The organism is Allostigmatella hybrida (assembly GCF_020103775.1).
Taxonomy (GTDB): Bacteria; Myxococcota; Myxococcia; order Myxococcales; family Myxococcaceae; genus Hyalangium; species Hyalangium aurantiaca.
Genome location: NZ_JAHXBH010000030.1, coordinates 1 through 57,671, shown reverse-complemented (window position 1 = coordinate 57,671; position 57,671 = coordinate 1). Strand labels below are relative to the sequence as shown.

38 protein-coding genes (1 of these 38 running past the window's edge) are annotated in these 57,671 nt (G+C 69.7%); 24 read left to right on the top strand and 14 right to left on the bottom strand.

From position 1 onward, the window contains the following. From KY661_RS31100 to KY661_RS31075, 6 genes are all read left to right on the top strand, one after another. A protein-coding gene (locus KY661_RS31100; RefSeq protein WP_225413659.1) for a cysteine peptidase family C39 domain-containing protein crosses the window boundary here: on the top strand, positions 1-557 show its 3' portion. The gene continues 364 nt to the left of window position 1, outside the view; only the last 557 of its 921 coding nucleotides appear in the window; its start codon lies off the left edge, out of view; it ends in the stop codon at positions 555-557. Between the two features lie 181 nt (positions 558-738). After that, positions 739-1,230 carry a (2Fe-2S)-binding protein gene (locus KY661_RS31095; protein ID WP_317987315.1) on the top strand — a complete coding sequence of 164 codons (492 nt, stop codon included), beginning with the start codon at positions 739-741 and terminating at the stop codon, positions 1,228-1,230. After that, a complete protein-coding gene (locus KY661_RS31090; protein WP_225413658.1) occupies positions 1,227-2,222 on the top strand; it encodes an FAD binding domain-containing protein in 996 nt (331 codons plus the stop codon). The genes KY661_RS31095 and KY661_RS31090 overlap by 4 nt, the downstream gene beginning before the upstream one ends. Beyond that, positions 2,219-4,450, top strand: coding sequence for a xanthine dehydrogenase family protein molybdopterin-binding subunit (locus KY661_RS31085; RefSeq protein ID WP_225413657.1), 2,232 nt, complete (start codon positions 2,219-2,221; stop codon positions 4,448-4,450). The genes KY661_RS31090 and KY661_RS31085 overlap by 4 nt, the downstream gene beginning before the upstream one ends. 80 nt (positions 4,451-4,530) lie before the next feature. Then, positions 4,531-4,758, top strand: coding sequence for a ferredoxin (locus tag KY661_RS31080; protein ID WP_225413656.1), 228 nt, complete (start codon positions 4,531-4,533; stop codon positions 4,756-4,758). After that, positions 4,748-5,998 (top strand): cytochrome P450, encoded by a 1,251-nt coding sequence (locus KY661_RS31075; protein ID WP_225413655.1) that lies wholly within the window; start codon positions 4,748-4,750, stop codon positions 5,996-5,998. Before KY661_RS31080 ends, KY661_RS31075 begins: the two co-directional genes overlap by 11 nt. A 21-nt stretch (positions 5,999-6,019) precedes the next feature. On the opposite strand, the gene KY661_RS31070 is transcribed toward KY661_RS31075, so the two are convergent. Then, positions 6,020-6,793: an alpha/beta fold hydrolase gene (locus tag KY661_RS31070; protein ID WP_225413654.1), complete on the bottom strand. Its 774-nt coding sequence runs from the start codon at positions 6,791-6,793 to the stop codon at positions 6,020-6,022. 141 nt (positions 6,794-6,934) lie between these two features. Further along, positions 6,935-8,200 (bottom strand): choice-of-anchor A family protein, encoded by a 1,266-nt coding sequence (locus KY661_RS31065; RefSeq protein ID WP_225413653.1) that lies wholly within the window; start codon positions 8,198-8,200, stop codon positions 6,935-6,937. A 422-nt stretch (positions 8,201-8,622) separates the two neighbouring features. Here KY661_RS31065 and KY661_RS31060 point away from each other — a divergent pair, with 422 nt between their 5' ends. The 7 genes from KY661_RS31060 (at position 8,623) to KY661_RS31030 (ending at position 19,503) form a co-directional block, all read left to right on the top strand. After that, on the top strand, positions 8,623-8,844 hold the full coding sequence (locus tag KY661_RS31060) for a hypothetical protein (RefSeq protein ID WP_225413652.1): 222 nt from the start codon (positions 8,623-8,625) through the stop codon (positions 8,842-8,844). A gap of 13 nt (positions 8,845-8,857) precedes the next feature. Further along, positions 8,858-9,268, top strand: a complete 411-nt coding sequence (locus KY661_RS31055) for a TonB family protein (RefSeq protein WP_225413651.1) — start codon at positions 8,858-8,860, stop codon at positions 9,266-9,268. Between the two features lie 137 nt (positions 9,269-9,405). Further along, positions 9,406-11,190 carry a thiamine pyrophosphate-requiring protein gene (locus tag KY661_RS31050; protein WP_225413650.1) on the top strand — a complete coding sequence of 595 codons (1,785 nt, stop codon included), beginning with the start codon at positions 9,406-9,408 and terminating at the stop codon, positions 11,188-11,190. A gap of 44 nt (positions 11,191-11,234) precedes the next feature. After that, positions 11,235-13,634, top strand: a complete 2,400-nt coding sequence (locus KY661_RS31045; RefSeq protein WP_225413649.1) for a glycoside hydrolase family 31 protein — start codon at positions 11,235-11,237, stop codon at positions 13,632-13,634. Positions 13,635-13,765: 131 nt separating this feature from the next. After that, a complete protein-coding gene (locus KY661_RS31040; protein ID WP_225413648.1) occupies positions 13,766-15,742 on the top strand; it encodes a carbohydrate-binding protein in 1,977 nt (658 codons plus the stop codon). Positions 15,743-15,834: 92 nt separating this feature from the next. After that, positions 15,835-17,622: a fibronectin type III domain-containing protein gene (locus KY661_RS31035; RefSeq protein ID WP_398577276.1), complete on the top strand. Its 1,788-nt coding sequence runs from the start codon at positions 15,835-15,837 to the stop codon at positions 17,620-17,622. 33 nt (positions 17,623-17,655) lie between these two features. Beyond that, on the top strand, positions 17,656-19,503 hold the full coding sequence (locus KY661_RS31030) for an Ig-like domain-containing protein (protein ID WP_225413646.1): 1,848 nt from the start codon (positions 17,656-17,658) through the stop codon (positions 19,501-19,503). 28 nt (positions 19,504-19,531) lie between these two features. Here KY661_RS31030 and KY661_RS31025 read toward each other — a convergent pair whose 3' ends face one another. From KY661_RS31025 to ptsP, 4 genes are all read right to left on the bottom strand, one after another. Continuing rightward, positions 19,532-20,071: an RNA polymerase sigma factor gene (locus KY661_RS31025; protein WP_225413645.1), complete on the bottom strand. Its 540-nt coding sequence runs from the start codon at positions 20,069-20,071 to the stop codon at positions 19,532-19,534. Positions 20,072-20,234: 163 nt separating this feature from the next. After that, positions 20,235-22,961, bottom strand: coding sequence for a family 20 glycosylhydrolase (locus KY661_RS31020; protein ID WP_225413644.1), 2,727 nt, complete (start codon positions 22,959-22,961; stop codon positions 20,235-20,237). Between the two features lie 105 nt (positions 22,962-23,066). Then, complete coding sequence (nagE, locus tag KY661_RS31015) at positions 23,067-24,809, bottom strand: N-acetylglucosamine-specific PTS transporter subunit IIBC (RefSeq protein WP_225413643.1); 1,743 nt, start codon at positions 24,807-24,809, stop codon at positions 23,067-23,069. 29 nt (positions 24,810-24,838) lie between these two features. Then, complete coding sequence (ptsP, locus tag KY661_RS31010; RefSeq protein WP_225413642.1) at positions 24,839-27,424, bottom strand: phosphoenolpyruvate--protein phosphotransferase; 2,586 nt, start codon at positions 27,422-27,424, stop codon at positions 24,839-24,841. A gap of 436 nt (positions 27,425-27,860) precedes the next feature. Here ptsP and KY661_RS31005 point away from each other — a divergent pair, with 436 nt between their 5' ends. Genes KY661_RS31005 through nagA form a run of 3 tightly spaced genes read left to right on the top strand, consistent with a single transcriptional unit; the run spans position 27,861 to position 30,868 of the window. Then, positions 27,861-28,643: a GntR family transcriptional regulator gene (locus KY661_RS31005; RefSeq protein ID WP_225413641.1), complete on the top strand. Its 783-nt coding sequence runs from the start codon at positions 27,861-27,863 to the stop codon at positions 28,641-28,643. A gap of 3 nt (positions 28,644-28,646) precedes the next feature. Next, entirely contained in the window at positions 28,647-29,705 is a 1,059-nt protein-coding gene (locus KY661_RS31000; protein ID WP_225413640.1) for an SIS domain-containing protein, read from the top strand. Beyond that, on the top strand, positions 29,705-30,868 hold the full coding sequence (gene nagA, locus KY661_RS30995) for an N-acetylglucosamine-6-phosphate deacetylase (RefSeq protein ID WP_225413639.1): 1,164 nt from the start codon (positions 29,705-29,707) through the stop codon (positions 30,866-30,868). The genes KY661_RS31000 and nagA overlap by 1 nt, the downstream gene beginning before the upstream one ends. A 20-nt stretch (positions 30,869-30,888) precedes the next feature. On the opposite strand, the gene gstA is transcribed toward nagA, so the two are convergent. Both gstA and KY661_RS30985 read right to left on the bottom strand, forming a co-directional pair. Further along, a complete protein-coding gene (gene gstA, locus KY661_RS30990; protein ID WP_225413638.1) occupies positions 30,889-31,503 on the bottom strand; it encodes a glutathione transferase GstA in 615 nt (204 codons plus the stop codon). Between the two features lie 20 nt (positions 31,504-31,523). Continuing rightward, positions 31,524-33,074 carry a serine/threonine-protein kinase gene (locus tag KY661_RS30985; protein ID WP_225413637.1) on the bottom strand — a complete coding sequence of 517 codons (1,551 nt, stop codon included), beginning with the start codon at positions 33,072-33,074 and terminating at the stop codon, positions 31,524-31,526. A gap of 124 nt (positions 33,075-33,198) precedes the next feature. Between KY661_RS30985 and KY661_RS30980 the strand changes: the two genes are divergently transcribed. From KY661_RS30980 to KY661_RS30970, 3 genes are all read left to right on the top strand, one after another. After that, the gene (locus KY661_RS30980) at positions 33,199-33,999 is read left to right on the top strand and encodes a hypothetical protein (RefSeq protein ID WP_225413636.1); all 801 of its coding nucleotides are present in this window, start codon (positions 33,199-33,201) and stop codon (positions 33,997-33,999) included. Between the two features lie 72 nt (positions 34,000-34,071). Then, the gene (locus KY661_RS30975) at positions 34,072-36,057 is read left to right on the top strand and encodes a lysyl oxidase family protein (RefSeq protein WP_225413635.1); all 1,986 of its coding nucleotides are present in this window, start codon (positions 34,072-34,074) and stop codon (positions 36,055-36,057) included. A gap of 160 nt (positions 36,058-36,217) precedes the next feature. After that, on the top strand, positions 36,218-36,532 hold the full coding sequence (locus KY661_RS30970) for a hypothetical protein (RefSeq protein WP_225413634.1): 315 nt from the start codon (positions 36,218-36,220) through the stop codon (positions 36,530-36,532). Positions 36,533-36,617: 85 nt separating this feature from the next. Here KY661_RS30970 and KY661_RS30965 read toward each other — a convergent pair whose 3' ends face one another. Further along, entirely contained in the window at positions 36,618-37,700 is a 1,083-nt protein-coding gene (locus KY661_RS30965; RefSeq protein ID WP_225413633.1) for a hypothetical protein, read from the bottom strand. Between the two features lie 177 nt (positions 37,701-37,877). Here KY661_RS30965 and KY661_RS30960 point away from each other — a divergent pair, with 177 nt between their 5' ends. Then, positions 37,878-41,384, top strand: coding sequence for an AAA family ATPase (locus KY661_RS30960; RefSeq protein ID WP_225413632.1), 3,507 nt, complete (start codon positions 37,878-37,880; stop codon positions 41,382-41,384). On the opposite strand, the gene KY661_RS30955 is transcribed toward KY661_RS30960, so the two are convergent. Further along, positions 41,375-41,785 (bottom strand): hypothetical protein, encoded by a 411-nt coding sequence (locus KY661_RS30955; RefSeq protein WP_225413631.1) that lies wholly within the window; start codon positions 41,783-41,785, stop codon positions 41,375-41,377. The two genes, KY661_RS30960 and KY661_RS30955, sit on opposite strands and share 10 nt — an antisense overlap. A 177-nt stretch (positions 41,786-41,962) precedes the next feature. Between KY661_RS30955 and KY661_RS30950 the strand changes: the two genes are divergently transcribed. Next, the gene (locus tag KY661_RS30950) at positions 41,963-46,030 is read left to right on the top strand and encodes a myxosortase-dependent M36 family metallopeptidase (protein WP_225413630.1); all 4,068 of its coding nucleotides are present in this window, start codon (positions 41,963-41,965) and stop codon (positions 46,028-46,030) included. On the opposite strand, the gene KY661_RS30945 is transcribed toward KY661_RS30950, so the two are convergent. From KY661_RS30945 to KY661_RS30935, 3 genes are all read right to left on the bottom strand, one after another. Beyond that, the gene (locus KY661_RS30945; RefSeq protein WP_225413629.1) at positions 45,990-46,550 is read right to left on the bottom strand and encodes a TMEM165/GDT1 family protein; all 561 of its coding nucleotides are present in this window, start codon (positions 46,548-46,550) and stop codon (positions 45,990-45,992) included. The two genes, KY661_RS30950 and KY661_RS30945, sit on opposite strands and share 41 nt — an antisense overlap. A 287-nt stretch (positions 46,551-46,837) precedes the next feature. Beyond that, positions 46,838-47,275, bottom strand: coding sequence for an NAD-dependent epimerase/dehydratase family protein (locus KY661_RS37820; RefSeq protein WP_225413628.1), 438 nt, complete (start codon positions 47,273-47,275; stop codon positions 46,838-46,840). Positions 47,276-47,316: 41 nt separating this feature from the next. Continuing rightward, positions 47,317-50,994 carry a TIM-barrel domain-containing protein gene (locus tag KY661_RS30935; protein WP_225413627.1) on the bottom strand — a complete coding sequence of 1,226 codons (3,678 nt, stop codon included), beginning with the start codon at positions 50,992-50,994 and terminating at the stop codon, positions 47,317-47,319. Positions 50,995-51,412: 418 nt separating this feature from the next. On the opposite strand from KY661_RS30935, the gene KY661_RS30930 reads away from it, so the two are divergent. Continuing rightward, a complete protein-coding gene (locus KY661_RS30930) occupies positions 51,413-53,494 on the top strand; it encodes an ATP-binding protein (RefSeq protein ID WP_225413626.1) in 2,082 nt (693 codons plus the stop codon). A gap of 29 nt (positions 53,495-53,523) precedes the next feature. Here KY661_RS30930 and KY661_RS30925 read toward each other — a convergent pair whose 3' ends face one another. Further along, entirely contained in the window at positions 53,524-54,846 is a 1,323-nt protein-coding gene (locus tag KY661_RS30925) for an MATE family efflux transporter (RefSeq protein WP_225413625.1), read from the bottom strand. A gap of 654 nt (positions 54,847-55,500) precedes the next feature. Here KY661_RS30925 and sitA5 point away from each other — a divergent pair. Next, positions 55,501-56,853 (top strand): SitA5 family polymorphic toxin, encoded by a 1,353-nt coding sequence (gene sitA5 / locus KY661_RS30920; protein ID WP_450097584.1) that lies wholly within the window; start codon positions 55,501-55,503, stop codon positions 56,851-56,853. Between the two features lie 18 nt (positions 56,854-56,871). Continuing rightward, positions 56,872-57,435, top strand: coding sequence for an imm11 family protein (locus KY661_RS30915; RefSeq protein WP_225413623.1), 564 nt, complete (start codon positions 56,872-56,874; stop codon positions 57,433-57,435). Positions 57,436-57,671: the final 236 nt, after the last annotated feature.

Sequence of the window (57,671 nt, the reverse complement as noted above, 5' to 3'; positions counted from 1 at the left end):
CGGCCGTCGCCGAGCTGAAGAAGTCCGAGGGCCAGTACATCGACAAGCCCACCGGCGAGCTGATGAACTCGCTGGAGGACCGGTTCACCGACGGCACGGGGACGACGCCGCACCAGATGTCCAACATGCTCGCGCATGAGGGCTTCGAGGTGGTGGATGGCAAGTCCCAGGTCGATGCCCAGTCGCTGGACAGCGCGGTGCTCAACGACAAGAAGGTGATGGTCCAGCTGGACGCCAACAAGCTCGCCACGGGTGATGCGCAGCAGCCCGGCAGCGCGCACTGGGTGACGGTGGATGGCAAGGATGCCCAGGGCAACTACACGGTGAAGGATCCCTCCTCGGGCTCCAAGTACGCGGTGAGCGCCGACAAGCTCGCCTCCGCCGTGGACGCCAGCTGGCAGAAGAACGGCGGCGGCGGCATGCTCGTGGTCGACAATGCCCAAGGCGCCAAGGACGAGGCGACGCTGGCGCAGGAGAACGACGACCACATCGAGACGCTCGGCAACACCCCGGGCGGTGGCTCCCGCGGCAAGGCGACCTTCGGCCGCGAGGTCTGAGCGCGGCCGGGCCGTCCCCGCACCTGCCGGGGCTTTTCCGTGGTGTATCCGTCACTTGGACACACGGGAGCCCCGCCACGTGTTCGTCGTGAAACGCTGAGCCTCTTCCCCGGTACCCCCCTCGTTCCCGAGCACTATCCAATGCGCTCGGGACAGGTGGACCACCGAGGAGGGTGTACGCGTGGAGACGTCAGCGCAGCGCATTTCCCTGAAGATCAACGGAGCCGAGAAGCAGCTGGACGTGGCCCCGTGGACCACGTTGCTGGACCTGCTCCGCGAATCCCTCCAGCTGACCGGGACCAAGAAGGGGTGTGACCACGGCCAGTGTGGGGCCTGCACCGTCCTGGTGGATGGGCAGCGCATCAACTCCTGCCTGACGTTGGCCGTCATGAAGGACGGCGCCAGCGTCACCACCGTGGAGGGGCTGGCGCAGGGAGAGGCCTTGCACCCGGTGCAGGAGGCCTTCGTCGCGCAGGATGCCTTCCAGTGTGGCTACTGCACCCCGGGCCAGATCTGCTCCGCCGTGGGGCTCATCACCGAGGGCAAGGCGAAGACCCCGGACGACATCCGCGAGCTGATGAGCGGCAACCTCTGCCGCTGCGGTGCCTACTCCAACATCCTCGCGGCGATTCAGCAGGCGATGGGCGCGCGCCAGGGCGGGGAGGGGCGATGAACCGCTTCTCCTATATTCGCGCCGAGAACATCACCAGCGCGGTCCGCACGGCGGCGCAGAACCCCCAGGCCCAGTTCATCGGGGGCGGAACGAACCTTCTCGATTTGATGAAGGAGAACGTCTCCCGCCCCAGCCACCTGGTGGACATCACCCGGCTGCCCCTGCGCGAAGTCGAGGAGACCGGGGCCGGGGGCCTGCGCATTGGTGCCCTGGTCACGAACTCGGCGATCGCCTACCACCCGCAAGTCGAACGGCGCTACCCGCTGCTCGCGAAGGCCATCCTGGCCGGAGCCTCTCCGCAGCTGCGGAACATGGCGACGGCGGGGGGCAATCTGCTCCAGCGCACGCGCTGTTACTATTTCTATGACACGGGCACGCCCTGCAACAAACGCGAGCCGGGTGCAGGCTGTGGCGCGCTGAAGGGGTTCAATCGCATCCACGCCATCCTGGGCACGAGTGAGCAGTGCATCGCGACCCACCCCTCGGACATGTGCGTGGCGCTCGCGGCGCTGGAGGCGGTCATCCGGGTGACGGGCAAGGACGGAGAGCGCACGATGGCCTTCTCCGAGTTTCACCGGCTCCCGGGCGACACCCCGCACCTGGACACGAACCTGCAGCCCGGCGAGCTCATCACCGCCGTGGAGCTGCCCCGGGAGGGCTTCGCCGCCAATCACGCCTACCTCAAGGTGCGGGACCGCGCCTCGTATGCCTTTGCCCTGGTCTCGGTGGCCGCCGCGCTCGAATTGAAGGAGGGGCAGATTCAAGAGGCCCGGCTCGCGCTCGGGGGCGTGGCCCACAAGCCCTGGCGGGACACGGAGGCCGAGGCGATGTTGCGTGGGAAGCCCGCCACGCTGGAGAACTTCCAACCCGTGGCGGAGGCGATCGTCCGCGGGGCGAAAGGGTTTGGCCACAACACCTTCAAGATCGAGCTGGCGAAGCGCACGGTGGTCCGTGCCCTGGCGCAGGCCGCGGGAATGGAGCAACCCTCATGACGGCTTCCTCCACGCCGCTCGGCCAGCCGGTCAGCCGTGTCGATGGCCGCGCCAAGGTCACGGGCGAGGCCAAGTACGCCGCGGAGTTCCATGTCCCCGGCCTGACTTACGGGCAGGTGGTGTCCAGCACCATCGCCCGGGGACGCATCAAGAAGATCGACGCGAGCGAGGCCCTGGGGCTCCCGGGCGTGCTGCAGGTCTTCACGCACGAGAACCGGCCCCGGCTGGCCTGGTTCGATCGCAGCTACCGGGATGATGACGCGCCCTCGGGCTCGCCCTTCCGGCCGCTCGCGGATGACAAGATTCTCTACAGTGGGCAGCCCGTGGCGCTGGTGGTCGCCGAGACGCTGGAGCTTGCCCGCCATGCCGCGTCGCTCGTCCGGATTGAGTACGACGTCCGCGAGCACGAGACGGATCTGCACGCCCGGCGCAGCAAGGCGTACGCGCCCTCCCAGGGGAAGGACGGCTTCGAGCCCCCGCCCAAGCCCAGGGGCCATGCGGACAAGGCCCTCTCCAAGGCCGCGGTCCAGATCGACGCGGAGTACACGTCACCCGTCGAGCACCACAACCCGATGGAGATGCACGCCTCGACGGTCATCTATGAGGACGATGGCTCGCTCACCATCTACGACAAGACCCAGGGCGTCCAGAACAGCCAGAAGTATGTCTCGAATGTGTTCAACCTCCCGAAGGAGCAGGTGCACGTGCTGTCGCCCTTCGTCGGAGGGGCTTTTGGCTCGGGCTTGAGGCCGCAGTACCAGTTGTTCATGGCGGTCATGGCGGCGCGCGAGCTGAAGCGCCCGGTGCGGGTGGTGCTGACACGCCAGCAGATGTTCACCTTCGGCCACCGCCCGGCGACCCTTCAACGGGTGGCCCTCGGGGCCTCCGCGGACGGCACGCTGGAGGCCATCATCCACGAGGCGGTGGGCGAGACGTCGCGGTTCGAGGACTACATCGAGGTGGTCGTCAACTGGGCGGGGATGCTCTACCGGTGCGACAACTTCCGGTTCGACTACAAGGTGGCCCAGCTCGATTGCTACACGCCCCTGGACATGCGCGCGCCGGGGGCGGCCCTGGGCGTCTATGCCCTGGAGTGCGCCATGGACGAGCTCGCCCACAAGGCGGGAGTTGATCCGCTCGCGCTGCGCCTCAAGAACTACTCCGAGCGTGACCAGAACAAGGACAAGCCGTACTCCAGCAAGGAGCTGCGTGCCTGTTACGAGCAGGGCGCCGAGCGGTTCGGGTGGGCCCGGAGAAGTCCCGCCCCGCGCTCGATGCGGGAGGGCAAGCAGCTCGTGGGGTGGGGCATGGCCACCGGCATCTGGGACGCCATGCAGCAGCCCTCGAGCGCGCGGGCCGTCCTGAGCATCGATGGGAAGCTCACCGTCAGCAGCGCCACCGCCGACATTGGCACGGGCACCTACACGGTCATGACGCAGATCGCCGCGGAGACGCTCGGCGTGCGCGTGCAGGACGTGACGTTCAAGCTGGGGGATTCCTCGCTGCCCATGGCGCCCATCGAAGGGGGCTCCTGGACGGTGTCCTCCGTCGGCTCGGCCGTGAAGCAGGCCTGCGAGAAGGTGCGCGAGCAGCTGTTCAAGTTCGCCCGCAAGGTGGAGGGCTCTCCCCTGGCCAAGGCCCGCCTGGAGGACGTGACGTTCTCCGGTGGGGCCCTCCGGCTCACGGCGGAGCCGGACAAGGCTGTGACTATCACCCAAGCCATGCGCCAGGGGGATGTGCTCAGCCTCGAGGAGGAGGTGCTGGCCACCCCGGACCCCAAGCAGCTGCAGTACACCCGGTGCACCCACTCCGCCGTGTTCGCCGAGGTGAAGGTGGACGAGGACTTCGGCACGGTGCGGGTCACCCGCGTCGTCAGTGCCATCGCGGGGGGGCGGATTCTCAATCCGAAGACCGCGCGGAGTCAGATCCTCGGCGGAATCGTCTGGGGCATGGGCATGGCGCTCCAGGAGGAAACCGCCATCGATCAGACCCTGGGGCGGTTCATGAACCACAACCTGGCCGAGTACCATGTCCCGGTGAACGCGGATGTGCAGGGCATCGAGGTGCTCTTCGTCGACGAGGAGGACGCCATCGTCAACGCCCTGGGCGCCAAGGGAGTGGGAGAGATTGGCATCGTCGGCGTCGCGGCCGCCATCGCCAATGCCGTGTTTCACGCGACGGGCAAGCGGGTTCGCAGCTTGCCCATCACGCTCGACAAGCTGTTGTAGGACGAGGTGCTGAGCACCGGCAGGGCCTGCGCTGCCAGGCGCCCTGCCGGTGGTGCCGTTCGCGGTATCGGGGGGGAACCATGAAGATCGTGCTGGATGAGAATCGTTGCGAGGCCAACGGGGTCTGCGTTCGCGCGGCGCCGGAGGCCTTCTTCCTGGATGCGCAGGACTCCTTGCACCTGCTCTCGGAGCAGGTGACGCCCAGGCTGCGCGTCCAGCTGGAGCGGGCCGTGCGGGAGTGCCCGCGTCAGGCGCTCTCGCTCGTGGGCGAAGGCCCCGTCCGGGGGGAGGCCACGAATGTCCTTTGATCCGGTGAAGCGCGAGCCGCGGCCTGGCCCGGTGTTCAACCCTTACACGCCGGAGTTCGACGCGAACCCCTATCCCATGCTGGAGAAGCTGCGGGCCCAACCGGCGCCTCCCTTCTGGGAGGAGGGGCGGGGCTGGCTGCTCAGCCGGTACGAGGACGTCATCGCCGTGCTGCGGGACACGCGGCGGTTCACGGCCAACCGGGCCGTGTGGGAGTTCGACGCGGAGCTGGGCGTCGCCGCCCAGATTCCGGAGCTCAAGGAGCTGAACCGGTACGGCTTGTTCGCGCTCGCCAGCGCGGACCACGCCCGGGTGCGCAAGCTCATCAGCCCCGCCCTCACGCCCCGGGCCATCGAGCGGTTGCGGCCCGGGATTCAGGCCATCGTGGACGAGGTGCTCGATGCCGCGGCGGCCCGGGGCCCCTCCGTCAACGTGGTGACGGACATCGCGGATCTGATTCCAGCCCGGGTCATCGGCGCGATGCTGAAGATTCCCAAGGGGCGCGAGGCGCTGTTCCAGCGCTTCACCGAGGCGATGATCAAGAACTTCCTTCCCGGCCTCGTCTCCGCCGGGGAACTGGAGGCGATGCGCCCCGACATCGTCGAGGGGCTGGGCCTGGTGCGCGAGACGGTCGAGGAGCGGCGCCGGAATCCCCTGGAGGAGGACATCCTCACCACGCTCATCCAGACCGAGGCGCAGGGGGACCGGCTCAACGAGCAGGAGCTGCTCTCCCTGGTGGCGGCGCTCATCGTGGGCGGTTTCGAGACCACCGTCCATCTGATCAGCTTCACCGTGTTCAACCTCCTGCAGCGGCCCGAGGTGTTCGCCCAGGTGAAGGCCGAGCCCGAGCTCATCCGGAACGTCATCGAGGAGGTGCTCCGCTTCGACAACTTCGGGAAGATGGGGCTGGCCCGCTACGCCCTGGAAGACGTGCCGCTGGGCGGAGTCACCCTCAAGAAGGGGCAGATGGTCCTGCTCATGCTGGGCAGCGCGCTGCGGGATGGGGACACGTTCTCCCACCCGGACGTTTTCGACGTGCGCCGGAACACCCACGCGAGCATCGCCTTCGGCCACGGGGTGCACTACTGCATCGGGGCGAGCCTGGCGCGGCTCGAGGTGCAGCTCGCCGTGAGCACCTTGATCCGCCGGTTTCCGCGGATGGAGCTCCTGGGGCAGCCCGCCTTCGGGCCCCACCCGGTGCTCCGCAAGATGGACTCCCTCGAGGTCCGGCTGCGTCCCTGAGGGAAGGGGCCTGCCGGCGGCTCAGGCCGCGTTCTCGGAGTCCCTCTCCGGGGCAAATGGGGCGGGGGCCAGCGCCGCGAGCCAAGGCTGGAGCAACTGGGCACAGGCCTCGGGGTGGGTGAAGTAGGGAACGTGCCCGGCGCCCCGCAGCCGGTGCCGGGGCGTTCCGGGAGGCAGTGAGGCGGCCAGCCGTTCCAGGGTGGCCGGAGGGACCAGCACATCCCGGTCACCCTGGAGGCACACACACGAAATGGGGAGCCCGCGCAGGTCCTCCGGCGGGGGCTCGGTGCCGATGGCGAAGGCCCGGCGCAAGGTGGTGATTCGCTCCAGGGCCGTGGTGGGGACCACCTCGGCGACCTGCTCCCCGGACACGAGCCGCCACGAGGCGAGGGAGGCCGCGGCCCGTCCAGGCCGCCCCAGCACGGCGATGGGGCCCATGAGGGCGAGCAGTCCTCCCCGGAGGCCCAGGTGCTCGGGCCGGGTGAACGAGCCGAGGAACGCCACCCCCCGGACCTTGCCCGAGACGGCCAGGTGCGCCGCCACCATCCCGCCAAAAGAGCTGGCCACCACCGCATCCAGCGGGCCCGCGGCCTGGGCCACCTGCTCCGAGAGTGCCTTGGCCCCGCAGGCGGCATGGGCGCCCTCGGGGTAGTCCACGAGGATGGGCCGGGCCAAGGGTGCGAGCTGGTGGGCGAGGGCCTGGAAGCCTGTCCCCCGGGCGCCCAGGCCAGGCAGGAGGAGCACCCGGGGCCCCGGGCCTTGTCCCACTTCCGTGAGCCGCACCTCACGACGCATCTGCTTCCCCTTCAGCACAGTGCCGCCAGCAACACCTGACGTGGGGAAGTTCTGCCCGGCCCCGTCCGGAAGGGGAAATGAAAAAAGGGCACCGGACTCCAGGGAGTCCAGTGCCCAGCGTTCACGCGGGGGCCGCGGGTTTTAGTAGTGGTTCTCCCCGTCCTGGCAGAACTCGAAGTCCTTCAGCGGGTTGATGTGGCCCTCGGCGGTGCCCGTCAGCGAGTTGGCATAGATGCCGCCATCCCAGCTGCCGTTGTTGAAGGTGATGTCGGCCAGCGGCGCGAGCACCGTGCCCCAGAACCCGAAGGACGAGGCGTTGATCTTCGTGGCGTCGACGAAGTTGTAGAGGATGCCCGTCTGGTCGATGCCGCCCCGGAAGTTGTGCTGGCTGAAGTTGGAGAACGAAGCGGAGGAGCCGCGGATGTTCACGACGATGCGTGAGCCGGCCGGGGCCTCGAGCTCCATGTACCGGGTGGAGGCGAAGATGCTGGCGTTCAGCTCGAAGACGTTGAGCTTGGGATCGCTTCCCTTGAGGTACAGGCCGCCCCAAGGCTCGATGCGCGGGGTGGCGGTGGGCTCCAGCTGGGTGGCGAGCTGGGAGGACAGCGTCTGCAGGTCCCCGCTCAGCGCGGTGAAGTTGAAGGGCGTGCCCTGGGTCAGGGTGCCGCGGCGGATCGTGGCGTTCTGGGCCTTGGTGAGGGTGCCACCGTAGTAGGTGTCGCCGTAGACGGCGCCGTTGCTGATGTTGAGGTTTCCACCCACCACCAGCACGTGGTTCGTGTGGGTGGCCGGTAGCCCCGCGCCCACGGCGAAGCTGGTCAGGGTGACGTTGCCGCCCGCGGCCACCTTGCCCTGCACGTCGTGGCCGTTCATGTAGTTGCCCAGGACGAAGAGGTTGTACTCGCCCAGCTGCACCGGCAGACAGCTCACGCCCGGCTGATCGAGCACGATGTTGATGTCGAGGCTCTTGGCCTCCTCGAGGTTCCCGGCGTTGTCACGCGCGTAGTAGATGACGGTCGTCAGCCCCGGGTTCTCGATGAGGGGCAGATAGGCCGTGTCGCCGCTCACCGTGGCGCTCCCCGTCGTGGCGCCGGCGAAGTAGTAGAGGATCTCCTTCACGCCCGTGCCCACGTCCGACGCGCTGATCTTCAGTGCGACCGCCCCGGCGTAGTTGCCATTCTCGTCGGGGAACGCGAAGGACTCGATGCTGCTCTCCGGAGGCGCGTAGTCCTCCTCCTCGACGCCGAAGGTGGCCTGGCCCGCAGGAGGGCTTGTCCTGTCCGCGGTGATGGAGGGGCGCTGAAGCGAGGCACCATCCCGCGACGTCTGCTCCGACATATCCTCCATGCCACACGCGGACGCCGAGAGGCTCAGAACCATCCACCAACCCAAGGACTTGTTCTTCACGGGCTTGCTCCTTGTTGAATTGACTGCCGAGGGGACGAGTCTCAGGACCTGGGCGGGAAAACCCTTCGGTGGCCTGTGAACCCGATGCGCTGCCAGTTCCAGCACGAGACGAACTCTACCGCCGTACTTCACAAAACTCATCAGGAAAATAAAGCGCAGGTTTAATTTTCTGCCCCACCTGTGATTCTAGGGGGCCGCTCTTAGACTTTGAGAATGGGGATTGATTCAAAAATCCCGGGGAAATTCGAGCCGTGACGTCCCCCCGGTCTCACGCCTTCAGGCTGGGCAGGCAGGAGAGGGGGCGCAAGCCAGGGCGCAAAGAGGGGCAGGGGGGGATTTCATCTCGCGTACACTTCGAGCCTCCGGCTGACGAAGCCTCAACGGGAGTTTGCGGCTTGAGAACGACTGTGTGGATGGGAGCAATGGCAGGGGTTCTGCTGGCGTGTGCCGGCTCGCAGCCCCAGCGCAAGACCGCGGCCGCCTCGCCTCAGGGCAAAGAGCTCATCTGCGAAGAGACGCCGGTGACGGGCAGCCACATTCCCCGGCGCGTGTGCCGCTCCGCCCAGCAGGTGAAGGAAGAGCGTGAGCAGGCCCAGAAGGAGCGGCGTGAGGCGAACAGAACCGACACCGGGAACAACCCCTAGCCGGAGCTCCGCCGTGAAGCCTCATGCCCGCTTTCGCTTCTGGCTGGTCCTCCTGTCCGCGCTGCTGGTGGGGCCCGTTGCCCTGGCCGCCGGAGGCCACTCGCAGCTCCAGACCTTCTTCCAGGGGCACCTGAACAGCGCGGACTATCAGAAGAAGGTGTTCGACCGCGTCGCCCGCACCTGGAAGCAGCCGAGTGCCCGGCATGCGCCGGGGCCCGGGAAGAAGGCGATTGTCCAGGCCATGGTCGCCCCGGATGGGAAGCTGATCTCCACGGCGCTCTTGATGGAGTCGGGCTCCAAGGTCTGGGACGCCGCCGCGCTGAATGCCGTCAAGAAGGCCGCCCCCTTCCCCCGGCTGCCCGCCGATTACACGTCCCCGACGCTGGAGGTTCACTTCCACCTGTCGTGGGCCACGTCGCCGTAGCCCGGCCTCCTGCCTGCACGCCCGGCGGCGGATGGGGCAGGAGCTTCGTGGCCGCTGGAAGGCTGTCTTCCCCGCCTCGGACGGGGTGCTCAGGTTGAGCGGCACATGCCCTGCCGCCTCTGGCCGAGGAGCCCCCGATGAGCGCCACCGTCTCCGATTACCTGGTCTACCGCTTGTCCCAGTGGGGGGTTCGCCGCATCTACGGCTACCCCGGAGATGGCATCAACGGCGTCATGGGGGCGCTGGGGCGCAACACCGAGCTTCAATTCATCCAGACACGGCATGAGGAGATGGCGGCCTTCATGGCCTGTGCCCACGCCAAGTTCACCGGCGAGACGGGCGTGTGCATGGCCACCTCGGGGCCGGGCGCCATTCACCTGCTCAACGGGCTGTACGACGCGAAGCTGGATCACCAGCCCGTGGTGGCCATCGTCGGACAGCAGTCGCGCGCGGCCCTGGGCGGGCACTACCAGCAGGAGGTGGACCTGCTGACGCTCTTCAAGGACGTGGCCGGCGAGTACATCACCATGGTGACGAAGCCCTCCGCCGTGCGGCACGCCATCGACCGGGCCATGCGCATCGCGCAGTGCGAGCGCACCGTCACCTGCGTCATCCTCCCCAATGACATCCAGGAGGAGCCCTACCAGAAGCCGGAGCGGGCCCACGGCACCGTGCACTCCAGCGTCGGGTACACCGTGCCCCGCGTCCTTCCCCAGGAGCAGGACCTGCGCCGGGCCGCGGAGGTGCTCAACGCGGGCAAGAAGGTCGCCATGCTCGTGGGCGCGGGCGTGCTGAACGCGGCGGACGAGGTGGTGGCGGTGGCGGAGCTGCTGGGGGCGGGCGTGGCCAAGGCCCTGCTGGGCAAGGCGGTGCTCCCGGATGACCTGCCCTTCGTGACGGGCTCCATCGGCCTGCTGGGCACCAAGGCCAGCTGGGAGTTGATGAACGGCTGCGACACGCTGCTGATGGTGGGCACGAGCTTCCCGTACTCGGAGTTCCTGCCCCCGGAGGGGCAGGCCCGGGGCGTGCAGATTGATCTCGACGGCCGGATGCTGGCCATCCGCTACCCCGTGGAGGTGCCGCTGGTGGGCGACAGCAGGGAGACCCTGCGGGCCCTGATTCCGCTGCTCCAGCGCAAGCAGGACCGGAGCTGGCGGGAGCAGATCGAAAAGAACGTGCGGCAGGGGTGGAAGACGGCGGAGGAGCAGGCGATGAGCCCCGCCGAGCCCCTCAACCCCCAGCGGGTGTTCTGGGAGCTGTCCCCCCGGGTGCCGGACGGGGCCATCCTGGCGGCGGACTCGGGCTCGGGGACGGGCTGGTTCGCCCGGGACATCAAGATTCGCAAGGGCATGATGGCCTCGGTTTCTGGGAACCTGGCCTCCATGGGGTGCGGGGTGCCCTATGCCATCGCCGCGAAGTTCGCCTTTCCGCACCGGCCCGTGCTGGCCCTGGTGGGCGATGGCGCGATGCAGATGAACGGCAACAGCGAGCTCGTCACCATCGCCAAGTACTGGAAGGAGTGGAAGGACCCCCGGCTCGTCATCCTGGTGCTCAACAACCGCGACCTGAACATGGTGACGTGGGAGCAGCGGGCGATGGAGGGGGACCCCAAGCTGCCTGCCTCGCAGGACCTCCCGGACTTCCCCTATGCGCGCTACGCCGAGTCCCTGGGGCTCCGGGGCATCCGCGTGGACCGGCCCGAGCAGGTGGCCCGGGCGTGGGAGGAGGCCCTGCGCGCGGACCGGCCGGTGGTGTACGAGGCCTACGTGGACCCCAACGTCCCCCCGCTGCCGCCGCACATCACCCTGGAGCAGGCCAAGCACTTCACGGCGGCGCTGCTCAAGGGGGACCCGGAGTCGCGCGGCATCCTCAAGCAGTCCCTCCGGGGGGTGGTGGACAGGCTGACGCCGCACAAGGGGTAACCTCTTGTGAGCGGAGGGTGGGGAGCGCATAGGCTGCCGGCCCCATGCGCTTCAACGACTTGTCCCTCGAACCCACCCGCGTCACCTTCTGGGGCGCCAGCTCCGCGCTGGAGATCCGCAGCCCCCTGCCGGGCGTGCTCCGGGTGCGGCACATCCCCTCTCCGGGCCACTCCTCGATGGCCGCCCGGGAGCTGGCCGCCAATCACTCCTGGTCCGTCGTGGAGCATGCGGAGCTTCCGCTCTCCGTCCGCCAGGACAAGGCGGCCGGCCTCGCGGTGGTGCAGGCCGAGGGGCTGTCGCTGGAAGTCCGTCCGGAGCAGGGCACGTGGGTGCTGCGGGAGCCCGGGGGCCGGGAGCTGGCCCGGTGTGAAGGCTTCTCGGGCGAGACGATGCCCGACTATCCCGTCAACCGGTACCGCTCCCGGCTCAGCCTGCATGCGCCGCCCGATGAGGCGTGGCTCGGCTTCGGGGAGAAGGTGGGCACGCTCGACAAGCGGGGCATGCACTTCGTCTTCTGGAACACCGACGTCGTGCCGCACCACCCGGACACGGACCCGCTCTACCAGTCCATCCCCTTCAGCATGGGACTGCGCGGCGGCGCCGCCTGGGGCTTCTTCCTCGATGAGTCCTGGCGGCTGGAGGTGGACGTGGCCGCGGAGGACCCCACGCGCGTGCGCTGGGAGTCCGCGGGCCCGGAGCTGGACGCCTATCTGTTCGCCGGGCCCCTGCCCGCGGACGTGCTGCGGCGCTACACCGCGCTCACGGGCCGGCCCCCGCTGCCCCCGCTCTGGAGCCTGGGCGTCCAGCAGTCGCGCTGGGGCTACGAGAACGCCCGGGAGATCCGCTCCGTCATCCGCGACTACCGCGCCCACCAGCTGCCGCTGGACTGCGTGTACCTCGATATCGACTACATGGAGGGCTACAAGGTCTGGACGTGGGACCGCTCGCGCTACCCGGACCCGGCGGGCCTGGTGGGCGAGGCCGCCGCGCAGGGCGTGAAGCTCGTCACCATCATTGATCCGGCGGTGAAGGCCGAGCCCGGCTACCGCGTCTATGACGAGGCGCTCGCGGGCGACTACCTGGTGCGCAACGACCGGGGCAGCGTGCTGCTCGGCGAGGTGTGGCCCAAGCCCGCCGCCTTCCCGGACTTCACCCGGGAGCCGGTGCGCACGTGGTGGGGCCAGCTGCACCGGGCCTTCGTGGAGACGGGCGTCGCGGGCTTCTGGAACGACATGAACGAGCCGGCCTGCTTCCGGCTCATCAATGGCAACGAGACATTCCCCATCAACTCGGCGCCCGCGGCGGACCTGGGCAAGGTGGAGGGGCCCACGTTGCCCCATGACGCCCGGCACGGGGACCGGCGCCACCTGGAGGTCCACAACGTGTATGCGCTGGGCATGGCCCGGGCCGCCTACGAGGGCCTGCGCGAGCTTGCGCCGGAGCGGCGCCCCTTCCTGCTGACGCGCGCGGGCGCGGCCGGCATCCAGCGCTACGCGGCGGTCTGGACGGGCGACAACTCCAGCTACTGGGCGCACCTGGAGCTGTCCATCGCCATGCTGCTGGGCCTGGGCCTGTCGGGCGTCGCCTTCAGCGGGGCGGATGTGCCGGGCTTCCTGGGCCGTGCCACCGGGGAGATGCTCGTGCGGTGGACGCAGCTGGGCGCCTTCTACCCCCTGCTGCGCAACCACTCCGCGAAGGGCACCCCCTACCAGGAGCCGTGGCGCTTCGGGGAGCCCTACCTGTCCATCACCCGGGAGTGGCTGGAGCGGCGCTACCGGCTCCTGCCCACGCTCTACACGCTGATGTACGAGGCCTCCCAGGAGGGACTGCCCGCGATGCGCCCGCTCGTCATGTACGCGCCGGACGACCAGGAGGCGCTGCGCATGGATGACGCCTTCCTGCTGGGCCGGGAGCTGCTGGTGGCCCCCGTGATTCGCCAGGGGCGCTCGCACCGGCACGTGTACCTGCCCGAGGGCCGGTGGCTGCCCTTCTTCGACCTGGGGCTCTCCGTGGGCGGGGTGCGGGAGGGCCGGCAGCATGTGCTCGCCGAGGCGCCGCTGAGCACGGTGCCCATGTGGCTGCGGGCGGGCGGCGCCCTGGCCCTGACGGAGCCCGCGCTGCACACCACCTCCGCCAACTGGGCCCACCTCACCTGGCACATCCATGCGGCGCCGCGCGTGGAGGCCCACCTGTATGAGGACGCCGGCGAGGGCTACGGTGCCTCGCGGCGGACGCGGCTGGTGGGGGAGGGGACCGCGGACCGGTTCGTGCTCGAGCGGACCCTGGAAGGGGCGCTGCCCTTCGCCCGGGAGACCGAGACGCTGTGCCTGTACGCCCTCACCGAGCCGAAGGAGGTGCTGGGGGCGCGCGAGCACCGTTTCGTGGACGACGTTCTGCTCGTGGAGGTGGAGGCGGGCTGGACGCGGCTGGAGGTCCGGCTCTAACCGGCGCCCCTCTGGGTGGGCTGTCTACACGGGTTGACCCGAAAAAAAAGGCTCTCCTCTCTAGTCAGGTGTTTCGCGTTCCCGGATGGGTTTGCCGGAGCGGATGTCACTTGTGACAGAGGATGGCTGGAATGTTCTTTTGTAATCGGAAAGCCGTGGCGCGGATGGGACTGCTGGCCCTGTGGGTCCTGTCCTCCGCGGCTTGCCAGGTGGGCCCGTCCCCGGAGGAGGCCTCGTTCGAGGAGGCGCTGACGGCCACGGCGCCGGCGGCGCTGGTGAGCTGCACGGGCGTGCCTGCGTGGAACGCCAGCACCATCTACAACCCGGGAGACCGGGTGGTGTACCAGGGCAGCCTCTACGAGGCGCTGGTGGCCATCTGGACCGCGGACCCCGTCTGGGGAACCGCCAGCGGCTGGTACAAGCGGGTGGGCGCCTGCTCTGGCACCGGCACGGACGGGGGAACCGACGGCGGAACGGACGGGGGAACCGACGGCGGCACCGACACGAGCCCGCCCTCGCAGGTGCTGGGCCTGCGCGCCACCGGGGTGACGAGCACCCAGGTGTCCCTGGCCTGGAACGCGGCCAGCGACAACGTGGGCATCGCCGCCTACCTCGTGTTCCGCAATGGGACGCAGGTGGGCACCACCTCGGCACTGGTCTACACGGACGGCATCCTCTCGCCCTCGACGCAGTACAGCTACACGGTCAAGGCCCGCGATGGCGTGGGCAACGTGGGCGTGGTCAGCGCCGCCCTGTCCGTGACGACGGCGCAGGACACCACCCCCGGTGGCTCCTGGCACCCCAGCCATGTCGCGGTGGGCACCGTGTACGAGCCCTTCACGGGCACCGATGGCTTCTTCAACAAGGTGAACCCGCAGTTCCCGGCGGGCAAGCGGCTCGACTACGGCTACCTGTACCTCAACGGCGGCGTGCAGTTCAGCGAGTGGCACAGCCGCGCCACCCGCCTGGCCACGAAGAGCAAGGAGCAGGGCATGACGCCCATCTTCGTGGTGTACGGGATTGGCGGGAACTCCGACAGCCCCGCGTCCCTGTGGGCCAACCTTCAGAACGCCGGCTTCCTCTCCCAGTACTTCCAGGGGCTGCGCGACGTGGGGCAGACCGCCACGTCCATCATGGGCACGGGCCGCATCGGCTACGTCATCGAGCCCGACACCCTGGGCTACCTCCAGCAGCAGTACGCCGCGCAGTACGGCGGGGAGCCGTCGAGGATGCCCGCCGCCACCCATGCCGCCTATGACTCGGGCGTGCTCCAGCGCGGCGTGGACCCGGACTTCCCCAACACGGTGACGGGCCTCGTGCAGAGCATCAACCACGCCCTGCGCAAGCACACCCCGAGGGCGTTCCTGGGCTGGCAGCTCAACCTGTGGGCTGCCCCCGGCGCGCCGGGCACGGGCATCATGCACTCGACCGAGGTGTTCGGCTTCGAGGCGGGCAAGACGCGCATCCAGGAGAACGCCCGGGCCAACGCGGGCTTCGCGCTGAAGGCGGGCGTGAAGTACGGCGGCGCCGAGTTCATCTCCATCGACAAGTACGGCCTGGATGGCGCGGGCGCGGGCGGGGCCAACCCGAATGATCCGGCCAGCTCCATCTGGTTCTGGAACGCGGACCTCTGGAACAACTACCTGCTGTTCGTCCGCTCCCTCAAGGACACGCTCTCGCTGCCCGTGGTGCTCTGGCAGATTCCGGCCGGGCACATCAACGGCACCACGCGCCGCAGCCCCACGGTCTACAACCCCTCGGGCACCTTCCCGCTCCTGGACAACACCGTGCAGCGCTACGAGGAGTCGGCCTCGCCGTACTTCTTCGGCGACACGCTCACGCTCTCGGGCAACCGGCTGGCCTACTTCTCGAAGAACGAGTGGAAGGACCCCAAGGTCACCGTGAGCGGCAACACCGTCACCTGGGGCTCGCACATGCAGGAGGCGGCCAACGCCGGGGTGGTGGCCATCCTCATGGGCGCCGGCGTGGGGCAGAGCACCCGTGGCATTCCGCAGCCCGGTGCTTACCCTGAGGCGCTGCCCACCGATGGCTACTACTGGATCACCCGGGTCCAGGAGTACTTCGCCAGCCCGGTGAAGCTGCCCTGACGGTCTTCGAATCCCTCTCTCTCAAACCTCACGCTTCAGAAAAGGAATCCCCCATGAGTGCGTTGCAAGTGGCCCGGCGGTCCGGGCGGAGCATGGTGTCGTGGCTGGCCCTGGTGGCCCTGGTGTGGAGCCTGGTGCCCACCCTGGCGATGGCCGCCAACCGGGGGGCCTGGGCCCCGTCGGTCGCCTATGCCCAGGGCGATAACGTCACCTACTCCGGCAAGGCCTATGACTGCCGCCAGGCGCACACGTCCCTGGTGGGCTGGGAGCCGCCCAACGTGCCCGCCCTGTGGCTGGAGACGGCGGGCTCGGTGGATGTCCAGGCCCCTTCGGCGCCGGCGGGCCTGAGCGCTCCGGGCAAGACGTCCAGCAGCGTCTCCCTCACCTGGAATGCCTCCTCGGACAACGTGGGGGTGACGGGCTACCAGGTGTTCGTGACCGGCGCGGCGTCCACGTCGGTGACCACCACCGGCACGAGCGTCACGGTCTCCGGGCTCTCGCCCAACATGACGTACACCTTCACGGTGAAGGCGCGCGATGCGGCCGGCAACTGGTCCGCGGCCAGCTCCGCCCTCAGCGTGACGACCTCCCCGGTGAGCAATGACAACCAGGCGCCCACCGCCCCGTCGAGCCTGCGCTCCACGGGCGTGACCAGCGGCAGCGTCTCGCTGGCCTGGAACGGCTCCACCGACAACATCGGGGTGACGGGCTACGAGGTGTTCGTGGGCAGCGCCACCACCGCGGCGGCCACCGCCACGGGCACGAGCGCCACGGTCTCCGGCCTGTCGGCCAACATGACGTACACCTTCACGGTGAAGGCCCGGGATGCGGCGGGCAACCGGTCTCCGGCCAGCAACAGCGTCTCGGCGAAGACGTCGGCGCCCCCGCCCGTGGGCAGCAAGATCATCGTGGGCTACTGGCACAACTTCGACAACGGCTCGACGAACATCCGGCTGAAGGACATCTCGTCCAAGTACGACGTCATCCAGGTCGCCTTCGCCGAGCCCGTGGGCGGCCCCACCACCGGCAACATGGCCTTCACGCCCTACAACGCGACCGTCGCGGACTTCAAGGCGGACATCGCCGCCCTGAAGGCGCAGGGCAAGAAGGTGCTCATCTCCATCGGTGGCGCCAACGGCACCGTGGACCTGGCCGATGCCACCGCCAAGCAGAACTTCATCAACACGATGAAGTCGATCATCACCACCTACGGGTTCGACGGCATGGACCTGGACCTGGAGGGCAGCTCCCTGTCCCTCAACGGCGGCGACACCAACTTCCGCAGCCCGACGACGCCGAAGATCGTCAACCTGATCGACGCCACCCGGCAGATCCTCAACGCGTACGGCTCCGGCTTCATCCTCACCATGGCCCCCGAGACGGCCTACGTGCAGGGCGGGTTCGCCGCCTACGGCGGGCCGTGGGGCGCCTACCTCCCGGTCATCTACGCGCTGCGTGACCGGCTGACCTACCTGCACGTGCAGCACTACAACACGGGCTCCGTGGAGGGCCTGGATGGCAAGGCGTACGCGCAGGGCACCGCGGACTTCCACGTGGCCATGGCGGAGATGCTGCTCCAGGGCTTCCCCGTGGGCCGCAACAGCAGCAACGTCTTCCCGGCGCTGCGTCCGGACCAGGTCATCATCGGCCTGCCCGCCTCTCCCCAGGCCGCGGGCGGGGGCTACACGACGCCCGCCAACGTCCAGAAGGCGCTCGACTACCTCATCAAGGGCCAGTCCTTCGGGGGCAGCTACGTGCTGCGCCAGTCTTCGGGCTACCCCGGCTTCAAGGGGCTGATGACCTGGTCGATCAACTGGGACAAGTACTTCAACTCCGAGTTCTCCAACAGCCACCGCGCCTACCTGGACCGGTACCAGTAGGCCGTCCCTTCCGCGCATCTCTCAGAGGATTCCATGCGTCAGCCGAGAAAATTCCTTGTCACCGCCCTCGTGGGCGCCCTGGCGGCTTCTTGTGGTGAGGAGCCACAGGAGCCCGCCACCCTGCAGAGCCTCCAGCTCGCGGCGTCCGCCGCCGGGCTGAAGGCCACCTTCGCCACCAGCTCCAAGTGGGATGGAGGCTTCAACGGGGTGTTCACCATCCAGAACACCACCGCCAGCCCCATCACCGACTGGGCGCTCAAGTTCAAGTTCAACGGCACCGTCTCGGTCCGGGGCGCTCCCTGGGGCGCGGGCGGCTCCGCCAGCCAGGGCAGCGATGGCTCGTGGACCTTCCTTCCCAACGCCTGGGGCGGCAACGTGGTGCCCGCGCAGGGCAGCGTCACCGTCACCTTCGAGGGCGCGGGGACCTACAGCGGGCTGAGCGCCTGCACCATCAACGGCTACTCGTGTGATGGCGGCCTGCCGCCGGTGGACCCGAACGATAAGACGGCCCCGACGGTCAGCCTGTCGGCCAGCCCCACGCGGCTCACCAGCGCGGGCAGCGTCGTCCTCACCGCCCCGGCGAGCGACAACGTGGGCGTGGCCCGGGTCGAGTTCTACAAGAACGGCACCCTGCTGAGCACGGACACCACCAGCCCCTACAGCGTGTCGGACGGCTTCAGCTCCAGCGCGCAGAACGGCACCTACAGCTACACGGCGAAGGCCTTCGACGGCGCGGGCAACAGCGCGGCCTCCAGCGCGGCGAGCGTCACCGTCGCCCTCCCGCAGGATCCTCCCACCCCGCCGGGTGGCCGGATGTACATCGGCTACGCGAGCAGCTGGAACACCAGCATCGAGGACCTCACCCCCGCGAACATCCCCAGCTACTACACGCACCTGAACCTGTCCTTCGTGCGGCCGAACACGGCCTACCAGAAGGGCTCGTTCGCGTTCGACCAGGAAGTGGCCGGGCTCGAGTTCTTCGAGGGCGCCACGACGAACACCGGGCAGAAGAAGTTCACCCCGGCCCAGGCGCAGACGCTCATCAACAACATCCGCGCCCTGCGCACGCGCGGCACCCAGGTGTGGCTGTCCGTGGGCGGGTGGAGCTACAGCCAGGGCACCCAGTGGGAGAGCTTCAACGCCGCGCGCGTCGTGGACCTGGCGCAGGACCTGGGCGCTGACGGCATCGACATCGACTGGGAGTCGAGCGGCAGCAGCTGCAACAAGCTGGCGGACGCCCAGTTCAGCTGCTCCAAGGACGGAGAGATTGCCGGCATCATCACCAGCCTGGACAGCACCATCCGCTCGCGCGGGCTGAAGCTGGGCATCTCCATCGCGGGCTGGTCCACGGGCGCCTACTACGTGAAGGGCACCCCGTTCGAGGAGGGCAAGGTGCAGTGGGGCTCGCCCTTCGGCGGCACCATGTACAGCGTGGTGAAGAACCACGGCAGCAAGCTGCACCACATCAACCTCATGTCCTACGACGGGGGCGAGTACTACGATCCCCGCGAGGGCTATGAGTCGTACCGGGCCATCTACAGCGGCCCGATCGCGATGGGGCTGGAGATTGCTCCCGAGGGCGCGGGCGGCGCGACGCTGCGGCTCAACGCGGACCCCGGCACCGTGTACGACGCCGAGATGCTCACCGGCCAGAACAACATGGCGACGAAGTATTACAACGTCGAGACGCTCGCCACGTACATGAAGAACAAGGGCAAGGCCACCGACGGCATGATGGTGTGGCAGATCTGGAAGGAGCGCGTCCACATGGCCCCGCCCGCCGGGGCCGCCTCGGTGAACTCCGCCGGCCAGAAGGTCTGCCAGATCCTCGGCATCACCAGCAACTGCAACCAGAGCATCCCCACCCTGCCGAAGTACTAGCAGTGGGAGGGCGGGGAGGCCGGGGCCTTCAGGGCTCGGCTTCCTCGCCGTACTGGGCGAGGAAGAGCGCCCGGAGGTGGGCCCTTCCCAGGCGGAGCCGGCTGCGGACCGTCTCGAAGGGGACCCCGAGCTGCTCGGCCATCTCCGGGACGCTCATGTCCAGCACGTGGTGCAGCACCAGCACCCGGCGCTGCTCGTCGGAGAGCTGCTCCAGCAGCTTCGCGAACTGGCGGCGCAGCAGGCAGTCCTCCGAAGAGGGCGCCTCCTCCGGCAGGGCATTCAGCCCGGCGCTGTCGTCCTCCAGGTTGAGCTGGCTGCGCTCGGCGCGGACCCGGCTGGAGGCGGCGAAGGCCACCCGGCCCGCCACCCGGTCCACCCAGGACTCGAAGGCCCCGTCGCCGCGGTAGGAGGGCAGCCCGCGCACGATGGCCATCAGGGCTTCCTGGGTGATGTCATCCACTTCCGAGTCACAGTGAAGCGAGTAGCGGACCTTGTTCCGTACCCGCGGGAGGAGCTGCGCGAGCAGGGATTCGGTCGCGGCCCGGTGTCTGGCCACGACAGCACGCATCCGAGGGGCATCCGCCGTGACCACCGCCGGACGATGATACGAGGGTTGGGCTCTCATCATGACCCTGTGAGGGAAGGGCGGGGGCGCGCATCACCCCCGCCAGCCGGGTGCTAAAACCCTCCAGCCCCGCGGGAGCCCGCGGGGCCGGGGGGAGAGACGCTGACTACAGGGTGGTGACGCGGCTGGCGCGGCCGTCGGCGGTCCGCGTGCGCAGCTGCACACCGGCGGAGGCCGTCACGGGCTCCGTGTACGCCGTCCAGCTCTTGCCCCCATCCACCGAGTACTCGAGGGTCATGCCCGGGTAGCGCACGTTGGCGTGCAGCTTCCCGTCCATGAGGCGCGCGCCCGGCAGCGGGATGCGGTAGTTCACCCCCACCGAGTCGGGCAGCTCCTCACGCAGGTCCACCGGGCGGTAGGCCCCCAGGCGCGGCAGCACGTGCTGGCCGAGGCTGTTGGTGAACTGGCCCCACAGGGCGGGCATCTGGCTCACGTCCGGCAGCTCCGGGTTCCAGGCGCGCTCGGCGACGCCGAGCACCTTCGGGAAGGCCAGGTACTCCATCACCTCGGGCGTCTTCAGGTTCTCGGCCCAGAGCAACCCCTGCATGCCGAGGATGTTCTTCTTGCCCTCGGCCGTCAGGCGCTCCTTCCCGTCCCAGTCGGAGGGCTTGAAGGGCACGCCCATGCGGTTGTGGGTGGCGTTGGCGTAGATGTCGAACGGCCGGTACTCGAAGGTCTTCTTCTCGTCGACGAAGTTGGCCCAGTAGTAGCCGGGCTCGTCGGGATCCTTGTTGTAGGCCAGGTCCATGTAGAGGTTCGTCGAGTGGGACAGGATGACCTTGTAGCCCTGGTTGGCGTACTTGTACGCGTCGTCCTCGCGGCCCCAGCCCCACACGTTGCTCCACGGCATCGGCATGAAGCCGGGCAGGGTGAGCCCGTTGTGGATGATGTCGTCCCAGCCCGTCACCTGCGCGCCCTGGGCCTTGATGATCTGGCTCCAGCGCGAGAAGAACTGGTTGAAGAGCTGGTGGTCCGTCATGTCCTTGGTGGCGGCGTTCGCCTTGCACAGCGGCGAGCCCTGCCACCAGACGTGGGGGTTGAGCGCGGGCAGCTCGTCGCCACCGGCGTGGATCGTCTTCAGCGGGACGCCCGCCGCGTCGTAGCGCGCCTTGATCTCCGTGGCGACCTTGGTCAGGAAGGCGTAGGTGGTCTCCAGGCACGGGTTGACGAAGTTGTCCGTGTAGCCCTGGACGCTCTTGTGCTTGGAGGTGTCGTCCGGGTCGATCAGCCGGTAGGCGGCCGCCTGCGCGGGATCCAGGTCCTTGAGCTTGCGGTAGCGGTACTCCATGGCCTTGACGGCCGCCCGGGCGTGGCCCGGCATGTCAATCTCGGGGATGACCTCGATGTGCCGCTCGGCGGCGTACCGGAGGATCTCCTCGAAGTCCGTGGTGGTGTAGTACCCATTGCCCTTGCCCACGAAGTTGAGCGTGGCCGTCTCGAAGCCCTGGTAGCTGGGGGTGACTCCGGCGTTGGCCTTCTCCGGCGAGGCCGGCTTCTGGCGGATGAGGTCTCCGTCCTGGAGATCATTGCCGGAGCCGAACGCCGTGTGGAGCATCTCCAGCTCCTCGAGATCAAAGCCCCGGCGGGCGCCGTAGCTCGTCAGCTCGGGGAGCCCCGGGGTCTCCAGCCGCCACCCCTCGTCGTCGGTCAGGTGGAGGTTGAACTTGTTGATCTTGAAGTGGGAGATGACGTCGATCAGCTTCTTGACGGTCTCCTTGGACTGGAAGTGGCGGCCCACGTCCAGGTGCATGCCGCGGAAGGCGAACCCCGGCGCATCGGCGATGCGCGCCACGGGGAGGTTGATGGCCGTGGGGCGGTTGGCCCGCTGCACCGCCGCCTGATAGGCCTGGGCGGGAATGAGCTGGCGGAGCGTCTGGATGCCGTAGAACACGCCCGCCGCGTCCGCGCCGGTGATCTTCACCCGTCCGTCCCAGACTTCGAGCTGGTAGCCCTCCGCGTCCCGGGTGCCGTCGCCGGTGACATCGAGGTTGGGATCGATGCTCAGGGCGATCTGCTCGTTGCCGGTGGACGTCTGGGCGGTGATGGACGCGTTCAGCACGTCTCCCAGGGCGGCCACGAGGTAGGCCGCCTCGCCCCGGAGCTCGGCCGGGTGGCTGATGACGACATTGCCGCTGAGCGACAGCTCGCCCGTGCCCGACTCGACCTTGCGAGGGGTGGGCAGGAGCCGGGACCTGAGCTCCAGCGTCTGGGCCGAGGGGTTCTCGTCGTAGCGCAGGGTGGGGGTCTGCACCGGCAGGGCGTCGTCCTCGAAGCGCGTGGTGTGCTTCGGGTTGTTGATGTCGATCTTGACCGTGGAAGTCACGGCGATCGCCGTGTTGGGCTCCTGGCCATCCAAGGTGATGTGGAAGCCGGAGGGGGCATCCGCCTTCATGATGGCCCAGTCGCTGATCAGCACGCTGATCTCGCGCTTCTCGCCCGGGGCGATGGGCCGGAAGCCCTCGACGGGCTCCATCACGTAGTAGTCACCGCTCTGGGCCTTGCCCGCGGGGGTGATGCGGACGCCCTGCTTGGCGAGCTCCTGGGTGCCCGTCGCGTCGCCCTTGCCGTCCTCGAGGATGTGGCGGACGAGGCTGAAGTAGAGCTTCCAGCCGGTGCTGGGCAGCTCCGCGGTGCCCGTGTTCTCCAGGGTGAAGGTGGCGCGGAAGAACTGCCAGCTGCCCACCGAGTGGTCCACGGGCTCGAACTGCACGGCGAGCTGGGGCTGGCGGGTAGGCTCGGGGGTGGGGGGGGTGGGGGTCTTCTCGTCATCCGAGTCAGAACATCCCGAGGCAAGCATCGCCGCGAGGGGCAGGGACATCAGGAGCCGCTTCATTCGTTCGTTCCTCCCATGTTTGAGACAGCACGGACCTGACCCTGGCGGGAGCGGCTCGCGCCGTCCCCCCAGGGGTAAGTCCATTCAGGTGATGCAGAGACTGGGTTAAGCGATCAGCAACCGGAGCTCATCGGCCACCCGCTCGGCGGTGGGGCCAATGATGACCTGCACCGAGCCCGGGGAGGGCTTCACCACGCCCCGGGTTCCGAGTTCCTTCAAGGCGCTCTCATCGACGAGCGCGTTGTCGACGACGACCAGCCGCAGGCGGGTGGTGCAGGTGCCGATCTCCTGGATGTTGGCGCGCCCTCCCAGGGCCCGGAGCATGGCGTGCGCCAGCGTCTTCTCGGCGCTGGCCCCGGCGGCGGGCGCGGACACGCCGCCGCGCAGCGCCTCCTGGACTTCGTTGGCCACCTGCTCGGCGAGCGGCCCGATGATGACCTGGACGCTGCCGGGGGCCGGGCGGATGACGCCCCGGGCGCCGAGCGTCTTGAGCGCGCCCTCGTCGACGCGGGCGTTGTCCGCCACGGTCAGCCGCAGCCGCGTCGTGCAGGAGTCGACGGTCTGGACGTTGGCGGCGCCGCCCAGGGCCTTCAGGTACGAGCCGCCCCGGCTCAGCGCGGGGGCCGGCAGGCCGGGCCCCACGGGGAGTCCCACCGCGGAGACCGCGGGGACTTCCTCGTCCTCACGGCCCAGCGTCTTCAGGTTGAACTTGGCGATGCAGACGCGGAACACAGCGTAGTAGGTGACGGCGTACACGGCGCCGATGGGCAGCAGGAGGATGGGGTTCGTCGCCTTGCCGTAGTTCAGCACGTAGTCGAACAGACCCGCCGAGAACCCGAAGCCGAGCTTCACGTTCAGCGCGTCCATGATGACGGCGGACAGGCCCGTGAGCACCGCGTGCAGCAGGTAGAGCGGCGGCGCGAGGAACATGAAGGCGAACTCGACCGGCTCGGTGACGCCCGTCAGGAACGACGTCAGCGCGATGGACATCAGCACGCCGCCCACCTTGGCGCGGTTGTGCTTCGGCGCGGCGTGGTACATGGCGAGACAGGCGGCCGGCAGCCCGAACATCATCACGGGGAAGAAGCCCGCCATGGTGGCGCCCGCCGCGGGGTCTCCCGCGAAGAAGCGCTTCAGGTCGCCCGTCACCCCGTTGAAGTCGCCCAGGATGAACCAGGCGATGTTGTTGAGGATGTGGTGCAGGCCGGTGACGATGAGCAGGCGGTTGAGGAAGCCGTACACGAACAGGCCCAGCTTGCCGGCGGCGAACACGTGGCGGCTGAAGCCATCCAGGCCCGCCTCGAAGAGGGGCCAGCCAAAGCCGAACAGGCCCGCGAGCACCAGGCAGGCGAGGCTGGTGATGATGGGGACGAACCGGCGGCCGCCGAAGAAGGCCAGGTACTCCGGCAGCTTGATGTCCTTGAAGCGGTTGTACAGCAGCCCGGCGAGGAGGCCTGACAGGATGCCGGCCGGCATGCTGATCTTCGCGGCGAGCTTGGCCTTGTAGCCGGCGATGGCCAGGTCCTTCGCGGCCCCCGTCAGCTCCCCAATCACCTCGGGCGGCACGCTCACCAGGGCGTCGGTGCCCTTGACGGTGATGAAGAAGCCCACCGCGCCGGCGAGCCCCGCGGCGCCATGGTTCTCGCGCGCGAAGCCCACCGCCACACCCACGGCGAACAGCAGGCCGAGGTTGGAGAAGATGGCATCGCCCGCGGCGGCCACGAAGGGGATGCCGAGCAGGTCGTCCTGGCCGAGCCTCAACAGGAGGCCGGCGATGGGAAGGACCGCGATGGGCAGCATCAGGGCCCGCCCGAGCTGCTGGATTCCAGCGAACTTATTGGTCTGCATGCGCCTCTCTCCGGGGAGGGGGAGTCCCCTTACTGGCTCTGCCACGTGCGGGCGACGAGTGCGCGCACTTCGTCACCATTTGTGAGTTCCAACGCCGCCCGCGCGGCCTCCTGGCACTGGGCCAGGGACAGCGTGCGGATGAAGGCCTTGAGGCCGGGGATGACGGCCGGGGTGGCCGACAGCTCCGTGACGCCCAGGCCGATGAGCAGCGGGGCCGCCTGTGGATCCGAGGCGATGCCACCGCACACCGCCACCGGCCGGCCGTGCTTGCTCGCGCCCTCCACCGTCTGCGCCACCAGGCGCAGGACGCCCGGGTGCAGGCTGTCGAGCTGGGGCGCCAGGTACGCGTTGCCGCGGTCCATGGCCAGCGCGTACTGCGTCAGGTCGTTCGTGCCAATGGAGAGGAAGTCGGCGTGGGCCGCCAGCCGGTCGGCCAGCACCGCGGCGACGGGAACCTCCACCATGGCGCCCACGAGCACCGGCGCGGCGTAGCCCAGCGCCCGGCGCTCCTGCTCCACCACCGCCCGCACCGCCTGCAGCTCGTGCGCGGAGGTAATCATGGGCACCAGGATGCGGCAGACCCCCTCGGGCTTCACCCGGAGGATGGCGCGCACCTGGGTGCGCAGCAGCTCCGGGTAGCGCAGCGACACGCGCACGCCCCTCAGGCCGAGCACCGGGTTCTCCTCGGCGGGCAGCGGCAGGTACGCGAGCGGCTTGTCGCCGCCCACATCCAGCGTGCGGATGACGAGCGGGCGGTTCTGCAGGCCGGTGGCGCTCTCCTGGTACTGGGCGGCCTGCTCGTCCTCGCTGGGCGCGGTGAGCCGCTCCAGGAAGAGGAACTCGCTGCGCAGCAGGCCACAGCCCTCGGCGCCCTGGGCGGCGGCGGAGGCCGCGTCGCCGGGGCGGCCCAGGTTGGCGAACACCTCGATGCGCACGCCGTCCGACGTGCGGCAGTCCTCATGGGCCGTCGCGAGGTCCGTCTTCCTGCGGGCCGCACGGGCGCGCAGGGTGTTCTGGGTGGACTCCCGCGCCGCCTCGGGGGGATGGACGTGCACCTCGCCCCGGTCCCCATTGACGATCAACGGGGCACCGGGGGGAACCCGGAGGACACCCTCTCCCAGCGCCACCACCGCCGGAATGCCCATGCCCGCCGCCAGGATGGCGACATGCGAGGTGGGGCCACCGCGCGCCGTGCAGAGCGCCGCCAGACGGCCCGGGGGGACCGCCGCCAGGTCGGAGGGCAACAACTCGTTCGCGACGAGGATCGCACCCGGGGGAAGGTTTGCGGGGACGCGCGCGCCATCCTGTCCCGTCAGCGAGGCGATGACCCTCCGGCCGATGTCTCGCAGATCGCCCATGCGCTCCTGCAGGAGCGGATCCGCGAGGCTGTGCAGCACCTGGACATGCTTCTCGATGGCCGCTTTCCATGCCCACTCCGCGCTCTGCCCAATGGCGATGCCCTGGCCCGCGGCCCCGGTGAACTCCGGGTCGTCGAGCAGGGCCAGATGGGCCTGGAAGATTTCCGTCCGCGCCGCGCTCCCCTTGCCCTCGGTCTGGAGCAGGGCCTCGATGTCCCGGCGCACGCCCGCGAGGGCCTCCGCCAGGCGCCGCTCCTCCTCCTGCGGGCCCCGGCCCTGCTGGGAGAGCGCGGGCTCCTCCTCGTTCACCCGGACCGCCTGGCCCACCGCGAGCCCCGCGGCGGCCAGGGTGCCCTTGAGCAGCACCTCCGTGCCCGGCGCGAAGGGCTGGGCGGGCGCCACCGCCACCCCGGGCGCCTGCTCCGCGGGGGCGGCGGAGGGCTCGGCCAGGGGCCGCACGGCATCGCCCAGGCCGAGGGTGACCTGCTCGGCCAGCTCCTGGGCCACCTGCGCGGCCCGGCCGCCCCGGACGGTGAGGGTCAGCGTGTCGCCGTGGTGGGCCCCAAGGCCCATGAGCGCGACAACGCTCTTGCCGTTGGCGGAGCGGCCCTTGAGCCCGACGTGGATGGTGCCCGGGTAGGGCCGGGCGTGCCGCACGAAGGCGGCGGCGGGGCGGGCGTGCAGGCCGTGGGGGATGAGCAGCCGCACCCGGCACTCCGCCGTCTCGGTGCCCGTCTCGGCCTGCGCGGCCAGCTCGCCACCGGAGATCTCCAGGAGCGGCTCGCCCGTGGCCACGGAGCGGTTCTGCACCCGGTGGGTGACGGTGTAGGCATCCCCGTTGGCCACCACCATGACCGTCATCAGGCTGCGGGCCTTGCGCGCCAGCAGGTCCATATCAAAGGAGATGAGCGGCTCACCGGTCCGGACGCTCTGGCCCTCGCTCACGTGCGGGGTGAAGCCCTCGCCGCGCAGGCTGACGGTGTCGATGCCGATGTGGAGCAGGATCTCCGCGCCGGTGACGGTCCGCAGCGTGCACGCGTGGCGGGAGGCGTGGACCGACAGCACGACGCCATCACAGGGGGAGCGGAGCTCCGCAGAAGTCGGGTCCACCGCGATGCCGTCTCCCACCATGCGCTGGGCGAAGGCGGGATCCGGCACCTCCTCCAGCACCGTGGCCCACCCGGCGATGGGGGCGGCGAGCTGCAGCGTGGAGAGGCTCTGAGAGGCCGCGGCCCCGGCGGGCTTTAGCGTGGACATGGGCCACCTTGTTCCTGGGAAGAGAGCGCGGAGCGCGCGGTGCGCAGAGTACCGTGGGACTGGGCGAGTGCGGTGTCCGCCGCGGTGGCGCGCGACGGGCCCCCCCCCAAGGTTTCCAGAAGTTCGCCCGTGCCCCAGGCATCGAGCCCTTGGAACCGGCGGGCGGCCCCTTCCGTCTCCTTCGCCATGCGGCTCCTCACCCTGCTAACTGGTATTAGATTGGACTGGTGGAAGATACCAGCGCAGATCCAGATTACAACGTGAAATTTGTTATCCTGAAGAGGAGATAAGACTGCTTTTTCTTGTTTAAGTCAAAACGTGAATGATTTCATGCGGTTAACATGGTTGTTAAGGAGCAACCGAGCAGATTGCGTGTTGCGTCAAGCCTTTGAAGTGGTATGGTAGTGGTCGTAATACCAGAGGGAGCCAGGAAGCCATGTCGAGCCATTCCAGCGCAGCCGATTCATTCGACGGGGGTGCGCTGTCGAGCGAGCTGCCTTTGCCGCTCTACCTTCAGCTCGCGCGCTACCTGCGAGGGCAGATTGTCAGCGGCAAGCTCGGCCACCGGGACGCGCTGCCCGGCGAGCGGGAGCTGGCCGAGCGCTTCGGCGTGTCGCGCGTCACCGTGCGCAAGGCCCTGAAGGAGCTGCTGGACGAGGGGCTGCTGCAGCAGCGCCAGGGCGCCGGCACCTTCGTCAACCGCGCGCCTTACGTGGAGCAGCGCCTGTCCACGCTGACCGGCTTCTCCGAGGACATGGGCTCGCGGGGACTGAGCGCGGGCTCCGTCTGGATGAGCCGCACGGTGGCGGTGGCCACCCCCGAGGAGACGCTGGCGCTGGGCATTCGCCCGGGCACCATGGTGAGCCGGCTGCAACGTCTGCGCACGGCCAACGGCACCGCCATGGCGCTGGAGCTGGCGGTGGTGCCCACCCGCTTCCTGCCGGACCCCACGGAGGTGCAGGGCTCGCTCTACGAGATGCTGCGGCGCCGGGGCTTCACGCCCTACCGCGCCCTGCAGCGGCTGTCCGCCATCCAGCTCTCGTCCGACCAGGCCGCCCAGCTCGGGGTGGGGGAGGGGGCCGCGGGCCTCTATATCGAGCGCCGGACCATGCTCGAGGACGGCACGCCCCTGGAATTCGTCCGCTCGCAGTACCGGGGCGATTCGTACGACTTCATCGTTGAACTGAATCTGGCCGGTCCGGCCATTGCCGTGAGGTGAGCCATGGGTAACCGCGATCTGGCCGTGAACCCCCCTGTTGCTTTTGTCCCCGCGATGGCGCGCGAAGCCGCACAGGCGGCCGATGCCGCCATCCGGCAAGTCCGGGAGTGCGCCGGCGGCTTCGCCGAGCTGGGCGCGCGGCTGCGCCAGCGGCCTCCCTCCTTCATCGTCACCTGCGCCCGGGGCAGCTCCGACCATGCGGCCAGCTACGGCAAGTACCTGCTGGAGACGACCCTGGGGCGGGCCGTGGCCTCGATGGGGCCCAGCGTGGCGTCGGTCTACAACACGCCGCTGGTGCTCAAGGACAGCCTCTTCATCGCCGTGTCGCAGTCCGGCCGCAGCCCGGACCTGCTGCGGCTCACGGAGGCGGCCCGCGCGGCCGGCGCCCTGACCGTGGGCTTCGTCAACAGCGAAGGCTCGCCCCTGTCCACGCTCTGCGACGTCAACTTCCCCCTGTGCGCGGGCCCGGAGCAGAGCGTCGCCGCCACCAAGTCCTATATCCTCTCGGGCCTCGCCTTCCTGCAGCTGGCGGCGCACTGGTCCGAGGACGCGGGCCTGCACGAGGCGGTCTCCCGGTTGCCGGAGTCCCTGGATGCGGCGCGCGCGCTCGACTGGTGGCCGGCGCTCTCGGGGCTGGCCGAGGCCCGGAGCCTGTTCGTGCTGGGGCGCGGCAGCGGCCTGGGCGCGGCCCTGGAGATGGCGTTGAAGTTCAAGGAGACCTGCCGGCTGCACGCCGAGGCCTTCAGCACCGCCGAGGTGAGCCACGGCCCGCTGGCGCTCGTGGGGCCGGGCTTCCCCGTGCTGGCGCTGGGGCAGGAGGACGGCTCGGCGGAGGGCACCCGGAGCGTGGTGCGGCGCATGGTGGAGCTGGGGGCGGAGGTCCGCTCGGTGCTGGAAGTCCCGGGGGCCGTGCCGTTGCCCACCGTGGCCGGGGTGCCGAACGCCATTGCCCCGCTGTGCCAGGTGCAGAGCTTCTACATGGCGGTGCATCAGGTGGCGACGGCGCGGCGGTTGGATCCCGATGCGCCCGCGCACCTTCGCAAAGTGACGGAGACGGTGTGATGAAACGCGTCTTGATGGGGGCGAGGCTCTTCACCGGGGAGCGCATGCTCGAAGGGCATGTCCTGGTGTTGGATGGGGCGCGGATCTCCGCGGTGTTGCCGGCTTCGGCGGCGCCCGCGGACGCCGAGGTGGTGCGGCTGCCCAGCGACGCGGTGTTGGCGCCGGGCTTCATCGATGCCCAGGTCAACGGCGCGGGGGGCGTGCTGTTCAACGACACGCCCACGGCCGAGGCCGCCCTGGCCATCGCCGCGGCCGTCCGGCGCTCGGGCACCACCGGGGTGCTGCCCACCTTCATCACCGACGCGAAGGCCCCGATGCAGCGCGCGTGCGAGGCCGCCCTCGAGGCGGTGTCCCGGCCCGCGAGCGGCGTGCTGGGCATTCACCTGGAGGGCCCCTTCATCAGCCAGGAGCGCCCCGGGGTACACGAGCCCCGATTCATCCGCACGCCGGATACCTCGGACATCGAGTACCTGACGGCGCTGTCCGGGCGCCTGGCCACCCTGGGCGGCCGCGTGGTGCTGACGCTGGCGCCCGAGCGGGTCGAGGATGCCGTCATCCGGCGCCTGGCCGCCTCGGGCATGGTGGTGGCCGCGGGCCACACGGCGGCCTCCTATGAGAGGACGCGCGAGGCGCTGGAGGCAGGCCTGCGGGGCTTCACCCACCTGGGCAATGCCATGCCCCCGGTGAACAACCGCCAGCCGGGCCCCGTGCTCGCCGGCATGGACTCCGAGTCGGCCTGGTGCGGCATCATCCTGGACGGCATCCACGTCCACCCGGCGCTGCTGCGCCTGCTCTTGAAGAGCAAGCCCTCTGGCAAGGTGTTCCTGGTCACCGACGCCATGCCGCCGGTGGGCACCGATGCGGACTCGTTCACGCTCTATGGGCACACCATCCTCCGCCGCGATGGGCGGTTGGTGACCGAGACGGGGACGCTGGCCGGTGCCGACATCGACATGGCGATGTCGGTGCGCAACGCCGTCCAGCTCCTCGGCCTGTCGCTGGAGGAGAGCCTGCGCATGGCCTCGCTCTACCCGGCGTTCTTCCTGGGGCTGGACGAGTACGTGGGCCGGCTCGCGTCGGGTTACCGCGCGGACCTCACGCTGCTGCGGCCGGACTTCTCGGTCCTGGCCACGTGGGTGGGCGGCCAGGACCAGTGGTACTGAGCCGCGGGGCGGCGCGGGCGCTACGGCACCGTGAAGCCCTCGGCCTGAAGCGCCTGCCGCACGGCGGGGCGTGACGAGAGCCGGTCGAAGTAGGCGGCGAGCTCGACCGGCAGCGCGCCCCGCATCACCCGCGTCCAGGTGCGCAGGATGTAGAAGGCATAGCCGTCGGCGACCGTGAAGGTCTCCCCCAGGAGAAAGGGCTTGTCCGCCACGCCCCGCGCCAGCAGGGTGAGCCGCGAGGCGAGCTGCTCCCGCGCGAACCTCTTGGAGTCCTCGGAGGCTTGCTTCGCGCACAGGGGGGCGAACCCCTTGTGCAGCTCGGTGGCGATGAAGTTCAGCCACTCCTGGAGCCGGACCCGCTCGAAGGAGCCGGGCGGCGGGGCGAGCTTCTTCTCGGGCCGCAGGTCCGCGATGTACTGCACGATGGCCACGCCCTCGGTGAGCAGCTCACCGTTGTCGAGGCGCAGGGCGGGCACGTAGCCCTTCTCGCTCACGCTCGTGAAGGTGCCCCCGCTTTCGAGCCGCTTGGCCCGCAGGAGGTCGACCTTGTCGAGCTCGAAGGGCACGCCGGCTTCACGCAGGGCAATATGGGGAGAGAGCGAACAGGAACCCGAGGCGTAGTAGAGCTTGAGCATGGGGACGCTCGTGGCAGGGCTCAGGGATAGTCCGAGGTGTCCGGACGGGGAGCCGCGACGATGGGCATGTAGCACCCGCCATTCCATTCATAGGAGTAGAGCGGGCAGTCGGGAGGCTGGGCTTTGAGGGCAGCCCAACACCCGCCCCGGAGATCCAATTGCCCCTTCGCGCAGGGAGGGCGGAGCTGGCCCTTGAGGGGGCCCTTGGGCAGGTCGACGCTGATGGCGCTGTGCGCTGGACTCGCGGCACCCACCGGCAGGGACGGCGGGGCCACGGCATCCGCGAGCCCCACCGTGCCGGCATCCGTGCCCGCATCCTGAGCGGCCTCGGTTCGCGGAAGCGGCTGCTCCTGGGGGGGGGCCGGCACAACGGGCACCACGCTCTCCGTGCCGAAGAGCAGCAGGAGCACCGCCGAGGCCAGGAGGAGTCCTCGCGGCCACCGGGAGGGCGGCGGCAAAAGGGGCTCGGTGCCAGCCTTGGCGCGGGCGCGCGTCTGGGCGCTCAGGTGGGCCTCCCGGGCCTTGCTGGCGGCGTCCTGGGCCAGGGACTCCTGGACGCTTGTCAGGCGCCTGTGGCGAGGACGGTGGCCGAGCAGCTCCGCCTCCGCGGCATCCCCTGGGGACCACCGGGAGGGCGGCAGGGTCTCCCAGCGGAAGAGGGGCCGGTCTGCTTCCGGGCCCGTCCGCGCCACGGCTTGCTCCAGGGCCTGGGCCAGCTCGCGCGCGCTGCCCCGCGCCTCGGGCCGCACCGAGAGCATCCGCCGGATGAGCGTGTCGAGCGGGGGCTCGACCCGGGGATTGAGGACCTCGGGGGGCAAAGGCCCGGGGCCCCCTTCGTTCCAGAGGCCCTGCGGGTCCAAGCCAGGCTCCACGGGGGGAGGGTATTCGTCGGTCACAAGCCGGTAGGCTGTCACGCCCAGGGCGAACACGTCATCTGCCGGGGCCGCCGTGTAGCGGACCGAAGCGGCCGCGTGAGCCGCGGTGAACCGGTAGGCCTCGGGGCTGCGGTAGGCCGGGGTGCCGGGCGGCATCGCCTGCCACGTCAGGGGCTGGGCCCCGGCGAAGTGCCCCGAGCCGAAGTCCATCAGGAACGCCCGGCTGTCGCTGCCCCTCACCAGCACGTTGCCCCCCTTCACGTCGCGGTGGACGCCTGGCAGGGCATGGACCGCCTCCAGGGCCCGGGCCAACTGGGCCAGCACCTGGAGCACCTGCCGCGAGGAGGGATTGCGCCGCGCAGCCCAGGTGTAGAGGGGCTCGCCCTCCACCCACTGCATGGCGAGGTAGGGCGCTGTGCCGTGGGCGTGCTTCCAGCGGCCACGGTCTTCCAGCCGGGGGATGTGCGGGTGCCGCAGGCGGGCGAGCAGGGCCCCCTCCCGAGCGAAGCGCTCATCCCCAGGCGCCATGGCCAGCTTGAGGGCCACGGGCCCCGCTGTCTCCCGGCCCACCCGCTGCGCCTGGTAGACGACGCCATGGGCCCCGTTGCCCGCCCAGCCCACCACGCGCCAGGGGCCAATGCGTGTTCCTGCGGGAACGAACCATGGGCTCAGCGCGGGGGGGGGCGGAGGGGACATTTCCGAGGAGCCTACCCCAAGGGTTGTCCGGAGTCAGCCTGCTTGGCCGGGTAGGCGGAGGGGAGGCTCCCGGAGCCCTTCCGTCATTTGTTTGTGGTCAAAACATGATTTAGGGTGCGGGGCCATGCGTGCCCTGCGAATCGTGTTCCCGAGCCTGTGTGTCCTGCTGAGCGCCTGCGCGGCGAAGCAAGCCCCGCCGTTGCAGCGCTACACGCTGGGGATGGGGCGCGCGGAGTACCGGAACTATGGCGGGGCGAAGGCCCTGTGCGAGGCGGAGCCGCGCTGGCTGTCGGATGAGCTCAGTTCCCTCAATGGGGTGCTGTCCCGGTTCCTCGCCAGCACGGAGCACGCCGCCCAGCCGGACGCGCTCCAGCACGCCGAGCACCTGGCCCTGCTGCAAGAGGCCTCCCAGACGCTGGGGCCCGTGCTGGAGATCCACGCCCAGAACCTCCGGGCGCTGCCTTCGTGCGGCTTCCACCGCTCGGGGGCCTTTCCCGACATCGCCCGGCGGGGCACGGAGCTGGTGAAGGACGCGAAGGCCCGGCTGGACGGGGCCGCCGGGGCGGTGGCGGCCGCCGAGCTGCGGCAGGCCCAGCGCCAATGGGAGGCGGAGGCGCCCGCTCGCGAGGCCCAGGCGAAGCAGACGTGGTGCTCGGCGAACGTCACGGTGGGCTCCGGCGACCTGTACTTCGCGCGGCAGTACCCCAATGGCCGCACCGAGTGGCTCTTCTGTGATGGGCTCATGGTGGAGCAGCCGCCCGAGGGCGAGCCCACGCTCTTCACCCCGGACTGGATCAGCCGCCGGGATCGCCGCCGCATCCAGCCGCAGAAGTACTTGGACGCGGCCAAGGCCTATCCTTCCGAGGAGATCGACCGGCGTCCGGACGCGGGCCCGGGGGCGGGGACCGAGGCGGCCACCCGGTAGTTCCCCGCCCAAGGTGCGCGACGGGGCGCGTGTGTGGAATCCTCCCTGAGCAGTCTTTCAGGGGGAACCATCATGCGAGGTTTGAGTCTTTGGGCAGCGCTCCTGTTGCTGGTGACGGCCTGCGATGACGACGTCACGTATGTCGCGGCCTGGGAGCCTCCCGAGGCGCCGCTGCAGCTGCGGCCGGACGGGCCGGGCGACGTACACCTTCGGATGAAGAACGAGGGCACCGCGACGTGGAAGCCCGGCCAGGTGCAGCTCGTCCCCCAGGGCTGGACGGGCGGTTCGCTGGGGCTCTCGGAACAGGTGAAACCTGGCCAGGTGGCCTCCTTCCGGGGCCAGGTCTCCGCGCCTGCTCAGCCGGGCGTGCACACGGTGCGGTGGACGCCCCAGCACAAGGGCACCGCCTTCGAGCAGCCCTTCGAAACTGCCGTGGAGGTGACGTGCTCCAACGGCGTGTTCTGTGACGGCGAGGAGCGCTTCGCCGATGGGCGGTGCGTCGCGGGCCCTCCACCCTGCGACGACGGCGCGGCCTGTACCGATGACGTCTGCGATCCGGAGAAGCGGACGTGTCAGCACATCCCCTCGGGCGCCTGCGCGGTGTGCATGGCGACGTGTGATCCGGACTGCTCCGGCAAGCTGTGTGGAGACGATGGCTGTGGCGGCCAGTGTGGCACCTGCCCGGCGGGGCAGGCGTGTGCGCAGGGCGTCTTCGAGTGTCGGCCCGAGACCCAGGCGGGCACCTGCCGCAATCCCTTGCCGCTCCTGGCCAGCGGGACGCCGCTGGTGGGAGACCACGTCATCCAGGGCGACACCTCGCATGGGCTCCACCAGCTCGTGCCCTCGTGCAACCGGACCAGCACCGCGGTGGAGTCGGTCTACACCTTCACCCTCACCGAGAAGACGGGCCTGGAGGCGCGCGTCTCCGGCTATGACACCGTGCTCCACCTGCGCAAGCAGCGCGGGGCGGATGGGGCTGCGGACTGCCTCGACAACACGGCGGCGCGCACGGTGGCGTGCAGCGATGACTCCTCTCCGCCGGGCGACTATGGCTCTCGCATCTCGCTGGCGCTGGACCCGGGCACCTACTTCCTCATCGTGGACGGGTTCGACTCCACCCAGGCGGGCCCCTTCACGCTGAACGTGCGCTTCGCCGCCAACGGCTGCGTGCCCAAGTGCGATGGCCTCTACTGCGGCGGGAGCGATGGCTGCGGTGGCAACTGCGGCGTGTGCGGAGGCAACGAGTCCTGTGTGAAGGGCCGCTGCCTGGCCAACCCGTGCATCCCCAACTGTGACGGCAAGGAATGTGGCGACAACGGGTGTGGAGGGCAGTGTGGCTTCTGTCCCAATGCCGAGCTGTGCGTGCCGGCCACCGGGACGTGCGAGACCTTCGCGGCGTGCGACCACCTGCGCCCCACGTGCACGCCGTCCTGCGGCGCCTCGGAGTTCTGCGGCACCGACTGCGCGTGCCACCCCGTCAGCGCGCAGCTGCCGGACCTGATCCTCGACGAGGCCCGGCTGCGGGATGAAATCCTGTTCGACACCATCTTCGTCACCGAGAACTCGTGCGCGAAGGTGGAGGAGTGCGTGGAGGGCATCGGCGAGCGCCGCGTGCTGCGCTTCAGCGTGGAGGCAGTGAACCAGGGCAGCGCCACCCTCACGGTGCCGCCGCCCTCCGAGCGGCCGGACCTCTTCACCTTCTCGCCATGCCACGGGCACTACCACTTCAGCGGATTCGCTACGTACGCGCTGGTGGACGCGGAGGGCCGCACGGTGTTGGCGGGCCGCAAGCAGGCCTACTGCATGGAGGACACCCAGCGCGTGGCCACCGGGCCGGACGTGCCGTGCGCCAAGAAGTTCACGTGTGATGACCAAGGCATTCAGCGGGGCTGGTCGGACCTCTACGGCAACACGCTGGACTGCCAGTGGCTGGACATCACCGACGTGCCGCCGGGCGACTACCGCCTCCAGGTGACGCTCAACCCCTCGCGGGCCTTCCAGGAGACGACGCTGGACAACAACACCTCTACCGTCCCGGTGACCCTGCCACCCCGGTAGGTGCGCCGTTTATTCCCAGCATCCGCCGAGGGAGCGGATGCAGGGAGGCTCTCTGACGCCCGATGGGCAGGCAGTCGTCGCTGCCCAGGTGGCACCGCTTCCACACAGGGGCGACTTTGATTCACGGCCTGTGACACAGGCCTGGCAAAGGAGAAACCCCATGAAGAGTCGGTTCCTGTTTGCGGTTGCTGTGGCGGTGGGCCTCGCGGGCTGTGGAGACTCCAACGAGGACGCCTCGGAGGTGCAGGGCACCCGGAACTTCGACAACGTCCGGATCACGCGCAACGCGGACTCCACCTTCAGCCTGAAGGATGGGGACAAGACCATCGGGAACATCACGTCGTTCCAGGTCAAGGACGCTCCCTCTCAGGAGGCCAATCCTTTCGGGGTGGTGCCCCCCAAGCAGGAACTCTGCTGCGACAGCTGTTCCCTGTCGGGTGGGGTGCTGATTTGTACCGGTTGCTCGGCGTGTTAGGCCATCCGGTGACGCTGCCCGAGCGGTAGACCGAAGCCGGGCTCCCCCCACGGGCTCCGTGGCCATGGGGGGAGGGCGCAGTGCCTCAAGGCGTCCGGGGTTGGAAGGGCAGGAGCACGTTCAGGATACCGTCCGGAGTCGCGGCGGGAGCGCTGACGACGCTGTCGAAGAGGAACTGGTTGGAGGCGTTGAACGCCCTGCCCACCAAGGCATAGCTCCCTTCAACCGGAGGGACGCGAACGCTTCCCTTCCAGGTATCGCCTTGCCGGGACAGTGCGACGGAGTTCCGGGCTGGGGGCGGCCCAACGATATCCACGTGAACGGAGGTGACTTCCGAGGCGAGCTCGCTCTCGGGAAGCTGTGCCTGGAACTCGAGCTGGGTGAAGGGCAGGGGCGTCCGCAGCTCGAAGGGGAGGACCACGCTCAGGATGCCGTCCGGACCCGCGGGGGGAACGTTCGTGACGCTGTCGAAGAGGAACTGGGTGGAGGCGTTGAGCGCCCTGCCCACGAAGTAATAGCCCTCCGCGGTCGTGGGGACGCGAACGCTTCCCTTCCAGGTATCGCCTTGCTGGGACAGGCCGACGGTCGTCTGGACCGGCGAAGGCCCGACGATCTGCACGTGAACAGAGGTGATTTCCGAGGCGAATGGGCTTTGGGGAAGCTGCGCCTGGAACTCGAGCTGGGTGAAGGGCAGGGGCGTTCGCAGCTCGAAGGGGAGGACCACGTTCAGGATGCCCTCCGGACCCGCAGGGGGAGTGCTGGCGGTGCTCTCGAAGAGGAACTGGGTGGAGGCGTTGAACGCCCTGCCCACGAAGTAATAGCCCTCCACGGTCGTGGGGACGACGACACTGCCCTTCCAGGTATCGCCTTGCTTGGACAGGGGGACGGTGGTTCGGGCTTGAGGCGGCCCGACGATCTGCACGTGAACGGAGGTGATTTCCGAGGCGAATGCGCTCTGGGGCAGCTGCGCCTGGAACTCGATCTGGGTGAACGCGGGGGCCGTGGGGCGAGGCGCGGGGGTGGAGGGACCGGGAGGAAGCTCAGGAACGGCCGAGAGTCTGTCGTCACCGCAACCCGCGAGCACCGCGCACAGGAGCGCGGCCAGCACGAGCGGGGTGTGTTCACGGACTGCGAGGCACGAGGAGAGGGGGCTGCGTGTCGGGCCCATGGCGTCCTTTACAGAGAGGGAGTCACACGCAGTGTATGGGACCGTCCCGGAGATTGCTCCCCGTCTCGGATGCACTCCAACCAACCAGGAATCTTCCGTTTCCTGTGTGGGCGTGGGCGCAGGCAGGGTGCGTTGACGTCGATCGACGCCTCCCTTACGGTGCCTCGCCTCCAAGTCATGCGCGGCACGCACGAGGGCTCAGAACCGTCCGAGGAAGTCCGGCCCACGCTCCGCGTGGAGTACGACTTCGAAGCCGGGAACGAGGTGCGGGGGGAGCCTTCCCCTCGCGGCCCGCGCCCGGCCTGGCCGCGCCCTGCCCCGGGGGAGCGTGCCCCGGCGAACACCGTCCTGCCGGCGCGGCCCGCGCCTCGGGCAGCCCCCCAGGCCGTGCCGACCGAAGAGGTTCCGGTGAGGGATCTCGCCGCCCCGGTGGAGGGCAGCGAGGCCGAGCGCGGGGCCATGCAGGCCGCGGTGGCCGCCGGCAAGCGGCGCGAGGCGTGGGTGCCCCCCGAGTACCTGCCGGAGACCCTGCGCGAGGCGCTGGTGGCCGAGCGCGGGCAGTACCGGGCACATCGGCTCCAGGAGGTGCGAGAGGTGGGGCTGACGGGGCCCGGCGTGCTGGGGCTCGTGCCGGTACCGGCAGCGGATCCCGACTGGTCCGGCGGCTCGCTGCTGGGCTTCGTGGGCGAGGAGCTCGTCTTCGCGGGCAACATCGTCCACCTGGACTTCGAGTCGGGGCGCGTCTTCGCCGCCTCGGATTCGGGCGAGGACGTGGACCGCCGCGCGCTCCGGGCCGAGCGCTGGTGCTACCGGCCCTATGACTTCGCGGAGGCGCTGTGCGCGGCGGCCTCCTCGTACGCGAACCGCCAGCCCGCGCTGGCGCAGTCCCTCCTCCGGTCCTGCGGGGAGGAGCCCCCCGTGCCCCTGTCCGCCCGCGATGCGGAGCGGCTGCCGGTGGACCGGCTGTGGTGCCAGCCCTGGGGCTGCATCTGGGGGCCGCCCGGTACGGGCAAGACGACGGCGGTGGCGGATCTGATTGCCCGCGCGCTCCGGGCCTATCCCAGCGAGCGCATCCTCGCGGTGGCCCCCACCAACCGCGCCGCGGACGAGCTGGTGATGCGCGTGAGCGCCCTGCTGGAGCGGGAGCCCATCCCGCTGCGCCCACTGGCCCGCAGCATCTTCCGGGGCGGCACGGGTGCGAGCGAGGCGCTCGCGAAGCTGCCCACCGTGGCCCTGGAGGAGGCGAAGGCCAACAAGCTGCGCAGCACCATCCAGGAGCGCGAGCGGGAGCTGTTTCAGGAGCGGGCCCGGAGCGGCCCCGCGCAGGAGCTGGCCCGGATGCAGGCGGAGCTTCGCACCCTGCGCGGGCGGGTGAAGGACCCCACCTTGCGCGAGGCGGAGAAGGGCGACAGCCCGCTCATGGTGCTCACCGTGCACCGGGCCCTGCGGCTGGTGTCGGAGCTGGACGGGGAAGAGACGTTCGCGAGGCTGGTGGTGGACGAGGCCGGCATGGTGACGCGCGCGGCCACGGCGCTGATGGCCCCGCTCGCCCGGCAGGTGACGCTGGCGGGGGACCCCAAGCAGATCGGCCCGGTGAGCCGCGCGGCGGAAGGCGCGGGCAAGGACACGCAGCGGTGGCTGCGGGCCAGCGGCCTGTCCCACCTGGAGGACGCGGTGAAGGACGCGGCGCGGCCGGACGTGCTGCTGCTGCGCACCCAGCACCGCATGCACCCGGACATCGCCCACGTGGTGAGCCACTTCTGCTACGGCGGAGCCCTGGAGAACGGCGAGTTCGTCCTCGCGCGGGCCCAGAAACCCGCGCCGGTGCCCGCGTTTCCCTCGCGCGCCGCGTGGCTGGTGCTGGACGGGCTGAGCCGGGATGCCCGCCACCTCACGCACGGCCGGGGCGAGACGGGCTCGGGCTACCAGCGCGAGCTGTCCGCGGAGCTGGCCATCTCCCTGGCCCGCCAGGCCATCCGCGCGGGCCTCACCGTGCTGTGCGTGACGCCCTACCGCGCCCAGGCGGCCCTGCTGCGCCGGTTGGGCGGGGCCGCGGGCCTGCGCGGGGACGTCTTCAGCGCCTCCACCATCCACCGGCAGCAGGGCACCCAGTACGACGTGGTGATGGTGGACACGGTGGCGGGCGGCCGTCCGTTTCCCCCGCAGACCCTCATACCCCTGCTCAACGTGGCCGCCAGCCGCGCGCGGGACTACCTGCTCGTGCTGTCCTCCCGCGCGGAGGCCCGGGCCTCGCCCGTCTCCACGCGGTTCCTCTCGCTGCTGCCCCGCGTGCGCGTGCACCCGGGCGAGACGCCGCGCCTGGAGCTGCTGGCCACGCAGCCCCGGCCGCCGCCGCCGCCCCCGCCCCCGCTCGTGCCCCTGGGGCTGGGAGGCGAAATCGAAGGGAGCCGCGCCCCCCAGCCGCTCTTCACGCAGGAGCAGGTGTCCCTCTTCGAGCGGCGCTTCGACGATGGCCACCACCTCGTCCGCGGCGTGGCCGGCAGCGGCAAGACGTATGTGCTGGCGCACTGGGTGGTGCGCTACCTGCTGGAGCGCCCCCAGGCGCGGGTGCTGGTCTCCTTCTTCAACCGGTCCCTGGTGCCGCTGGTGGCCAAGCTGCTCACCGAGGCCGTCACCGTGCGCGCCGGCGCGGAGCGGCTCCGCGCGATGAAGGCCCAGGTGACGGTGCGCCACGCGGGCGCGCTGCGCCGGCCCGAGCCCGGCAGCTTCGATGCGGTCTTCGTGGACGAGGCGCAGGACATGGACGCGAAGACGCTCGCGAGCCTCTATGCGCTGGTGCGCCCGCAGGTGCTGCCGGATGGGCGGGAGGTGCGCTGCTTCCAGCTCTTCATGGACGACTCGCAGAACGTCTATGGCCAGGTGCCAATCGACGCGCTGAAGGAGCAGCTGCCCGAGGGGCTGTCCTTCCGGGGCCGCACCCGGGTGTTGAAGGAGACGTTCCGCGCCACGCGCGACATCCTCGACATGGCCTTCAACGTGGTGCTGGACCCGCTGCGCCAGCACGGCGTGAGCGAGCCCGGCATGCGCGAGTACATGAAGGTCAACGAGCTGGCCCGGGAGCGGCTGCTCTGGCTGCCGGAGGAGACGCTGGAGGGCGTGTTCCGGGTGCAGTCCACGGAGCGGGGCGGGGTGGCGCCGCTCGTGCGCGGCTTTGCCTCCAGCACCAGCGAGGCCCGCTGGGTGGCCAAGGAGGTGGCGCGGCTGGTGCGCGAGGAGGGCGTGCTGCCGGGAGACATCCTGGTGGTGGCCCCCGTCATGCCCTCCTCCTTCACGCAGGCCCTGGTCCGGGCCGGGGTGCCCGCGGAGGCCTACGGGGGCAAGGGCGGCCGGGACGTGGGGGACTTCCGCGTCAGCGGGGTGGACCACGTGCGCGCCACCACGGTGTTCTCCTGCAAGGGGCACGAGTGCCCCATCGTCTTCTTCGCGGGCCTGGAGGCGCTGGACGCCATCGAGGCCTGGATGGGAGGGGCCCGCAGCCGGGCGCCGCGCGAGAACGAGCGCATCCGCCGGGCCATGTTCTACGTGGGGGCCACCCGGGCCATGAAGCGCCAGTACCTCACGGGCGTGCGGGGCGGCCGCTTCCTGGAGGTGGCCGCCCGCTATGCCGAGGCGCTCGCGGGGGAACGCTCACCGGAGCCGCCCGCGCGGAGCCCTCAGGGCTGAAGGTCCGCGTCCCGGACGGTCAGCGTGTAGTGGACGGTGCCATAGGTCCGGGTGTCCTGTTTCTCCCGCGCCCAGGGCTCATCCTTCACGGGCTGCTGGAAGTAGCTGGGGCTGGCGGCGGCCTCCCGGTAGAGCGCCAGGGACTGGAAGGTTTCCGAGGGACTGGGATGGCTCCCGAACGCGCTGTCCGTCTTGAACTGCGCTTGGGTCCCGCTGGGAATGGACGCGCTGCGCTGCGGGCTGTCGAGGCCCAGCGCCGTGTACTCGACGCGCAACGCGTGGCTCGATTGATTGTCCAGGAAGAAGACGGAGAGGCCTGCCTCCTCCACGACGGCGTCATCCGAACCGCAACCCAGGACAGGCAGGAGCAACACAAGCAGGAGAGACTTGAAGAGGTTCATGCGCTCGAAATGAGCAAGAGGTGTGCCGGGGAGGCGTGCTCGAATGCGGCACAGGGAAGCCTCGGAAAAGCCTGACACGTCTGTCGCGGTGCGCACGAGGGCCCCTCGATAGAAGCGGGGAAGCGGACGTAGAGTCGAGCCCGCCGGGCCCCTCGGTGGCGCCGGCCTGGAGCAATCATGAAGCGATGGGTTCTTCCCCTCTCTGGCCTCGTGCTCGCGCTGTCAGGTGCCGCGGGCGCGCGGGAGTTGCCTTCTCTGGACGTGTCCCTGGCGCGTACGCCGTCCCGGCCGCACCGGCCCACGCGGCTGCCGGGCGCGCGGGTGGAGCACACGGGACCGGAGGGGGAGGGGCCCCGGTGGGTGTGGGGGCTCCGCTCGGGGGTGGATCCCCGCTTCCTGTCGGCGGTGCGGCGCATGGGCCCGGAGCAGGCCGCGCGAGCCCACCTGGCCCGGCTCTCCGCGCTCTACGGCCTGGCCCCGGAGACGGCGGCCACGGTCCCGGCCACGCTCGCGGAGCCTTCGAAGGAGGGGCAGGGGGCCGTGCTCGTCACCTTCCGGCAGGAGCTGGAGGGCATCGCGCTCTTCCGCGAGTCGCTCACGGTGTTGATGAACGGGCGCCACGAGCTCATCGCCCTCTCGGGCCACCTCTCGCCCCACGTGGGCCCGGACTCCCGGGCGGGCAAGCTGCGCTTCACCTGGACCGCGCCGGAGGCCCTCGCCGCCGCCTACGCGGATCTCCAGGGCGTGCGGCCGGAGCCCTCCAGCTTCGTGCGGCGGGGCGAGGCCCGCGGAAGCGACACCTTCCATGGGTTCACCCCCGCCGTGAGCGCGAAGTACCCAGCAGGGCTGCTCACCCCCGCCCGGGCCCGGCGCGTCTTCTTCCCACTGCCGGACCGGCTGGTGCCCGCCTGGTACGTGGAGCTGCACACCCAGGAGCCGGAGGCCGAGGCGGACTACTACGCCTATGTCGTGGCCGCGGACGACGGGCGGCTGCTCTTCCGCCACAACCTCACCGCGCACGAGGCCCATGCCTTCCGCGTCTGGGCGAGCCCCTCCAGCCCCTACCTCCCGCATGACGGCCCCCAGGGGCTCGCCGGGACGCCGCACCCCACGGGCGTTCCCGATGGGTACCAGGCGCCTTTTCAACCTCCCGAACTGGTGACGCTGAGCCACGCGCCCTTCAGCCAGAATGATCCCTGGCTCCCGGCGGGCGCTTCCGAGACGGTGGGCAACAACGTGGATGCCTACGCCGATGTCTCCGGAAGCGATGGGCGGGATGGCTCGGACTTCCGGGCCTCGCTCACCGGGCCGTCCACCTTCGACCGGGTTTACGACGTCACCCAGGAGCCCGGTGCCAGCACGGGGCAGCGCATGGCGTCGGTGACGCAGCTCTTCTACGTCACCAACTTCCTGCACGACTGGTTCTACGACGCGGGCTTCACCGAGGCCGCGGGCAACGCGCAGCAGGACAACTACGGCCGGGGGGGGCTGGGCAACGATGCGCTGCTCGCGGAGGCGCAGGAGTTCAGCGGCCTGAGCACCTCCTCCATGTCCACCCCCGCCGATGGCGCCCGGCCGAAGATGCAGATGTACGTCTTCGCGCCCAACCCCTTCCAGGCCGTCACGGTCCTCTCGCCCCCGGAGCTCGCGGGGAGGATGCGCTCCCGGTGGGCTCCGTTTGGCCCCAAGGCCTTCCGCGTGGAGGGGCCGCTTGCCCTCGCGATGGACGGGACGGGCTCGCCCACGGATGGGTGCCAGGCCCAGCAGGGCAGTCCCGCCGGGAAGATTCTCCTGATGGACCGCGGCTCCTGCACGGATGCGGTCAAGGTGAAGAATGCCCAGAACGCGGGCGCCGTGGGCGTCATCATCGCCCACAACCTGCAGGGCCCTGCGCCGGACCTGACCGGCACGGATGCGTCCGTCACCACCCCCGTGCTCTCCATCGAGCGGGCGGACGGCGTGGCCCTCAAGAACCAGCTGAGCAGCGGTCCGGCGGAGGTGCGGCTGCTCCGCGAGCCCGCGGTGCAGCGGGATGGCGCGCTGGACAGCTCCCTCGTGGCGCACGAGTGGGGCCACTACATGAGCAACCGCCTCATCGCCAACGCGAACGGCCTGACGAACAACCAGGGGCGCGCGATGGGCGAGGGCTGGGCGGACTTTCATGCCCTGTTGCTCCTGGCGCGCGCCGAGGACGCCCAGCTTCCCGGCAACGCGGGCTTCGAGGGCGCGTATGCCGTGGGCGGCCACGTGTCGAGCGGTGGCGACAATGACGGCCACTACTTCGGGTTGAGGCGCTACCCGTACTCCACGGACTTCACGCGCAACCCGCTCACCTTCCGGTACATCGCCAACGGCGTGGTCCTGCCCGAGAGCGTCCCCCGCAATCCGCGCCTGTACTCGGTCTCGAACGCGGCGATTTACCAGTCCGGCGAGGTGTGGGCCTCGATGCTGTGGGAGTGCTACACGGCCCTGCTGCGCGACCGCACGCGGCTCAGCTTCGAGGAGGCCCAGCGGCGGATGAAGCGCTACCTGGTGCGCTCCTATCAGCTCACCCCCGTGGCCCCCACCTACCTGGAGGCGAGGGATGCGCTGCTGGCGGCGGCGCTGGCGGAGAGCGAGGAGGACTTCCTCCTGTTTCACGCGGCCTTCGCCCGCCGCGGCGCGGGGCTTCGCGCGGTGGCGCCTCCCCGGGACTCCTTGAACCACGCGGGCACGGTGGAGAGCTTCGTGACGGGCAAGGAGGTGGCGTGGGGCGGCGCCGAGCTGGTGGAGCGGCCGGGCGCTTGCGACAACGATGGGGTGGTGGACCCGGGTGAGGTGGGCCTGCTGCGTGTGACGATCGACAACACGGGCATTGGCACGGCCTCGGCCACCACGGCGACGGTCGAGTCCACGGATCCCGGCGTGACGATTGGCCACGAAGGCCGGCTCACCTTCCCACCCATCGCCCCCTTCGAATCGGCCACGGTGGAAGTGCCCGTCACGTTGGAGGGGCCCACGGAGATCCGCTCCGTCACCTTCCGCGTCACCTATGAGGACGCGGAGCAGGCCATCCCCGGCGCCCGTATGGTCTCCTTCTCGGAGCGCATCAACACCGATGAGACGCCTGTGTCCTCCTCCACCGAGGATGTGGAGGGCAGGCATGTCGTGTGGACCTCGACGAAGGACGAGCGGTTGGGGCACCCCACGCTCTGGAGCCGCCACTCGGAGACGCCCGTGGAGAGCTACTTCCATGGCCCGAACGCGTCGTTCAAGGCGGACATCGCCCTGGTGTCCCCGCCGCTCCAGGTCTCGCCCGTGGAGGACTTCCGGTTCACCTTCGTCCACCGCTTCGACTTCGAGGCCGATTCCTTCGATTGGCTGGATGGGGGCGTCATCGAGCTGAGCCAGGACGGCGGGGCTACGTGGGTGGACATCGGCGCCTCCGCCGACCCGGGCTACACGGGCATCCTGTACGCGTTTGGCACCAACCCGCTGGCCGGGCGGCCCGCCTACAGCGACTACAGCGAGGGGTATCCGGCGTGGGTTCCCGTCACCGTGAACCTGGGAGCCCAGTACGCGGGGAAGACGGTGCAGATCCGCTTCCGCATTGGCACCGACGTCAACGTCGGCGCGGGGGGCTGGGACATCGACAACCTGAGTTTCTCCGGCCTCACCCACACGCCCTTCAGCACGCTCGGCGTGGAGACGGAGGTCTGCGTGAACGGCTCCCCCGTGGCCCAGGCCGGTGCCGACCAAACAGTGCAGGGAGGCACGGACGTCACCCTGTCCGGCAGCGGGGTGGATCCCGACGGTGACCCGGTGGTCTATGCCTGGCGGCAGACTGCGGGCCTGGAGGTGGCGCTGGTGGGCGTGGACACGGCCCAGGCCGGGTTCACGGCGCCAGAGGTGAGCAGCCCCACGGTGCTCACCTTCGCGCTGGCCGTGCGCGATGACCGCGGCGGAAGCGGCGAGGATGAGGTGTCCATCACCGTGGAGGCGGAGCCGGTGCCGGATGCGGGCACCGGCGAAGACGGGGGAACAGGACAGCCGGATGCGGGCGAGGCGCCGCCGGACGGGGGGGACGCGGGGACGGGCCCCGATGGGGGCCCGGAGGAGAACGTCACCGCCGAGGGCGGCTGTGGGTGTGCCACGGGGCAGGGAAGCCTCGCCGCGATGGCCCCCTTGCTGCTGGGAGCGCTGGCCTGGCGGAGCCGCCGCCGGTTCAGCGCAGCGCCCGCCATGCGGACAGCGCGCCGAAGATGAAGAAGAGGCAGGCCGCGGTGACCCGCACCCACCGCGCCTGCACCTTCCCGGACACGCGCTCGCCCAGCCAGACCGCCAGGCCGTCCGAGACCAGCATGCCCAGGGTCGTCCCAGCCGTCACCATCACCAAGGAGTGATAGCGCGCGGCGAGCGCCACCGTGGCCAACTGGGTCTTGTCCCCCATCTCCGCGAGGAAGAAGAGCACGGTGGTGGTGAGGAAGGGGCCGAAGCGGCTGGGCTGGGTGGACTCCTCCAGCGTGTCCGGCTTGAGGGTCCACAGGCCGAAGGCGACGAAGGTGACGGCCAGGATGCCCGCCATCATCCGCTCGGGCACGTGCGAGGACACCCAGGCCCCCACGCTCGAGGCCAGCGCGTGGTTGGCCAGCGTGGCTACCAGGATGCCCGCCATGACGTGCCACGGCTTGCGAAAGCGGCTGGCCAGGCTGAAGGCCAGGAGCTGGGTCTTGTCGCCCATCTCGCTCGCGGCGACGAGGGCGAAGCTGCTGAAGATGGCTTCCATGCGCGTGTGACTCCCAACCGCTGTGTACGCGCGTGCAACTGGGCCGTGGCGGTCGCAGGGAGGATTCCCTCGACAAGACCTGGGCCCAGGCTGCACACGCTCGCCCGGTGCTCCGGGCGTGTGTGTCTGCCAGTCCCAAGGTCTCGTTCGCCTCGCGTCGCCGCGAGGTGGGGGCCCGGGCTCCTCCAGCTTCGGAGGGGCCAGTGTGTCGAGCGTCCCGGCGCCGCTGTTTCCCGGCGCGAACTACTCCCCTTGCCAGGCCCGTATACCCGCAGGCCTCGCCGGATTCAAGGCTCGGCCGTCCCCCAAGCGTTCATCGAGCGCGCAGGGTCTTCTCGATATTGCCCGAGTAACCCACATCGCAGGCGCCGCCTCCTTGCGTCCTTCCCGCGAGGGGACCCAGGGGCTCGCCGTTCCGGAGGATGTCTTCGAGAGAGTCCTCTGCATCCGAGCGGGGGTTGTATCCGAGCCAGTCCACGTGGGAGTTGTCCACGCGCGTTGGTCTCAAATAAGGCCACGCGCACGCACGCCAAGGACAGTCCGTATTTATCTGCGTAGAGGCTCGCGAGTGCCTCGCCGAACGCTTTCGAGACGCCGTAGTAGCCGCTGGGACGTAGGCGCGCGGTCTCGTCGATTGTCTTCTCGAGTGGGTGGAAGCCCACGGCCTGCACCGAACTCGCAAAAACCACCCGCTTCACGCCCGCCCGGTGCGCCGCCTCAAACACCGCCTACGTATTGCATCGCTCCCTTCATTCGAGGGAGCGCCCTACCTGTGCCGGTAGGCCACGTCCACACCCTGGCTCGCCGGACGCTCGGCCACCTTGACCGTCAGGACGCTGCTCGCGGCGTCCCAGGTCCAGCTACCGGCCGGCGCCGCCTGGCCGTCGAGGGTCACCGATTCTGGCTCCCGCGCACCCACGAACCGCACCGTCCACGCGCGCGTCTGCACCTGCCCGGCGAACGACCCGTCAGGGCCATCGATACGGAGCGCCGCGAGGGGGCCGTCCTCGGTGTAGCGGATGTCCGTGCGGGTGCTCTGTGTGCGGTCGGAGGTCGTGCCGTCGTCCTCGAAGAGGCTGGCGTGCCCCTGCGCGCCCGCCGCCACCGTGAGCGTGACCGCGTCCAGCGGGTTCTGGACATCGTTGGTGACGTCCTCGCTGCGCGTGGGCACGATCCCGCCGGACTTGATGAACACCGGCATGGTGTCCAGCCCGGTGGTGATGCTCTGGGTCGTGCCGCCCGCATACGTCTTGCCGGTGAACCAGTCGGTCCACGAGCTGCCCGGCGGGAACCACACCGTGGCCGTGGCGGTGTTCCCGGGCGTGGTCACCGGCGCGACGAGCACGTCCGAGCCGTACAGGTACTCGCTGCCGGCCGTCGCGTACGCGTCCTGCTCCGCCGGGTACGCGAGGTACACCGGCCGCACCACCGGGACGCCGGTCGCCTCCGCCTCACGCGCGAGCGTGTAGGTGTACGGCACGAGCGCCTCGCGCAGGTTGAGAAACTTCTTTGCCGACTCGCCCGCGGCGCCCGGGTACTGCCAGGGCAGCCGGTCGCCGTGGTTGCTGTGCAGGCGGTCGATTGGCTGGAAGGTGCCGAACTGAACCCAGCGGGCGTACAGGTCGTCGGGCAGCTTGTCCGTGCGCTGGCCGCCGACGACGTCCGAGCCGGGGAGGCCCCACAGGCCGCCGTTGTGCCCGCCGATGTCGTGGCTGATCGCCGACAGGCCGGTGGCAGCTCCCTCGCCGGAGGTGAAGCCGACCGAGGCCGCGAGGGTCCCCCACGTCGAGGTGGTGTCACCGGTGAAGGGCAGCGTCGTGCGCTTGTCCGCCCACGGCCCGGTCGGCACCGCGGTCGGGTTGCTGTAGCCGCCCGCCTGCAGCGAGCCGAACGCGCGGGAGAACGCGAAGCCGCGGCCGATGCGGGAGTTCGTGTAGTCGGTGTACTGCTGGTTGATCCACGCGTCGCCGGTGGCGCCTTCGATGTTGGCCTCGCTGGCGTCGCAGCACCAGTCGAGCCACCAGAAGTCGGTGCCCTGCTGCTTCATCGGGTCGTGCAGGCCGAAGAACGCCTTCAACTGATCAGGATCGCCAAAGTCGAAGGTGTAGCACTCGGAGGCACCGCCCGAGCAGCCGCCGGTGTGCTGGGTGAGCTTGCCCTTCGCGGCCGCCTGCGCGGCCGCGAACTGCGGGTCGGTGGGCAGGATGCTGGGATGGATGTTCAGGGTCGTGTGCAGGCCCTGCGAGCGCGCCCAGTCGAAGAACCCCTCGGGGTCGGGGAACTTGTGGGTGTCGATTTCCCAGCCGCTCCAGGCGTTGCCGGCCTTGAAGTCGGTGTCGATGACGAGGACGTCGAGGGGCACGCCCTCCTGGCGGAACTTCGGGAGCAGGTTCTCCTGGAAGTCGGCCGCGGTGCGGTCGAGGTACTCGGAGAACCAGACGCCGTACGCCCAGCGCGGCAGCAGCTTCGACGGACCCGTGAGCGTCGCGAGATCGCCGAGGGCCCGTGGGTAGTCCTGGCCGTAGCCGAAGACGTAGCCGTCCTGGTAACCGCCAGGGTGCGCGGCACGGGGCGTGAGCCTCCCCGACGCCGGCTCGTACGCCGCCGAGGCGGTGTCGTCCAGCAGCGACCAGCCGTCCTGGTAGAGAATTCCCGGGTTGAGAATCGCGCTGCCCTTGTCGCCGTCAAAGGCGTCGAGGCCACGCCGGTAGCCGCCGAGCGCGGCGTGCGGCGCGAGCAGCGGCGCGTCGGTCTTCGTCAGCGCCACGGTGTCGACGTTGACCGAGCACCCGCCGGCCTGCGGGCAGCTCAGGCGCACGTCGCTGGTGCCGCCGGGGAGGGTGACATCCGTCCGCACCGTCCGCCAGCTGTCCCAGTCGCTCGTGGGCGGCAGCGTGAGCGTGGAGGCCTCGCCCGTACCTGCCTGCACGGTCACCGCGCCCGGCGTCTTCAGCCCGAGGGCGTAGCGCAGCTGCAGCGAGTACGTGCCAGCCGCCGGAACGTGGACCGCGCGCACGGTCAGCTGCGAGCCAGCGACGTCGAGCCCCGCCGCGAACCCCTTGCCGCTGTAGCCGTTGTGGTCCTTGGCGGCCGTCGCACCGCCGGACAGGCCCACGGACTCCGCCTCACAGATGCCGCCGAAGCCGCAGTCCTCACCCGCCCGGCTGGCAGGCGCGGGAAGGCCCGTGCCGGCCGGGCCGATGGCCAGGCTGTCGATGTTGACGTTGCCGGCGTCGGCCGCCTGCCGCACGAGCGTGACGTGGTGCGTGCCGGCCGCGAGGTGTACCGGCACGGTGACGGGCTTCCAGGCGTCCCAGCTGCCCGTGGACGGCAGGAGGACGGGGGTGCTCGAACCGCCCTCGACCGTCAGCGTCACGCCGGCCTGCGACGCGAAGCCGTTGGCGTAGCGGACGGTCAGCTCGTAGTCGCCGGCGGCGGGCGCGACGATGTCGAAGCCAATCGAGTCACCCACGCCCTCGAAGCCCGCGGCGAACCCGTTGCCGGTGTAGCCGGGGTGGTTGGCCGCCAGGTGCATCCGGCCGCTGAGCGCGAGATCCTCGGCCTCGCAGAGCTCGCCGAAACCGCAGGTCCTCGGCGACTGCGGGTACGCGTCGCCGGGCTTGAGCAGCGCGAGGCTGTCGATGTTGAGCTGGCCCGTGTCGGACTTGGTGCGCGTCAGGGCAACCACGTGCGGCCCGGCCGTCAGGTCGAGGGGCAGTGACAGGTGGCCCCAGGCGTCCCAGTTGCCGGTGCGCGGCAGCGTGAGCTGGCGCGCCGCCCCGCCGTCGACAGTGAGCGTGAGCGTGCGCGGGTCGCCGAGTCCGTTCGCGTAGCGCAGGTCCAGGACGTAGGATCCGCCCGCCTCGGGCGCGACCTGGAAGGTGACGCGGGTCCCGGTCCCTTCGAAGCCCGCGGCGAAGCCGGTGCCGGTGAAGCCGGAGTGGTCGCGCGCCTCGCTGAGGCCTTCGAGCACGAGGCCCTCTGCCTCGCAGAGCACGCCGAGCGCGCAAGCCGGGATGACCCGGCTCGCCCAGGGGCGCGCCTCGACGTCCTGCGCGCCGGCCTTCAGCCTGACGACGAGGTTCTCGCCGGTGAACGGGCCGGAGCCCACCTCGTAGCGCAGCGTCAGCGCGCCGGTGTCGATGACGAGCCAGCCGTCCTCGGTACGCGTCGTGAAGCTCGTCTGACCAAAGCCGTCCCGCCCGATGGCGTTGAAGGTCGGGGCGTCGAAGAAGCGGGCATCCCCCGCGTACTCCGTGCGGATGAGCGTGGGGCTGAGCACCTCGAAGCGGGCATTGCCCGAGATGACATCCCTCTGGGGGGCCGGGGGCTGTTCACCGTCCGCTGGCTTCGTGGACTCGGTGCAAGCCGCCGAGGCTGATGCGATCGCTGCGAGCAGCGCGAACGTCCGCGCGCGGCCCGCTCCTCTCCTGAACACCGTCATACGACGACCCCTCTGTTGTCGATCCGATGTGGCCCTGGACGCGGTCATGGCCGCCGTCCACTGACGCTTGCGCCGCCGCTCGACAAGTTGGCAGAAGGGCGCACGGCCGGTCACCTTCGAGCAGATCGTTGCCCCTGTCAAAGGGTTGGACCTCTCCACGCGGCCTGCTCGACGGCCGCGTCCGCAAGGGGCTGGACGAACTCTCCGCTCGCCTCCGCGCCTACGTCGGCAATCGTACTCCGGGGACTCTGCGGTCCGCCGGTCTTGTTGAAAGAAAGGTCGCGACTGTACGTGCTCCAACACAAAGACCCAGCCGGGGGCTCGTCTCGGCGCTGCTCAACCTCGGCGACAAGCCGCCCCAGCCTGAAGCCCGCTTGTGAGCTATGTGTTGGGAGTCACCACAGACGAGAATGCCTTCATGCATGACGACGCCGGCCACGGCCGGACGGCCCTTCAGCTTGAGCAGCTCAACGCGTTGCTCGAAGCGAAGGTCAAAAGCCAGGGGCAGCTGCTCGCCGAGACGCAGGAGCGCCTGCGCACACTCTTCGAGAACGCGCCGCTGAGCATCCAGCTGATCGACGTCTCGGGCCGGACGCTGCAGGTCAACGCGGCATGGCGCGCGCTCTGGCGCATCCCGCCGGACGTGGTCGAGAACTTCATCCTCCGCGACTACAACGTCCTGACGGACCCCCAACTCGAGAAGCACGGCATCCTGCCGTGCTTCCAACGGGCCCTGCGAGGCGAGAACAGCCGCATCCCGGCCATCCGCTACGACGCGGCCGAGCCCCAGCTCGCAGGCCGTGCGCGGTGGGTCGAGGGGAACCTCTATCCCGTGAAGGACGCGGCCGGCGAGGTCCGGCAACTGGTCCTCATCCACGAGGACGTCACCGAGCGGCGAGAGGCACAGGAGATCATCCTCCGCAAGAGCGCGGAGTTCGAGGCCGTCTACCAGCACCTCCCGGAGCCGGTGATCATGACCTCGCCCGAGCGCATCATCGTGCTCGTGAACCCGGCGGCGAACGCGCTCTTCGGCTATGCGCCGGATGAACTCATCGGACGGCCCGCGTCCCTCCTCGAGGCCGAGGGGACGGAGCCGGAGCACGCGCCCGGAGCGGAGGCTCGCGAGGTGAGCTACCGCCACCGCAGCGGTGAGCCCATCCTCACGAGCACTCTGTCCTCGGTGGTGCGCTCGGCCGGCGGAGAGGTCTTCGGGTACGTCGCCATCGTGCGCGACATCCGTGAGCAGCGGCGAGAGGAGGAGATGCGCCGGTTCATCTCCAACGCAGGAGACGTCCTGGCCTCGTCGCTGGACCCTCGCGAGACGCTCTCCGCGCTGGCACGGCTCGCGGTGCCCACGCTCGGAGACTGGTGCCTCATCGACCTGCTCGAGGACGACGGCTCGGTCCGCCGTGCAGAGGTCGTCATCGCGGACCCGCGGCACGAGCCCGTCAAGGCGAAGGTCGCCCGCTTCGCCATCAGGAGGGACCGTCCGGAGAACCCTCCTGCCCAGGCGCTTTTCGAGGCGAGGCCCCTGCTCATCCCGGTCCTCGAGCGCGAGAAGATCGGGCAGATCGCCCTCAGCGACGAGCACGCCCAGGTCATCCTCGAGGCGGAGGTGCACTCGATGATCTGCGTGCCGCTCGTGGCGCGCGGCAGGGTGCTCGGGGTCCTGTCCCTGCTCCTCGCCTCATCCCGGCGCAGCTACACGGAGCGGGACCTCTCCTACGCGAAGCAGCTCGCCGGGAAGGCCGCGCAGGCAGTGGAGAACTCGCGGCTTTATGAGCGGGCCACCGAGGCGATCTCCGCTCGCGACGTGTTCCTCAGCATCTGCTCCCACGAGCTCAAGACGCCTCTCACCTCGCTGAAGCTTCAGCTCGAGCTGGTAGGCCGCTCGTTGCGGAAGCCGGTCCCGGCCGGGCTCCCCTCCGAGGCGTTGAACACCCGCCTCGGGGTGGCCGCTCGCCAGCTGCGGCGTGTGGAGCGGCTCATCGACGACATGCTCGACGTGTCCCGGATTGCCACCGGGATGCTGACCATGGACATGGCGCCCTTGTCGGTCCAGGAACTGGTGACCGAGACGGTGCATCAGGCGAGCGAGGTCTTCCAGGCAGCAGGCGTCGCCCTCACGGTGGAGGTCTCTGAAGATGCACGGGTCCATGGGGACCGGGCCCGGCTGGCGCAGGTGCTCGACAACCTCCTCGCCAACGCTCTGAAGTACGGCGAGGGGAAGCCCGTGCGCATCGACGTGGGCCGGAGCGGAGACCGGGCGGAGCTTTCGGTCAGCGACCAGGGCCCTGGGATTGCACCGCGAGATTTGCAGCGCATCTTCCAGCGCTTCGAGCGGGCCGTGGCCAGCCGGAGCATCACCGGGCTCGGCCTCGGCTTGCACATCAGCCGTCAGATTGCCGAGCGCCACGGCGGGACGCTCGACGTGGAGAGTGAGCTCGGCGGCGGGGCGCGGTTCACGCTGCGCCTTCCCCTGGAAGCCGGGGGAAGCTGACGCCACGCCAGCGGCCGGCGGACCCGTGTTCAGGAAGCGCTGAAGCTGCGCCGGGCGAGGCGCGGAAGGACAACCGCCTGGCCGAGTGCCCGGACCGCGAACATCGCGGCGAAGGCCGCCCAAAGCCCGTGGTTGCCCAGCGGCTGCAGCAGCGCCAGCAACGCAAGGTACACGGCCATTGCCGCAGCCATCGTGCCCAGCATGGCCCGCGTCCAAGCTGCGCCTACGAACACTCCGTCGAGAACGAATGAGGCCACTCCCAGCATCGGCAGCAGCGCGAGCCACGGAGCATAATCGCCAGTTGCGGCAATGACTTGCGGGTCCGTGCTGAACGCGCTGGCAAGTTGCGGACCGGCCAGCGCATAGACGCCCGACACCGCAAGACCCGTCGCTCCGCCCCAAACGAGCGTTCCGCGGACCGCCGCGTCGAAGCGCCGGCGCGCATCCGCACCCACCGCCTCGCCGCACAGCACCTGTGCCGCGCTCTCGAAGCCGTCGAGCAGAAGTGTCGCGAGCATGAAGAGTTGGAACAGGATGCCGTTGGCCGCCAGCGTTACCGGCCCGGACTGGGCGCCGCTCCGCGCGAAAAGCAGGATGGCACCGGTCAACAGCAGGGTGCGTATGAAAAGGTCCCGGTTGAGCGCGAACAGGCGCATCAGCTCCGGCCGCGCCCAGGTCTCGCGGCGGCCCAGGGCCGCCATGGCCTCACGCGCCGCCCCCCCGCGCAGGACGATCGCGGCGAGCAGCGCGAACTTCAGGACTTCCGAGCTGACGGTGGCAATCGCCACGCCGGCTACGCCCCAGCCAGCTGCCAGCACCAGCAGCAGGTCGAGGGCGATGTGGACGAGATTGGCGGTGATCTCGACGTAAAGGACATGGCGCACCTTGCGTTGGCCGATCAGCCAGCCCACCAGCACGCAGTTGGCGAGCCAGACGGGTCCTGCCCAGTACCGGATCGCGACGTAGGTCTGAGCACCCTCGCGTACCGAGCCGCTCGCCTCCAGCAGCTTGAGGCCGGCCGAGAGGGTCCAGGGCATCGCCAGGAGCAGCAGCACGCCGATCGCTATCGCCACAGACATGGCACGGGCCAGCGTCTGTCCTTGGGTGCCAGCGTCCCCCCGTCCGCTGCCTTGCGCGGTCAGCGCCACGGTGCTGGTGCGAAGGAAGTTGAACACGTTGAGCAGGCCGAGCATGAACTTGGCGCCGAGTTCGACCGCACCTTGTGCGGGTGCGTCTCCGAGGCGTCCGATCGCCCACATGTCGGCCAAACCGAACAGCGCCGTCGCGACGTTCGTCAGCATCGCGGGCAGGGCGATTGACCAGATCTGGCGGGAGGTTTCGCTTCGGATCATGAACTTTCCGGGAAGCCGGGCGGGAACCGCGGGGCTACCGGAGCCATGATGGGGTAACATTCCCTCTGTTCCCAGCGTCCGCGAGCTCCGATGATTGACGGGCATGCCATGGTTCCCCTGTAATCTTGGGTGGTGCTCCCGGCGCGCGGGACCCATGGCTGGAGGCTCCTGATGCCGCGCTCGGCAGCCCTGCTGCTGTTCATGGTCCTCTCAGGGTGCAGCGCCTCAACGAGGGCTGTCGTCGAAGGAGGAACTCGCCCGGATGGTGAGCCCTCAGACGGCGGCGCGAATGGCAGCGCGGCGCCTTTCAGAACGGCAGCGGAATTGGCTGCGCGCGGCCAGGGTGCGCCAGTCCAGCTCGGCCCCGGTGGTGCGCCCCAGGACGGTAGCCATCGTCGCGGGCTCCCAACTCGGGCCCGGTGGAGCGCAACGACGTAGGCCCGTGGCGAGCGGCCCAGCAGGCAGGACCGTCGCAGCGGCGCGGCACTACCTGGGGAGGGAGCAGAGAGGCGGCGAGCGTCCAGGCGTCAGCGTCGGGCGGGAGCCCCTCCCCGCAGGGTGTCCGGAAATGAAGGACTGCGCCACCCGGCGCCTCCTCCTCTTCCCCGTGGTCGCCCTCTACCCTGAGCCCCTCCTCGCAGGAAGGGGTGACACATGCCGTCGTGGAGGATGCTCTGGAAGGCCGAAGCGCTGTTCCTTGTGTTGCTCGTGGGGTGCGTCAGCGTCCCTCGGGTTCCCCTGGTGGAGGACACCGGCCAGGGCAAAGCCGTCGTCCATGTTCCCCGCACGGTTGACCTGCGACCGGTGGAACTGGAGGAAGGGGAATTCCATCAGGCCGTGAGGCGCCTTGCTCGCGAGGTGCGGCTGACAGGTACTCCGCGCCAGACGGCGGAGAAGGCGTTTCAGATAGACCCGCAGAGCGGCAATTACCTCTACCTTCAGCGGGATAAGAAGCTGGTGCCAGCAGGGGGCGAGCCCTGGGACGGCACGTTGACGAAAGAGGACTTGGCGCTGGCGGAACGCTATCGGCTCTGGTGCCGGAGCGCCTACAATTTCTATGGAGACTGTCTCGGGGGCGCGCTGGTGGGAGGGCGCTACCTGGACATGCAAGGCCGTTACGTCTGGGCGCTGGCCATAAGCAAGAGCCCCGTCCTGGACGAGATGAAGGAGGCGCTGGGAGAGATGGTGCAATTCCGCGTGCTCATGAGCGCGGCCCTGTGGACGTTGGGTTCCATGTTGCTGATCATGCTCTTCAATCCCGTGGCTCCGGCGCTCGTGGCGGTGCTGGGCGTCGGGATACTCCTGTATGTGGGCTATGACACGCTCCGCAACCTCGTGACGGGCTGGAGGGAGTTGACGGAAGCGGCGAAGGCCGCAACCACCTTCGAGGAGATCCGCGAAGCGGGCGAGAGGTTCGGGAGGATCATCGGGCAAGAGTCCGCACGCGCATTCGCCATGCTGCTGGTCGCAGCCATTGGCTCGACGGCGCAACGGTTCGCGGCGAAGGTGCCGACGCTGCCCGGCTCCGCCCAGGTGGCCATTCAGGCCGAGGGGCAAGCAGCAATCTCGCTGCCCGCGCTGGGGGCGGTGGAGGAGATCGCGGTCAGTGCCGAGGGCGTGAGCGTGACGGTGGCAGCCACCGCGATGACGATGGGGGCGAATGGCAGCAGCAGCCCGGGCCCTTGCATCGAGACGCACCACATCGCCACCATCTGCAACGAGAAGTCCACTGTGCGCGGGGGCGCGTGGACGCCACGATTCCGGGAGATCTTCGCAAAAGCCGGGATGACGCTCGATGACCCGGCAAACAAGATGCCTCTGCCCGGGCATTACGGGCCCCACCCTGAGCGGTATCACCGAATCGTCCTCCAGGAACTGCGCGACGCAACGGCGAGCTGTCGCAGCGTCGTGGTGTGCCGTGAGAGACTGACGCGGTCCCTCAAGCGATTGGCGGATCAGATCGCCTCGCCAGGAACAGAGCTGAACCAACTCGTCGCCCGGCAGTAGCCGCGCTAAATGGACCCCATGCCGAAGCGCTTTTTTCAGCTATCTGACGCCGTAGAACTTCCGCACCGCTGGGCTCTGGGGATGCCCAGGGATAGTCAGGGCCTCAAAGTGGATGACGATCAGTTCATGCGCGGAACGCCCGTCCACACCAAGGAACGGTTGAGAATACCCATCGAGATCGCGGGAACGCCGCTGGACTTCACGGAGGCGGGCATCATGATCCCAGTGGTCCATGTTCGGGTCGCGTCCATGTTCGCGGACCTGGCACCGGATGATGTGCAACTGATCCCCGTGGACGTAGAGGGCCAGCCGGAGCAGTACCTCATCCTGGTTGCTACGTGTCTCATCCGCTGTATCGACGAAACAGCATCCCGGATCCAGCTCTGGACTCATGAAGACGGGCTCCCAGACATGGTCGGCCGTTATGCCTCCGTGCGTGACATGCGCATCGACAAGGCCAAGGTGGGAAGCGCCAAGATGTTCCGGTGCGAGGGATGGACGGGCCCGCTGATCGTCTCAGAGGAGATCAAGGCCGCATTGGATGGCATGGGCGCCACGGGCACGAGGTTTGAGGACGTCTAATGAGCTTCAACGAGTAAGGTGAAGGCTCGGGGCGGTTGAAACCATGGCGGATGCGTGAGTCGCACCTCGGGCGGTGCGCACCTGGCAATCTTGGTCCGTCCCTTGTCAGAGTGCAGGTGGCTCACTTCCGGCGAGCACTCAAGTGACGCTGGAATAGGGCCCTAAGCCATCGGAAGAAAGTTCGTGCAGGGGGTAAACCGCGTCCCTGAAGTCGAAGTGACTGAAGGGAGCGGGCA

Excerpts from the sequence above, each read along its gene's own strand:
- KY661_RS31090 (WP_225413658.1), top strand. The coding sequence starts at position 1,227 with ATGAACCGCTTCTCCTATATTCGCGCCGAGAACATCACCAGCGCGGTC.
- KY661_RS31085 (WP_225413657.1), top strand. The coding sequence starts at position 2,219 with ATGACGGCTTCCTCCACGCCGCTCGGCCAGCCGGTCAGCCGTGTCGAT.
- KY661_RS31080 (WP_225413656.1), top strand. The coding sequence starts at position 4,531 with ATGAAGATCGTGCTGGATGAGAATCGTTGCGAGGCCAACGGGGTCTGC.
- KY661_RS31075 (WP_225413655.1), top strand. The coding sequence starts at position 4,748 with ATGTCCTTTGATCCGGTGAAGCGCGAGCCGCGGCCTGGCCCGGTGTTC.
- KY661_RS31070 (WP_225413654.1), bottom strand. The coding sequence starts at position 6,793 with ATGCGTCGTGAGGTGCGGCTCACGGAAGTGGGACAAGGCCCGGGGCCC.
- KY661_RS31060 (WP_225413652.1), top strand. The coding sequence starts at position 8,623 with ATGGCAGGGGTTCTGCTGGCGTGTGCCGGCTCGCAGCCCCAGCGCAAG.
- KY661_RS31050 (WP_225413650.1), top strand. The coding sequence starts at position 9,406 with ATGAGCGCCACCGTCTCCGATTACCTGGTCTACCGCTTGTCCCAGTGG.
- KY661_RS31045 (WP_225413649.1), top strand. The coding sequence starts at position 11,235 with ATGCGCTTCAACGACTTGTCCCTCGAACCCACCCGCGTCACCTTCTGG.
- KY661_RS31040 (WP_225413648.1), top strand. The coding sequence starts at position 13,766 with ATGTTCTTTTGTAATCGGAAAGCCGTGGCGCGGATGGGACTGCTGGCC.
- KY661_RS31035 (WP_398577276.1), top strand. The coding sequence starts at position 15,835 with ATGGTGTCGTGGCTGGCCCTGGTGGCCCTGGTGTGGAGCCTGGTGCCC.
- KY661_RS31030 (WP_225413646.1), top strand. The coding sequence starts at position 17,656 with ATGCGTCAGCCGAGAAAATTCCTTGTCACCGCCCTCGTGGGCGCCCTG.
- KY661_RS31025 (WP_225413645.1), bottom strand. The coding sequence starts at position 20,071 with ATGCGTGCTGTCGTGGCCAGACACCGGGCCGCGACCGAATCCCTGCTC.
- KY661_RS31020 (WP_225413644.1), bottom strand. The coding sequence starts at position 22,961 with ATGAAGCGGCTCCTGATGTCCCTGCCCCTCGCGGCGATGCTTGCCTCG.
- nagE (WP_225413643.1), bottom strand. The coding sequence starts at position 24,809 with ATGCAGACCAATAAGTTCGCTGGAATCCAGCAGCTCGGGCGGGCCCTG.
- ptsP (WP_225413642.1), bottom strand. The coding sequence starts at position 27,424 with ATGTCCACGCTAAAGCCCGCCGGGGCCGCGGCCTCTCAGAGCCTCTCC.
- KY661_RS31005 (WP_225413641.1), top strand. The coding sequence starts at position 27,861 with ATGTCGAGCCATTCCAGCGCAGCCGATTCATTCGACGGGGGTGCGCTG.
- KY661_RS31000 (WP_225413640.1), top strand. The coding sequence starts at position 28,647 with ATGGGTAACCGCGATCTGGCCGTGAACCCCCCTGTTGCTTTTGTCCCC.
- nagA (WP_225413639.1), top strand. The coding sequence starts at position 29,705 with ATGAAACGCGTCTTGATGGGGGCGAGGCTCTTCACCGGGGAGCGCATG.
- gstA (WP_225413638.1), bottom strand. The coding sequence starts at position 31,503 with ATGCTCAAGCTCTACTACGCCTCGGGTTCCTGTTCGCTCTCTCCCCAT.
- KY661_RS30985 (WP_225413637.1), bottom strand. The coding sequence starts at position 33,074 with ATGTCCCCTCCGCCCCCCCCCGCGCTGAGCCCATGGTTCGTTCCCGCA.
- KY661_RS30980 (WP_225413636.1), top strand. The coding sequence starts at position 33,199 with ATGCGTGCCCTGCGAATCGTGTTCCCGAGCCTGTGTGTCCTGCTGAGC.
- KY661_RS30975 (WP_225413635.1), top strand. The coding sequence starts at position 34,072 with ATGCGAGGTTTGAGTCTTTGGGCAGCGCTCCTGTTGCTGGTGACGGCC.
- KY661_RS30970 (WP_225413634.1), top strand. The coding sequence starts at position 36,218 with ATGAAGAGTCGGTTCCTGTTTGCGGTTGCTGTGGCGGTGGGCCTCGCG.
- KY661_RS30965 (WP_225413633.1), bottom strand. The coding sequence starts at position 37,700 with ATGGGCCCGACACGCAGCCCCCTCTCCTCGTGCCTCGCAGTCCGTGAA.
- KY661_RS30960 (WP_225413632.1), top strand. The coding sequence starts at position 37,878 with ATGCGCGGCACGCACGAGGGCTCAGAACCGTCCGAGGAAGTCCGGCCC.
- KY661_RS30955 (WP_225413631.1), bottom strand. The coding sequence starts at position 41,785 with ATGAACCTCTTCAAGTCTCTCCTGCTTGTGTTGCTCCTGCCTGTCCTG.
- KY661_RS30950 (WP_225413630.1), top strand. The coding sequence starts at position 41,963 with ATGAAGCGATGGGTTCTTCCCCTCTCTGGCCTCGTGCTCGCGCTGTCA.
- KY661_RS30945 (WP_225413629.1), bottom strand. The coding sequence starts at position 46,550 with ATGGAAGCCATCTTCAGCAGCTTCGCCCTCGTCGCCGCGAGCGAGATG.
- KY661_RS30935 (WP_225413627.1), bottom strand. The coding sequence starts at position 50,994 with ATGACGGTGTTCAGGAGAGGAGCGGGCCGCGCGCGGACGTTCGCGCTG.
- KY661_RS30930 (WP_225413626.1), top strand. The coding sequence starts at position 51,413 with ATGCATGACGACGCCGGCCACGGCCGGACGGCCCTTCAGCTTGAGCAG.
- KY661_RS30925 (WP_225413625.1), bottom strand. The coding sequence starts at position 54,846 with ATGATCCGAAGCGAAACCTCCCGCCAGATCTGGTCAATCGCCCTGCCC.
- sitA5 (WP_450097584.1), top strand. The coding sequence starts at position 55,501 with ATGCCGTCGTGGAGGATGCTCTGGAAGGCCGAAGCGCTGTTCCTTGTG.
- KY661_RS30915 (WP_225413623.1), top strand. The coding sequence starts at position 56,872 with ATGCCGAAGCGCTTTTTTCAGCTATCTGACGCCGTAGAACTTCCGCAC.